The sequence below is a fragment of the Streptomyces sp. NPDC000410 genome (assembly GCF_040300305.1).
Lineage (GTDB): Bacteria > Actinomycetota > Actinomycetes > Streptomycetales > Streptomycetaceae > Streptomyces.
In genome coordinates this window covers 55,825-101,242 of the sequence record NZ_JBEPDM010000024.1, presented here as the reverse complement: position 1 = coordinate 101,242, position 45,418 = coordinate 55,825, and the positions used below count along the sequence as shown (strand labels likewise).

Genomic DNA, 45,418 nt, shown 5'->3' with positions numbered 1-45,418 from the left:
GCCCCGGCGTCGTCCTCGGCATCGGCCCCGGCGGCGACCCCGGCGTCGTCCTCGGCATCGGCCCCGGCGGCGACCCCGGCGTCGTCCTCGGCATCGGCCCCGGCGGCGACCCCGGCGTCGTCCTCGGCATCGTCCCCAGCGTCCGCCCCGGCGACAGGCCCGGCGACGATCTCGTCCTCGCCGATGCCCAGGACGAACGGCCCGTCGAGGCCTTCCACGGCGTCGCGCAGCGCGAGCCGGTCCACGATCACCCGGTGCGCGGGTGGGGCGAGAGCCGCGAGCATGTCGCGGTACGCGGGGAACTCGCCCTCCACGCACGGCAGTTCGCGGCTGCCGTCCTCCCCGTGCACCGTGTCCCCCTCGATGGTCACCTCGGCGGACCGCGCGGCCCACGCCCCGATCCCGGCCATCGCCCCCGCCTCCACCAGCAGCCGGCGCGCGGACCCCGACACCGCGAGCGGCCGCAGTACGCGCATCGCCAGCCGGTACCGGTCGGTGGCCACCAGCCGGAGCTCACCGTCCTCGATCTCCACGAGGACGCACCCCAGCACCGGGTGCTCCCCGCCCCGCCCGGCCGCGGGCACCACCTGCCGTACGGCACCGGCGAACTCGGCCCCGCCCACCCGTACCCGGTCCGCCTCTTCCAGCAGCCCGGCGATGGTCGCGTCCGCGGCCTTTGCCCGGGTCCGTACCGCCTCCCGGTACCGCTCCAGCACGGCCCGCGCCTCGTCCGGGCTCCCGTCCAGCACCACGCCCACCTCGCCGAGCCCGAGCCCGGCCTCCCGCAGTCCGCGCAACAGCCGGCCCCGTTCCTCCTGCTCCGGGCCGTAGTAGCGGTAGCCGGTCACCCCGTCCACGTACGCGGGCGGGAACACCTGGCAGTCGTCGTAGAAGCGCAGGGCGCTGGGCGAGAGCCCGACGCGCCGTGCGAAGGCGCTGATGCTCAGCAGCCGCTCGTCGTTCACGGGATCCATGGCGGCGATTGTGGGAGTTCAGGCCACTTGAAGGTCAACTGGTCAACTCTCCGGGAGGCACAGCACGGGAATCCGCTGGACGAGGTTGTTGCCGAACCCACCGCGGTTCCACGGCTGCTCCACAGGCTGTGTACGCCCCTCGGCGTCGGTGGCGCGGGCGACGAGGACATGGCTGCCCGGGGCGGCCGTCCACGCGGTGTGCCAGTGCTGCCAGGCCCAGGGCCGGTCCTCCGGCGCGTCCAGCGCGGCGTCGTGCCACTTCCGGCCGTCGTCCACGCTGACCTCCACCCGGACGACCGGGGCGTAACCGGACCACGCCCGGCCCTCCAGGCCCAGCCGGCCGGGGCGCACGACGCGGGCCCGGGACATGAAGTCGGGGAAGCCGGGCGGGATCATCAGCGCGCGCGGGGCGATCCGGGTCACCGGCTCGCCCGGTCCTTCGGCGGTCAGGCGGTAGCGGTACGCCACCGACTGCTGGAACCCGGTGAACGGGGTGTCCGTCAGCGTGATGTCCCGCAGCCACTTCACGTGCGCCATCCCGTACCAGCCGGGTACGACCAGCCGCACCGGATACCCGTGCTGCGGCGGCAGCGGCGCGCCGTTCATCTCGTACGCGACCAGCACGTCCGGATCGTCCCCGGTGGCCACCGACAGCGGCAGGCTGCGCCGGTAGTCCTGCTCCACACCGCGCTCGACGCCGTGATCGGCCCCGGTGAACACCGCCTCCACGGCGTCCGGCCCGACCCCGGCCTCGGCGAGCAGCACCCGCAGCGGCACCCCGGTCCACTCCGCCGTGCCGACCGCCTCGACCAGCCAGGGCTGGCTGACCGGGCGGGGGCTGAGCAGGGCGCGGCCGTTGCCCGCGCACTCCATCGTGACGCGGAGCGTGACGGCCTCGTAGGACCGCAGCGAGTCGAGATCGAGCGCGAGGGGCCTGCGCACCAGGCCGCCGACGGTGAGCCGCCGGCCGCCCGCGTCGGCCACGTACGGGATGTCGTAGTGGACGAGGACGTAATGCAGACCGGGCGGGGTGAGGTCGTACCGCAGCGCCTCCAGCGGCATGCCGTGGTTACGGGCCGCGAGCGCCAGCTCCTGCGGGCTGATGCCCTCGCCGGTCCCGGCCAGCCGCGCGGGCGCGCTGATGTCCCCGATATCCCCGATGTCGCGGTCCATGCCTCCATGGTGCGCGCGCGACGTCCGGGAGCGCCTGCGTACGCCCTGGTTCGGTACGGCCGAGGCCGCGGGGGCGGTGGGCCTGCCGACGGAGCTGCCGGTCGACGGGGCCCCGGTGCTCGGGTTCACCGGCTGAGCGGGCGGACCGCCGCGATGCGGGTGAGGGCCTCGGTGAGGGTCTGCGGCGAGCAGCCGAAGTTCAGCCTCGCGAACCCGGCGCCGGCGGAGCCGTACCGGTGTCCGGCGTTCAGCGCGACCCTGGCGGTGGCCAGGATGTGCGCCGCGGGGTCGTCGCCCCACCCCAGGGCGCGGAAGTCGATCCAGGCGAGGAAGCCCGCCTGCGGTGGTGCGCAGTGGACGCCGGGGAGCAGCCGCGTCAGCGACTCGTCCAGCAGTGTCCGGTTGCGGTCGAGGACGTCGACGACATCGGCCAGCCACTGGTCGCCCTCGTTGAACGCGGCCACCGTGGCGATCACCCCGAGGTGCCCCGTGCGGAAGAGCGAGTGCGGTGACAGGCGGTCGACGTACCGCTTCGGTGCCGGGTCGGCGGTGATCACGGTGGCCGCCTTCAGCCCGGCCAGGTTCCAGCCCTTGCTGGCGGACAGGAAGGAGAATCCCCAGCGTCTCGCCTCGTCCGACACCGAAAGGAACGGCATGAACGCGGACCCCGGCAGCACGAGCGGGGCGTGGATCTCGTCGGAGAGGATGTGGACGCCGTACGTGTCGGCCAGCTCGGCGAGCGCGACGAGGTCCTCGCGCGGGTGCACGAGGCCGACGGGATTGTGCGGGTTGCACAGGACGTACGCCGTGGCGTGGTGGTCGGCGAAGGCGCGTTCCAGGGCGTCCAGGTCGAGCCGCCACCTGAGCGGCCCTCCGGCGAGCGGTGCCTCGACGACCTGGGCCCCGACCTCGCGTATCCACCAGGCGAACGGTTCGTACACCGGCGGGCTGATCACCACGCGGTCGCCGGGGGCGACGACGCGGCGCAGGACCTCGACGATGCCGATACCGACGTCGGCCACGGTACGCACGTCGTCGGCGTCGACCGTCCAGTCCCAGGCGCGCCGGGCGTAGCCGCTGACCGCGTCCGCGAGGTCACGGGTCGGTGCCGCGTAGCCGGTGTCCGACCGGTCGACGGCCTCGTGAAGGGCCTTGGCGACCGGGGCCGCCAGAGGGAAGTCCATCTCCGCGACCGGGAGCGGAAGGACGTCGTCCGGGAAGGTCCGCCATTTGGCGCTCCGACGCTTCCTCAGCTCTGCGAGAGGGGGGATCGAGTCTGCCGTCACCCCTCGATGATCGGCGCCGCAGGAGCTGTCCCGCTTCCGTTAAAGTGCCAACCGATGCCGGAAATCCGCCACGCTCCGCACGCTACGACAGGCCTTCGCCCCCTGCCCGCCGGTACCGGAATCGACGCCCACCGGCACGACGAGCACCAGATCGTCTACGCGGGCCGCGGCATGCTGTCGGTCACCACCGACGCGGGCAGCTGGATCGCGCCCGCCACCCGGGCGATCTGGATCCCGGCCGGAACGGTCCACGAGCATCGCGCCTACGGTGACACCGACCTCCACCTGGTGGGACTGCCGGTGCGGGACAACCCGCTGGGCCTGGACCGGCCCGCGGTCATCGGCGTCGGCCCGCTGCTGCGCGAGCTGATCATCGCCTACACGGAGCATCCCGCCGACCTCACCGCCGAACGCCGCCGCCTGCGGGCCGTCCTGCTCGACCAGCTGCGGCACTCGGCCGAGCAGCCCGTGCACGTACCCGCCGCCAAGGACCCGCGCCTGGTCGCCGTCTGCGCCGTCCTCCGCGAGAACCCGGCCGACAACCGGACGCTGGCGCAACTCGGCGCGGTGGCCGGCGTCAGCGACCGCACGCTGACCCGGCTGTGCAGAGCCGAACTCGGCATGACCTTCCCGCAATGGCGCACCCAGCTGCGCCTGCACCACGCCCTGCGCCTGCTGGCCGAGGACACCCCGGTCACGGTCGTCGCCCACCGGTGCGGCTGGGCGTCCAGCAGCGCCTTCATCGACGTCTTCCGCCGGTCCTTCGGGCGCACTCCTGGCGCGCACCACCGCGGAACTCCCGCCCCCGGCGGCCCCGCAGACCCCGCTTCCCGGACCAACAGGCGCTCTGTGAAAGGCGCTTGATGGCCCGTGGGAGGCCTCTTATCCTGCCGACACCGCGTATCGCGTATCGCGTATCGCGTACCGCGAACCGTCGACAGGGAGAACGCCTTGGCCGAGGCCGTGCCCGGGAGGCTCCCCGGCGACGACATACTCCAGGCAGTCGAACGCCATCTGTCCGGTCGTGGCACCCCGCTCGACCTCGGCGCCCCCGGCAGCGCGCGGATCACCTGGCACTCGATCCTCGACGGCGAGATCATCCGGTCTCTGGAGACGCGCAGCGAGGGGCACCGGGAGGAACCCGGCAGGGTCGACCTCTCCGGCCGCCCGGAGTACACCAGCCTGGCGGGGCACCGTGTCCCCCCGCCGTCCGACCCGGCCCGCGGGGAGAAGCTGGAGCTGGTACGCGCGGGCTCGGCGCGCGAGCAGACCTGCGAATGCGGCAACGGCAGATGGCGCTGCCAGCTGTGCCGGGGCAGCAAGCGGCGCCCGTGCGAACCCACCAGGCCGTGTGCGGCCTGCCGGGGCACCGACCCGTGCGTCCGGTGCCACGGCACCGGCCACCCGCGGGGCCACCCGTACGCGGGCCGCAGCGCGCCCGGCGCCGACGAGCGCGTCGACTGCGTGCGGTGCGGCAGGCCGCGGGCGGCGTGCCCCGGGTGCGCGGGGCGCGGGAGCACGGAGTGCGCCGACTGCCGGGGGAACGGGTTCGTCGACTGCGAGGACTGCGGAGGGAAGGGCACGGTCCGGCACGAGGTGTGCGCGGGCACCGGCCGTCTGACCAGCTGGACGGGCGCGGTCATCGAGCGCCGCGGCGACACGGACCGGGTGAGACTGCCCGAGGAGCGCCCGCCGTTCCTCGTACGGCAGTGGGCGGAGAGCTCCGGCCGGTGGCGCGAAGCCGTCCTGGACGACGGCGAGAAGCTGCCCGCCGATCTGGACCCGGCGCACGTCAAGGCCATCGTGGCCCGGCTCGGCAGGCGGGAGGGAGAGGTCGCGCGGCGGGTGGTCCTGCGGCATCTGCCGCTGGCCCGCGTCGAGGTGCCCGCCGATCCGGACCGGGTCTTCTACCTCGTTCCCGGGCGGTCCGGGAACGAGGTGTTCCCGTATCCCTCGCCGCAGCGGATCAGGCATTTCCTCAAGCTCGGCTCGGCCGTGGCCGCCGTGGCCCTGCTCGTCCTCGTCCTCGTCCTGGCACTCACCCGTTAGGGCCTGTCCTTCGGATCAGGCCCGAGCGGCGTGCCGCGCGCCGGGATGCTGCCCGATGGCGGGCACCGCACCCTGGAGGCATGACCAAGGTGTTCGCCAGTCTCGGGGTGTCCCTGGACGGCTTCGTCGCCGGGCCGAACGCCCGGCCCGGCAATCCGCTCGGCGACGGCGGCACGCGCATCCACCGGTGGATGTACGACGTGGGGGCCTGGCGCGAGCGGCTGGGCATGAGCGGCGGTACCACCAACGTCTCCGGCGAGGTCGTCGAGGCGAACTTCGCCCGCGCCGGGGCGTACGTCATGGGGCGCCGGATGTTCGACGAGGGCGAGGCCGGCTGGCCCGACCCGCCGCCCTTCCGCGCCCCCGTCTTCGTCGTCACCCACACGCCCCGCGAACCCTGGGCCCGGCAGGGCGGCACCACCTTCACCTTCGTCACCGAGGGCATCGAGCACGCCCTCGCCCTGGCCGGAGCCGCGGCCGGGGACAAGGACGTACAGATCGCGGGCGGCGCGGACACCGTCCGGCAGTTCCTGAACGCCGGGCTGGTCGACGACCTGGAGATCCACCTCGCGCCCCTCGTACTCGGCGGAGGCGTCCGGCTGTTCGACGGCGTCGACACGGACCTGGAGCTGGAGCCGGACCGGGTGGTCGACGCGCGGGAGGTCACCCACGTGCGGTACCGCGTCATCCGCTGACGCCGTACGGGTGCAGCGGCGGCCGGGCGGCGTACGTGGTGCAGCGGCGGCCGGGCGGCGTACGGGTTCGGCGGAGTAGGGGCGGCGTACGGGCTCGTCGGCGGCCGGGCGGTGGCCGTCCGCGTCGCGTGATCACTCGCTGATGCGCAGGACCGCGAGTGTGATGTTGTCCGGACCGCCCGCCTCGATCGCCGCCTTCCACAGCTCGAAGGCGGCCCGGCCGTCGTCGTGCACCCGCAGCAGCTCCTCCAGCGCCTCGTCCGGAACCGGGTCGGTCAGCCCGTCGGTGCACAGGAGGTAGCGGTCGCCCGGGGCGAGCGCGAAGGCCGTGATGTGGGGGGTGATGCCGGTGAAGGTGAGGCCGCCGCCGATCGTCTGCGTCACCGCCGACGTGGTGCGCCGCCCCGGCGCCGGCGGCGGGCTGTCGTCCACGCTCACCTGGCGCAGCCCGTCCTTCGTCGCGTCGTACACCTTGCTGTCGCCCACGTTGAACGCGAGCACCGCGTCCGGCAGGACGACGGCCCCGGCGACCGTGGTCCCCATGGTGGTCAGCTCCGGGTCGCCGTCGGCGGCCGCGTACACGGCGTGATTGCACAGGGTCAGCGCGTCGCGCACGGTCTCCTCCCCGTCCAGTGAGGGACCGAGCGTGGCGAGCTGCCGGACGACGAGGGAACTGGCGACCTCACCGGCGGGCTGCCCGCCGAGGCCGTCGGCGACCGCGACGACGAGTGGCGTGCCGAGGGGGAACAGCAGCGTCTGCGGGTTCTCGGTCACCGTGGCGCACAGCGTCCACGGCCCGACGACGAGGCTGTCCTCGTTGTGCTCGCGCACCAGCCCGACGTGGCTCAGAGCGGTGACAGCTATGTACGGCACCGGAATGTCCCGCCTCTCCGTGGCGGCAGGCGTGTCCTCCGCCTCCATTGTCCCGCGCCCCGCCGGGGTCAGGCCGTCGCGAAGTGGCGCAGCCAGATGTACGCGGCCGAGATCGTCACGGTGACGGCGGTGACGACGAGCCCGTACTTGGTGAACTGCCAGAAGGAGATCGGGGTGCGGTTGCGCTCGGCGATGCCGAGGACGACGACGTTGGCGCTGGCGCCGATCGCGGTGGCGTTGCCGCCGAGGTCCGCGCCGATGGCCAGGGCCCACCACAGGACGTGGTCCCCGGAGCCGTCCATCGTCGTGACGAGTTCGCTGGTGATGGGCGCCATGGTCGCGAGGTACGGGATGTTGTCGATGACGCCGGACAGCACGGCGGAGGTGCCGAGCATCAGCATGCTGCCCGCGAACTCGTTGTCGCCGATGGCGCCTGCGAGGGCCTGGGACACCTGGCCGATCACGCCGGTCTCGATCAGCCCGCCGATCATGATGAAGAGCCCGCCGAAGAAGGCCAGGGTGGGCCATTCGACCCCGCCGAGCACGTCCCCGGTCCGCGCGGTGGACAGGCCCACCAGCAGACCGGCGCCGAGGAGGGCGACGATGCTGGGCTCGTAGTGCAGCACCGGGTGCAGGACGAATCCGGCGATCACGAGGGTGAGGACGACCAGGCCCTGGGCCAGCAGCACGGGGTCGTGGATGGCCTCGCGCTCCTCCAGTTCCATCACGTCGGCCGCGCGGTCCTCGTCGTACCGGAGGGCCGTCCGGAACATCCGGTGGCACAGCGCGATCAGCACCAGCATCAGCAGGGCGGACAGCGGTGCGAGGTGGACGAGGAAGTCGTTGAAGGTGAGGCCCGCCCGGCTGGCGATGATGATGTTCGGCGGGTCGCCGACGAGGGCCGCCATGCCCGCCGATGTCGGACGCCAGCACCTCGGCGATCAGGAAGGGTGCCACCGGCAGCGCGAGCCGCTCGCAGACGAGCAGGGTCACCGGCGCGATCAGCAGCACGGTGGTGACGTTGTCGAGCAGGGCCGAGGCCAGGCCCGTGATGACGATCAGCATGGCCATGACCCGGGAGGGCCGCGCGCGGGCCCGTTTGACCGACCAGTCGGCCCCGACGGCGGCAGGCACCGGCCGGTCATGACGCACGGCACCCTGGGCGCCCCGTCCGGGCCGCGCGGCTCGTCCCCTACCAGGCGGGTGATCGGTGTCAGGGAAGCGGCGGACGACCGGGTCGCCGTACGGCTGCGGACGGGCGCCGCCTGGAGCCGTTGCCGGCCGGGGAGGTGCTGGAACGCATCGGCGTGCTGGTGCGCGCGCACAGCACCGAGCTGTGGGACGTCCCTAGGTGATCAGCGGCCGGCGGTCACGCCGCCAGCGCCAGCACGATGGCGGCCCCGACGCCCCCCGCGATCAGCGCGAAGCCCGCCGGGCCCCAGCCGCCGTCGCGCCAGGGGAAGGGCAGGTCCAGCGAGAGGCGGCCCGGACCCACGGCGGCGACGGTGAGCGCGCCGACGGCGAGGAGCATGGGGTAGGTGAAAGCGGCGCTCTCCTCGGACCACAGGCTGATGTCGGGGGCGATCGCCATGGCGTTGATCATGGTCCCGATCAGGGCCGCCGAGGCGAGCGGGGTGAGCAGGCCGATGGCCAGGCCCAGGCCGCCGAGGAATTCGGAGATGCCCGCCAGGGCGGCGAAGAAGGTGCCGGGTTCGTAGCCCAGTTGGGCGAACGCCTTCCCCGTCGCGTCCAGGCCCGGCCCGCCGAACCAGCCGAACAGCTTCTGGGCGCCGTGCCCGGCCAGGATCAGGCCCACGGCCAGTCGCAGCAGGAGCAGGCCCGCATCGGCCGCGCTCGTCGCGCCCGGGGCGGTGGTGCCCGCGCCGGAGTCGTCACGGCGGAGGGTGGGCAGCTTCATCGTGCGAATCACCTCCAGCGCCGGGACCGGCGCACACCGGCCGGCGCTCTCGCCTCACCCCCGATACTGCGCTCTCTCCCGGAGGGTCGCCATGCGGCGCGCTCCTTCCCTGGGGCGGGGGGCTGGTCATCGAGGAGCCATAGCCCCTAAGGTTAGGCATGCCTAACCTAACTGACGAGGAGCCTCGGATGGCTGTGGACGACGACCGCACGGCAGAGCCGACGAACGCGGAGCGGATCCGTACGGTACTGGCCGCGGCGGATTCGCTGACGGTGGTCACCGACACGCACACCAGCGACCTCGTCGGCGGCGGTCTGCATGCCGTCGACGCCGACGGCCGTCTCGTGCTGCGCGTGCCCGCCGACTGCCGACTGGCCGCCGAGGTGGCCCTGGCGCCGCGCGGCTCCCTGTCCTCGCTGCTGAAGTTCACCGACGTCGCGCCCGTCGCCGTACGGGACAGGGTGCGCGCCCGGGTGACCCTCGCCGGGTGGCTGACGCGGAGCGGCCGGGAGTCCGAGGGCATTGTGGATCCGGACACCGTCGAGCTGCGCCTGGACCCCGCGCACGCCGAACTCGAAACGGCGGCGGGCACGGTCACCGTCGGCCTCGACGAACTCGCCCTGGCCCGGCCCGACGTACTGGCGGGCTACGAAGCCGGCATGCTCACCCATCTCGTCGACGGCCACAGGGACGTCCTGGCACTCCTCGCCCGCCTGGTCGACCAGCGGCTGCTGTTCGGCGTGACCCGCGTGTGGCCCCTGGCCCTGGACCGCCACGGCCTGACCCTCCGGCTCGAACACGCCGTCAGCCACAGCGACGTGCGCCTCCCCTTCCCGGCCACCGTGGGCGACCCCGCCCAGGTGGGGGACCACGTCCAGGCGCTGCTGGCCGCCGCCCGGGGCTGCCGCCGACGCCGTCTGCCGAGCCGTCCGTGACGCGTGCGTGACGAGGTCCGCCGAGCCGTGCCTGAGGCTGCCAGGACGTCGTCCGCCGAGCCGTGCCTGACGCTGCCCGGACGTCGTCCGCCGAGCCGTCCGTGACGCCGTCCCTCTCCAGGTCGTTGAAGGCATGTCCGCGCGCCGCGCCCGTCAGCCGCTACGTCACCGCTGGAGATCCCGTTGCTGGGTCATGCCACGTCTGCCTCACCCAAGCCGGACATCAGGAGTTACGCCGCTCCTTCGCTCGGTTACGCGCTGTTCGCCACCCGCTGGCTCCAGGCGCCGCTGTACTTCGGCCTGGTGGCGGCGCAGGGCGTGTACGTCTACAAGTTCTTCAACGAGCTGTGGCACCTGGTGCTGCACGTCGTCAGCGGCCACGTGGACGAGACCCACGTCATGCTCGCGGTCCTCAAGCTCGTCGACGTCGTGATGATCGCCAATCTGCTGATCATGGTGATCGTCGGAGGTTACGAGACCTTCGTCTCGCGCATCGGCCTCCAGGGGCACCGCGACCAGCCCGAGTGGCTCTCGCACGTCAACTCCAACGTGCTGAAGGTGAAGCTGGCCACCGCCATCGTGGGCATCTCCTCGGTCCACCTGCTCCAGATGTTCGTCGACGTGGACCACACCTCCCAGCACTCCCTGCTGTGGGGGACCGTGATCCACATGGCGTTCATCGCCTCGGCGGGGATCCTCGCCTACATGTCGGGGCCCATGGACACCCACGGCCACCACAAGGCGCACGCTGCCGACGCTCCCGGCCCGCGCCGGGGGATTCAGGCCGGCTCGCCGGTCCCGGTGGAATGGGCCGCCCTTGTCCAGGACGCGACCGGCGACACCGTCGTGGCGCGCGAGATCTTCCCCGCACAGAGCACGGGCGAGCCCCGGACCACCCCGGCCCTGCGGGAGGCCGCCGACGTCTCCGGCGCCGAGGCCCGGGTCCGCGCCGCCGGTTTCCCCGCCCGCAAGCTGCTGGAGGAGTTCGACGACGACCACCAGCGGTCCGTCGACTGGGAGACCATCGCCCGCCTCGGGACGCTGGACTTCGTCGCCGCCAAGGGGAACGCGGTCTTCCTCGGCCCGCCCGGCACCGGGAAGACGCACCTCGCCATCGCCCTGGGGATGCGGGCCTGCCGCGCGGGGCACCGGGTGCAGTTCGCCACGGCCGCCGAGTGGGTGGCCCGGCTGGCCGAGGCCGACGCCGCGGGCCGGCTGAGCGACGAGCTGGCCGGGCTGGACGAGTACGCGCTGCTCGTCGTGGACGAGGTCGGGTACGTGCCGTTCGAGGCCGAGGCGGCCAATCTGTTCTTCCGGCTCGTCTCCCACCGCTACGAGCGCGCCTCGCTCGTCGTCACCAGCGACAAGCCCTTCGGCCGCTGGACGGACGTATTCGGCGACAGCCCGGTCACCTTCGCCATGATCGACCGCCTCGCCCACCACGCCGACATCATCACGCTCAGGGGCGACAGCTACCGGCTGCGCGGCCGCGACCTGGACCTCGACCGCGTGCTCGCGTCCGCCGCCGACAGCCACTGAAGTCACCAGTCATCGACCGTCAGTCGTCGTCCTCCAGTCGGCGCAGACGCTCCGCGTCGCAGGTCCTCGGGCAGGTCAGGCAGGCGCGGGCCGCGTCGAGGGTGTAGTACATGCAGCAGCCGAGACGGGTGCGGGTCGGGTGCGGTCGCCCGTCGCGGCCCGTCAGCCGCCGGAACCCGGCACCCCCGGGGAACGGCCCGCTGCCGCCCGGAAGCAGCTCGGTCGCGGCCCGTACGCCACGCTCCTCCTGGCCCAGCGCCCGCCCGAGGTACCAGATCCCGGAGACCAGGTCGTCGCTGACCATGCCCCACAGAGCCCTCGGCCCGCGCCGGACGCGCGGGCCGATCGCGGTCAGCAGGGGCTCCATGTGGTCGGCGACGGCGGCCCGCAACTCGGCGCGCAGGGCCTCCTCGTGGGCGAGGACGCGGACGCCGGGCGCGCCCGCGGCGGGGTCGCCGGGCAGGCAGGCGAAGCCGGAGCCCGGGTGGAGGCCGTAGCCGCCCGTCGCGAGGTCGACCCGTATCTGGCGGGGGCGGATGCGCGGCACGCGTCGCTCCAGGTACCAGGGGCCGCTCATCAGCAGGCTGACGGACCAGAGGTAGTCGTGCAGCGCGCGGGACGCGGCGACGTCCGGGCGGGGCGGGTGTCCGTGAGCTTCCCGGATACGGGCGGCCTCGGCGTCGACGAAGGCGTCCAGGGCCTCTTGGCTCGTCGTCAGTTCCTCGCCGTCGAACGGGGTTTCGGGCAGGCTTGCGAGGTGGCCTTCGGGGCGCCGTTCGTGATGGCCTTCGCGACGGCCTTCCGGGCCGGCCTCGGGACGGACCTCGGGGTGGCCTTCGGGCCGGGCCGGGGCGATGTGTACGTTCAGCACATCGCACGTGGCGGTCAGACGCCGATAGGTGCGGGCGAGGAGAGAGGCCGCGCTCACGGGCGTCGGGGCCGGGGGTGTGGCCGGAGCCGTGATCATCGGCACTCCTTCGGGCGTGGCGGTGCGATATAGGTAAGCCTTACCTTAGCTATCATGCTCCTTGGTTGGGACGGCAGTTGAACGCCGAGGTTGCCCGACCCTGGCTGATGAGTGGTTGCACGACGTATCGGAAGGGGCCGCGGTCCATGCGGTTGTACTTGCTCGCCCGCAACCCCACCGACTCGGTCACCGAAGGCTTCCTCCCCGCCGCGGCCCGGCTCGGCCTCGACGTCACCGTGCTCACCGACCAGCCCGACGCCCACCGCCGCGCCTGCCCGGACCGGGACGTCGAGGTCCTTCCGTGCGACGTACGCGACTTCCGCGCCGTCATCACCCGGATGGCGGCCCACCACGCGCCCGACGCGGTCTTCACCAACAGCGACCACCTGCAGACCCAGGCCGCCCTGGCCGCCGACTACTTCGGTCTCCCCGCCAAGAGCTGGCAGGCCGCCCTGCGCACCAAGGACAAGGCGCACATGCGCCGCCATCTCGCCGCGACCGGCGCCGACACCGTGTGGTCGCGGGAGCTGCCCGCCGGGCGGGACCCGGCCGCGGCGCTGACCGGCCCCGACGTTCCGTACCCCTGTGTCGTCAAGCCCCGTGAGGGCGTGGCCAGCGAGGACGTGGTGCTGGCCGGTGACGCCGGGGAGCTCGTACGGCGCTGCCGGGAGATCCAGGCGCGACGACCGGGGGAGGCGCTGGTCGTCGAGGAGTACCTGGACGGGGAGCTGTTCACGCTGGAGACGCTCGGCGACGGCCGCGTCCGCCACGTCCTGGGCGGCTTCCGCACCGAGCTGTCCGCGCCGCCGTACTTCATCGAGCAGCGGATGACCTTCGTCCCGGCCCACCCCGAGCCGGTCACCGCGCAGGTCCTCGCGCAGCTCGACGCCCTCGGCGTCGGCTTCGGCGCCTGCCACACCGAGTTCGTGGTGCACGAGGGGCGCGCCCGCGTCATAGAGGTCAACTACCGCGCCATCGGCGACCAGTGCGATCTGCTGCTGGCCGAGCTGCTGGACATCCCGCTCTTCGAGCACATCCTGCGCACGCATCTGGGCGAGCCGCTGCCCGGGGACCTCGGCGCCCGCACCGACGGAGCCGCCCGGATCGAGTACCCGTGCGCCGGGCGGGCGGGAACGCTGACGGCCGCACCGGCGGCCGCCGAGCTGACCGTGGGCGGCGTGAAGCTGACGTACCGCCCCCTGAGGGATACCGGCGAGCGCCACGCGCTGCACCACACCAACCGCGACTACCTCGGCGTGCTGCGTGCCACCGGCACCGACCAGGGGGCGGTCGACCGGGTCGCGGCAGGTTTCCTCGCCGCCCGGAGCTGGGAGATCGTCCCGTGAAGGCGTCGGCCGACGAGGCGCAGCTGCTGCTGCGCGTACTCAGCACCCTGCTCCGCGAGGACGTCCTCGGCCTGCGCACCCGCAGCACGCCCCTGGACCTGCCGGACGGCCGCTGGCTGCGCCTGCCCCTCCCCGCGACCGCCCGGCGCGCCGACGGCTTCCCGCGCCCGCGGGACGCGGCCGATCCCGGGTCCCGCCACGACGCCGAAGCGTCGGCGGGTCGCCCGGGGCGGGACGGCTTCCCGGGCGCGGCCGGCGGCGGACCTCGCCACGGCGGTGAGGTTGCGGCGGGCCGCACGCGGCGGGAAGGCTTTTCGGGCGCGGCCGGCGGCGGCCCTCGCCACGGCGGTGAGGTTGCGGCGGGCCGCTCGCGGCGGGACGGCTTCCCGGGCGCGGCCGGCGGCGGCCCTCGCCACGGCGGTGAGGTTGCGGCGGGCCGCTCGCGGCGGGAAGGCACCCCGCGCCTGCCCGGCGGGGGCGACGGCGGTTTTTCCGTTGGCGATGCGCGCCCGCCCGGCGTCGCCGACGCCGGGCCTCCCCATGGCGGCGACGCCCTCCTTCTCCCCGTCACCGACGACGGCTTCCAGAGCGCGTACGCGGCCCGGCTGCCGCTGGTCGTACGGGAGTCGGACGGGCGGGAGCTCGGTTCGTACGGCGAGGTCCTCGGCGCCCTGAGCGCGCTCGCCGCGCCAGTGGACCGCAACGGGTTCGTGGCCTTCGCCGAGGAGTGCCGCCAGACGCTCCTGGCCATGAGGCTGCACACCCGCACCCGGGAGGCGGTCACCGCCCGTCTCACCGCCCGCCACGGCGACGACCCCGCCGACTGGACCGGGCTCGTCGGCGGGCTCGCGCACGACGCCCTCGCCGCCCGGCTCGACCACCCCGTGTACCCCACCGCGCGGGGGCGCACCGGTTTCCGCGAGGAGCAGCTGCGGGCGTACGCCCCCGAGTTCCATCCGCGCTTCGCGCTGCGCTGGATCGCCGTGCCGAGGGAGGCGCTCACCGTGCCGGGAGGCACCGGCCGGCTCCCGGGCCGCTGGCCCACGCCCGCGATCCTCGGGCTGCCGGAGCTGTTCCACAGCCACCTCGCCCTGCCCGTCCACCCGCTCACGGCCGGCGCGCCGCTGAGGGAGGCGCTGCGGGCCACGGGCCTCGAGGACCGGGTCGTCGTCGCCGAGCACCCGTACCTCGAAGCCGTACCGACGCTGTCGATGCGCACGGTCGCACTCGCCGCCGACCCCGCCCTGCACCTCAAGCTGCCACTCGCGACGGCCACCCTGGGCCTGCGCAACCGGCGGACGATCAAGCCCGGCACCCTCGTCGACGGCGCGGCCTGCCAGCGCCTGCTGGAGACCGTGATCGCCCGGGAGCCGCGCTTCCGCGACACCGTGCTCCTCGCGGACGAGACGGTCCACGCCCACGCCGGCCACGAGCTCCTCGCCGTGCTGTGCCGCCGCTACCCGGCCGGTCTGGACGACGCCGTCGTCGTGCCCCTGGCCGGGCTGCTCGCCGAAGGCCCCGGTGGCGGGCGGCTGCTGATCGACCACCTCGCCGACCGCTTCTACGGCGGTGACCCGGTCGCGCTCCTCGACGCCTGTCTCACGCTGCTCTTCGACTGGCAGACCACGCTCTTCGGCTACGGCATCGCGCTGGAGTCGCACCAGCAGAACATCTCCCTCGTCCTGGACGGGGACGGCCTGCGGCTGCTGCTCAAGGACAACGACGGCCCTCGCGTCAACCTCGCGCGCATGCGCCGGGCCCTGGGGGCCGACGCCCCCGACCCGTCCGACTTCGACGACGCCCGGATCTTCGCCGAGGACGACGGCCCGATCACCGACCTGTTCGCCACGATCACGGTCCATCTGTGCGCGGGCGCCCCCGCCTTCGGGCTCGCCCGGCACGGCCGCGCGCCGCTGGCGGCGCTGCTGGGGCTCGTACGCGACCGGCTGGCCGAGGCCGTCGCCCGCCTCGGCACGGGGCCGGGGGAGCCCGGCGCGGTCCTGCGCGACCGGGTCCTGGACGCGGCGGAGCTGCCGGTGAAGGCGATGGTCACCGCCGGGACGCTGCTCAGCAAGGAGCGTTCGGGCGCGGCCGACATCAACAAGCACTACACGACCGGCCCCAACTACCTGCGTCGTACGGACGGGCCCGCGGACGGGCCCGTCGACCGGCGTACCGACTGGTCCACGGACCTGCCCGTCGACCGGGGTACGAGCGGGCGTGCCGACTGGTCCGCGGACCGGCCCGTCGACCGGGGTACGAGCGGGCCCGCGGACCGGCCCACGGCCGGGCGTGCCGACCGGTCCACGGACCGGCGTACGGACAGTCCTGCGGACCGGCCCGGCGACCGGCCCGCCGACCGGCGTGCCGACCTGTCCACCGACCGCCCCACGGACGGTCCGCGATGATGCCCACCGCCGGCGAGGCCGTGGCCCACACCCTCCTCAACTGCCTGCTGCGCGAAGTGTCCGGCCCCGAGCGCCGGACGGCCGTCGCCGACGGCCACCTGCTGGTGACCCTTCCGCGCCGCGGCGTGACGCTGCGCGTCGCCCTGCGCCGTACGTCCCTGATCGGCGCGCACCGGTTCACCGGACCGGTGTGGGCGCGGAGCGGAGGCGGCGGCTGGGCGCGGACCGGGTGGCGGCGGCTCGCCGAGCACGTCCAGGACGAGCTGTCGCTCCGTACGGGCGTACGCAACGAGGAGTTCCTGGCCCAGATCGACTCCAGCCACCAGGCCGTGTCCGCCGCGCTCGCCGCACGAGCCGCAAGAGCCACTCGCGCCGCACGGTCCGTCCCGGACGGCGGCCGCTACCTCGCATCCGAGCAGTCCCTCCTCTTCGGCCACCGCTTCCACCCCACCCCCAAGGCCCGCACCGGCGACACCGCCTCCTGGCTGTCGTACGCGCCCGAGACCGGAGCCGCCTTCCCCCTGCGGCACCTCGCCGTCCGCGAGCACCTGGTCACGCAGGAGACGGCCGTGGACGGCGCCGCCGACGTGCTCGACCGGCTGCGGCCCGACGTGCCGGACGGCTACCGGCTGCTGCCCGCGCACCCGTGGCAGTACGCGATGCTCGCCGAACACCCGGCGCTGCGCGCGGCGTCGGCGCGGGGGGACATCCTCGACCTGGGGCCCGGCGGCAGGCCCTTCGCCGCCACCGCGTCCGTGCGCACCCTGTACGACGGCGAGACGTTCCTCAAGTTCAGCCTGAACGTCCGCATCACCAACTGCCTGCGCAAGAACGCCAGTTACGAACTGTCCGGCGCCGTCGCGCTCACCCGGCTGCTGGAGCCCGTCCTGACCGGCCTGGCCCGCCGCTTCCCCGGCAGCGTCGTCCTGCGCGAGCCCGCCTACCGCAGCCTCGCCCTGCCCGGCCCCGGCGACCGCCCCGACCGCGCCCTGCTCGAAGGCTTCGGCGTGATCGTGCGGGAGGGCCTGTCCGCCCGCCTCATGCCCGGCACCACCCCGCTGCTCGCCGCGGCGGTCGCCGACGAGTACCCGACCGGCCCCGCCCACATCTCCCGGCTCGTCGCCGGGGCCGGTCCGTCCGCCGCCCTCGACTGGTGGGAGGCGTACCTCAAGCTGCTCCTGCCGCCTGTCCTGGCGGCCTACTTCGACCACGGCCTCGTCCTGGAGCCGCATCTGCAGAACGTGCTCGTGTGCGTCGACGAGGACGGCATGCCCGCCCAGGTCGTCTTCCGGGACATGGAGGGCACCAAACTCCTTCCCGGGCACCACGCGGAGGCCCTCGCCGCGCTGCCCCCCGAGGTCGCCGGGGCCATGACGTACGACGCGCGGCGCGGCTGGGACCGGGTCGTCTACTGCCTGCTGGTCAACCACGTCGCCGAACTGCTCGCCGCCCTCGCCGACCTCCACCCGGAGACCGAGGCGGCCCTGTGGGACCGGGTCCGCGCCACCCTCCAGGAGTACGCCGACCGCCACGGCCGCCCGCCGCGGCTGGCCGCCCTGCTCGCCGGAGCACCCCTGCCGGCCAAGGCGAACCTGCTCACCCGCTGGGAGCGCAAGGCCGACCGCGAGGCCGGTTACGTCCCTCTGCCCTCACCGCTGGCCCCGGCCGCCGTACCGACCACCAGGAGCGCCCCATGACGACCGCCGCCGTACGGGACCGCGTCCTCGCCCTGGCCCGCGCCGAACTGCCCGCGTACATCTACGACCTGGCCGCGCTGCGCGACCACGCCGCCGCCGTACGGGCCGCCCTGCCCGGCCGCGTCGAGATGTACTACGCCGCCAAGGCCAACCCCGAGCCGGAGATCCTGGCCGCCCTCGGGCCGTACGTCGACGGCTACGAGGTCTCGTCGGGCGGCGAGCTCGCCCACGTCGCCAAGGCGGTGCCGGGCCGCCCGCTCGCCTTCGGCGGTCCGGGCAAGACCCCGGCGGAGATCACGGCCGCGCTGGAGCTCGGCGTCGCCCGCTTCCACGTCGAGAGCGTGTACGAGCTCCACATGCTGGCGGACCTCGCCGCGCGCAGCGCGCCGGACGGGGCGCGGACAGGGGTCCTGCTCCGCTTCAACCTCCCCCTGTCCGCCGCCTCGCTGGCGGGCAGCTCCCTGACGATGGGCGGCCGCCCGACCCCGTTCGGCATCGACCCGTCCGAGGCGGACACGGCCGTCCGCCTGCTCACCGACGGCACCTACCCGCACCTGGAACTGCTCGGAGTCCACGCCCACCTGGCGAGCGGGCTGCCCGCCCCCGAACAGCTCGCGGTCGCCGAGTCCGTCGTGACCTGGGCCGTCGGCCTGGCCGCCCGCCACCGCGTCCGCCTCGCCGAGGTGAACGTCGGCGGGGGAATGACCGTCGACTACGCCGACCCGCGGCGGCGCTTCGACTGGAGCGCGTACGGCGAGGGCCTCGCCCGGCTCGCCGGCGCCCACCCGGACCTCACCCTGCGCATCGAGCCGGGCCGGGCGCTGAGCGCGTACTGCGGCTGGTACGCCACCGAGGTGTTGGACGTGAAGCACAGCCACGGCGAGGAGTTCGCGGTCGTCCGGGGCGGCACGCACCACCTGCGCACCCCCGCGACCAAGGGCCATGACCAGCCCTGCTCGGTCCTGCGGGTCGAGGACTGGCCGCATCCGTGGCCGCGCCCGGCCGCCCGGCGGGACCGGGTCACCCTGACCGGCCAGCTGTGCACGCCGAAGGACGTGCTCGCCCGGCGCGTCCCGGCGCCGGGGCTGCGGGCGGGCGACCGCGTGGCGTTCGCCCTCGCGGGCGCGTACGCGTGGAACATCTCGCACCACGAGTTCCTCATGCACCCGCGGCCCGGCTTCCACTTCCTCGGCTGACGGCTGACGGCTGACGGCCGGTCGGTCGGGCGCCGGTCCGTCGGTCGCCGGTCCGTCGGTCGCCGGTCCGTGGGATCGCCGTCCGTCCGGCGTGCCGTCTCCTCGCACGTCCGGCAGGGTGGAGAGGGGAGGAGTCCGCAGGGAAGGAGCCCGCCGTGAACGAGCGGGAAGTCTCACTCCCCCGTTCCCTCCTGAGGTCCATACTCGCCGACCCCAGGCACCTGCCCGAGCTGCTGGCCCGGTTCGCCGTCCGGCACATGGGCCCGCCCGCGGGCCGGAGCGTGGCGCGGCTGCGCGAGGACCGTCCGGACGCCGATCCGGGCGTCCTGCGCGCGCGGGTGGTCTCCCGGGGCATGCACGCCACCGTCACGGAGGGAGCGTTCGTCGGAGGGCCTTTCCTCGTCTTCATCCCTGTCGCGTTCTGCGCGGCGGCACTGCGCCAGGCCCGGACGATCCTGGAACTCGCCGCACTGGACGGGCGCGACGCGACGGACCTGGAGCGGGCAGCCGAGCTGCTCGTCGTCCAGGGTGTGTACGGGGACACGGACCAGGCCCGGGAGGCATTGACCCGCACCCCCGCGAAGCCGGCGCGGGCGGCGAAGAAGGGCGGTACCCGGCTGACGGCGCTGTGGGACGTCACGACGCGCATGGCACGGCTGCTGGGGCTGGTCACCCCGGAGCGGCCGGAGGGCCCGCCGAGCCTGTGGAGCCGGATCGGCGCGTGGACGCTGCTCGTCGCGGTCCTGCTGGTGGGCATGGTCGCGCCCCTGGTCTGGCTCCCCTACATGGCGGTCTCGTACCAGCGGGCCACCGCCCAGCTCCTGGCCCGCGCCACGGTCTTCTACTTCGGCGGCACGGCGGTCACGCCGCGCCGCCGGTCCCGGCTGAACCCCGCCCAGCTGGGCGGGGCCCTGCGAGCCGTGGCCACTCTCCTGGTGCCCCTGGGCCTGATCCTGCTGACCGTGGTCATGGACATCCGCCTGGCCGGGAGCACCTGGCCCGTCCTCGGCATCGCCCTGATCTCGGCGTCCGTCGCCGTGGGCGCGCTCTGGTACGTGCACCGGTGGCGCTCCCGGCGGGGGCGGGACCAGGACCGGGATCAGGTGCCGGGCTTGCGCCCGTAGACGAACACCTCGTCGCCGTTGCGGAGCAGGCTCCAGTACTTGGCGGCGTCGGTCCTGGTCATGTTCACGCAGCCGTGCGAGCCGGGCGGCGCCCAGACGCTGATGCCGACCGAGTGGAGGGCCTGACCGCCGTCGAAGAACTGGCTGTACGGCATCGGCACGTCGTACAGGCTGGACACGTGGTCGATGTTGCGCCAGTAGACCTTCTTCAGACCGGTGCGGGTCTCGTACCCGTCACGGCCGGTGCGCACCGGGACCGGCCCGTACACGAGCTTCTTGCCGTCCTGGATCCAGCTGAGCTGGAGCGTCAGGTCGACACAGGCGATGCGGCCCTTGTTCACCGGGCACTTTCCGGCCTTGTCCGGGGTCTTCCCGACGGCCTTCTGCTTGTTCATGAGATCCATGACGCCCCAGGTCACGGGGCCCGCCAGCCCGGCGTTCGGGCTGATGGAGTGCTTCGTCTGGAAGGCCTGGATCGCCTTGCAGTCGGCGGCCGACTGCTTCCCGTCCACCGGGCGGCCGAGGAACTTCTCGACCTGCTTCTGATACGCCCCCGTCTGCGTGGTGCACGAAGCCGCCTGGGCGGTCGTGGTCCCCATGGTCAGGGTGAGCGGAACCACCAGCGCGGTGATCCCGAGTGCGACGACTCCTCGTCGGCGTGTGTCCCCCACTGCTGTCGGCTCCTATCCGCGCATGGTGTGAATTCCGTCTGATAGACGGCGGCGGGGGTGCGGTCGTTGTATCCGGAATGAAGACAATTCGGTAACAGCCGCCCCAGGGCACTCCTGACAGCAAGGAAGCCCCGGGCCGTCGGCCTGGGGCTCTCTGCGGGGCTCTGCGGAGTGGGGGACGTACGCGCCCCGCGCTGTCGGTGTACGTATCAGCCGGAGTGTCAGCCGAAGTACGCGCCGGCCGCCGGAGTCGACAGCAGGATGATGACGAGGACCGAGCCCAGCGTCGCCAGCGGGAAGCGGACCAGGACCACGGGGCGCAGCCAGGACGGGAGGGCGGAGTTCGCGGCGGCGATCACGGCGCGGGCGTCGATGTTCCGGACGGCGTCGTCGTCGGACCTCTTGAAGGCGGCGGCGGTGTACTGGGTGGCGAACACCTGGCCGGCGGTGATGAAGCCGACGACGACCAGGACGAGCGGCTCGATGATCCACGACAGGAGGCGGCCGGTGCCGCTCGCCGCGAGGTTGAGCGAACCGAGGGCTGTCAGGATCGCGCAGATGGACAGGGCGAGCGCGAGCTCCCAGGGCTTCTCCCTGAACCGGATCCCGTGCCGCTCCAGGACCGCGGCCGGGTGCCCCTGCCGGTGCATCTCCCGCTCGGCGGCGAGCTGGGCGGCGCCTCCGTGGATCCAGGCGGCGATCGGGATGATGAGGAAGGTCACGGCGAGCAGGACCTGCAGGGCGATGGCGATGGCGACGGACAGAGGCATGATCGGGTCTCCTCGGCAGGTGTGAGCGGCGGGGCGTGGGTGGGGGAGCGGGGTTTTCCGGCCGGATCAGGCGACGATCGTGGCCACCAGGGCGAGGGCCGAACCGGCGAACACGACGGTGTGGCGGACGTTCTGCAGGATCCAGGTCCAGGAGGGGAAGGCGTTCTCGGCCGCCTTGAGGAAGGCCGCGACGTTGATGCGCAGCAGCATCGGGTCGCCCTTGCGCTTGAAGGCGGCCTCCACGCCCTTCACGGCGGTGAGGTTGCTGTAGAGGATGGCGACGTTCCCGAGGAACACGATCGACGAGAAGATCCAGGTCAGCAGGTGACCCCAGTCGTTGCCGGCGAGGTTGAGCCCGGCCACGGCCACCATGACCGCGGAGACCGAGACGGGGACCACGGTCTCGTGGCCGCCGGCGTCGAACCGCAGGTTGTTCTCCGCGAGGACGGTGACGGGCACGCCCTGGCGCGTCAGTTCCGCCTCCGCGGCCGCCTTGGCCTTCGCCCCGTAGCGGGCACGCACCACCGGGATGCTCAGGAAGGCGGCGGCGACGAGCAGCTGGAGGATGGCGGCGAAGGTGTTCATCGGGGTCTCCTGATCGGTCCGGCGAGCGACTTGCACTGTGTTCAAGTAAGACGTTAGACCATCACTTGAACGATGTGCAAGTGATGGTTTGAACTTTGTGCAAGTCGCTCTGGTGTGGCCTATGGTGAGGGGCATGCCCCGCGACACACTCACCCGGGAACAGATCGTCCGCACCGCCGTCGAGCTGCTCGATGCCGACGGCCTCGAAGGCCTCAACATGCGCCGCCTCGGCCAGCTGCTGAACTCGGCTGCCACGGCCGTCTATTGGCACGTCAAGAACAAGGACAACCTCGTCACCCTCGCCGGCGACCGGATCTGGGACGAGATCAAACTGCCCGATCTCGACACGGTCGACTGGCGCACGGCGGCCACCTCCATGGCCACCGACCTGCACGCCATGTTCACCAGGCACCCCTGGTTCGTGCAGGCGTTCGCCTCGCACCTCTTCTACGGCGTCGGCAAGGCGCGCCACGACGACCACAACCTCGCCGTGTACGAGGCGGCCGGATTCGTCGGCGCGGAAGCGGACCAGGCAGCGGCCACCGTCTTCACGTTCGTCCTCGGCAACGCGACCGGCGACGCCGCGACGGCCTCACTGACCAGGCGGCTGAGCCGTGACGGCGGCAACGCGGAGGACGCGCTCCGGGACGCCATGGGCCAGGCCACCGAAGTCGCGATGCAGTTCCCGCGGCTGCGCAGCAGGCTCGAAGGGGCCGCCGCCGCCGAGTACGCCGCCGCGCCCGAGGACACCTTCGAGTTCGGCCTCCAGGCCCTCTTCGACGGCCTCGAGAACCGCCTGGCCGCGCGCCGCCCCTCGTAGGGCGGCCCCGGCGCGCGCCGGGGCCGCCCGTCGTCGCACCGGCGTGCCTGGCCGTCGAGTTGAGGCTTCCCCCCATCGGCGTAGCCTGGAATGTGGGCCTGTCCAAGTGGCGAGCCCGGCCCGTCCAAGCGACAAGCGATGTCGCACGAGGAGCGATGGCCATGGGCAATCCCTCGATGGAAAAGCTGCGGGAACGCGTGCGCGGGGACGTCATCACCCCCGACAGCGATGCCTACGACGAGGCACGCACGGTTCACAACGCCATGATCGACCGGCGTCCGGCCGCCGTCGTACGGTGCGCCAACGCCGGAGACGTCATGGCCGCGGTCGACTTCGCGCGCGAGGGCGGACTTGACCTGGCCGTGCGCGGCGGCGCGCACAGCGTGCCCGGCTTCGGCACCTGCGACGACGGCGTCGTCGCCGATCTGTCCGGCATGCGAGGGGTGCGCGTCGACCCCGGACGGCGGACGGCGCGCGCGGAAGGCGGAGCGACCTGGGGCGACTTCAACGCGGCGACGCATGCCTTCGGGCTCGCCACCACCGGCGGGATCATCTCCACGACCGGCGTCGGGGGCCTCACCCTCGGCGGCGGCATCGGATACCTGGCCCGCGGGCTGGGGCTGAGCTGCGACAACCTGATCTCGGCCGATGTCGTGACCGCGGACGGGCAGTTCCGCGTCGCGAGCGAGGAGGAACACGACGACCTGTTCTGGGCGCTGCGCGGCGGCAGTGGCAACTTCGGCGCGGTGACCTCCTTCGAGTTCCGGCTCAGCCCGGTCGAGCACATCTACGGCGGACCGATCCTGTTCGAGCTGGAGCACGCCGGCGACGTACTGCGCGGGTTCCGCGAGATCATCGCCGACGCCCCGGAGCAACTGGGCGGGTTCCCAGCCTTCCAGATCGCCCCGCCCCTGCCGTTCATCCCGGAGGACCGGCACGGCCAGCCCTTCTCCCTGATCGTGGCGTGCTGGGCCGGCCCCCTCGACGAGGGCGAGCGTGCCGTCCAGGTGTTCCGCGACCTGGCCCCGGTGGTCGCCGAGCACGTCGGGCCCATGCCGTATCCGGCGCTCAACAGCGCCTTCGACGTGCTGGTGCCGCCCGGTCTGCAGCACTACTGGAAGGCCAACTTCGTGACCGAGCTCAGCGACGCGGCGATCGCGGCGCACCTGGAGCACGGTCCGCATGTACCCGTCGTCAACTCGACCGTCCACATCTATCCCATCAACGGCGCCTGCCACCGGGTGGCGCCGGACGCGACGGCCTTCGCGTACCGGGACGCCGCGTTCGCCACGGTCATCGCGGGCATGTGGCCCGATCCCGCGGACAACGAGGCCAACATCGCCTGGGTGCGCGGCTACTACGAGGCGACCGCACCGCACTCGGAGGAGGGCGGCTACATCAACTTCATGGCCGAGGACGACCAGGACCGCATCCGGGCCAACTACAGGACCAACTACGACCGCCTCGTCGAGGTCAAGAGGGCCTACGACCCGGGCAACCTCTTCCACGTCAACCAGAACATCAAGCCCTAGGGGGACGCCCCCTAGTGCTTGACCAGGACCTTCGCGGCGACGAGGACCAGCCCCAGAACGAGGTTGACGGCAGCGGTGACGGCGATCAGACGGCGGGTGGCACTGGCCTTCACCACCGTCACGGTGCCCCAGATCACCTGCTCGGCGAGGGCGACGCCGAGGGCCAGCCACACGGTGTCGCTGTCACCGAGCCCCAGGAGGGGGCTCACCGCCACGGCGGCGGCCGGTGGGACCGCCGCCTGGACGAGCGGCCATTCCTTGCGTGCCTCGTGGCGGACGATCTCCCACGACAACGCCTGATGGGCCAGCCGGTCGCCCACGAGGCGGACGTAGACGTGCGTGATCCAGAAGACCAGGCCGGTGGTGAGCAGCATGACCACGAGCTGGACCCGGGGGAAGGAGCCCGTCGTTCCCGCTGTGGCGATGACCGAGGCGGCGAGGAGCGAGCCGTAGATCGCGCCGGCGTAGTCCCGCGCGGTTGCCTCTGCCGGTTCGGTACGGCGACGTGTCATCCCCTCAGCATGCCGGGAGGCACCAGCCCGACGACGTCACCGCGCCCGGCCCGGTCGCGACCCCCGCGGTACCGGCCGCCGATGGCCGAGCGCGCGGGCCGGTCCACCGCTTCCGGCCGTGGGCGTTCGGCCGTCGGAGTGCTCCATGGGCGCGGGCCGTGCCGAAGCGGCCGCGCCGGCCGCCCGGCCCGCACGATGGACGGCGTCGCACCGCCGTGAACGGCACGGCGGCAGGATCCAGGAGCGCTCGTGACCGTCCACCCGCCCGCCCGTTACGACGACCTGCGTGCGATGTTCGTCAACTGCACGCTCAAGCGCTCTCCCGACGTCAGCAACACCCAGGGCCTGATCGACAGGAGCCGTGAGGTGATGGAGTCGAACGGCGTCACGACCGAGCTCGTACGGGCCGTCGACCACGACATCGCGACCGGCGTCTGGCCGGACATGACCGAGCACGGCTGGGACCGCGACGAGTGGCCCGCGCTGTACGAGCGTGTGATGGCGGCCGACATCCTCGTGCTGGCCGGGCCGATCTGGCTGGGGGACAACAGCTCCGTCATGAAGCAGGTCATCGAGCGGCTCTACGCCTGCTCGTCGCTGCTCAACGACCGGGGCCAGTACGCGTATTACGGGCGCGTCGGCGGCTGTCTGATCACGGGCAACGAGGACGGTGTGAAGCACTGCGCGATGAACGTCCTCTACAGCCTCCAGCATCTCGGCTACACCGTCCCGCCACAGGCGGACGCGGGCTGGATCGGTGAGGCCGGCCCCGGGCCCTCGTATCTCGACCCGGGGTCCGGCGGGCCGGAGAACGACTTCACCAACCGCAACACCACCTTCATGACCTGGAACCTGATGCACCTGGCCGCCCTGCTCAAGCAGGCGGGCGGCATCCCGGCCCACGGCAACCAGCGCTCCGAGTGGGACGCCGGCTGCCGCTTCGACTTCCCCAACCCCGAGCACCGTTAGGTCCGGTCCGGCAGATCCGGCCATCCGGCTCGTTCAGAGCCGGATCCGGCCGGCGACGGGCAGGTGGTCGCTCCCCGTCGCCGGAAGCGACCAGACGTGGGTGACGGTCGCGGCCCTGGTCATGATCTGGTCGATCCGGGCCACCGGGAACGCCGCCGGCCAACTGAACGCGAAGCCCGAGTCCGGCGCGGCCATCCGCGAGCCGACCGGGTCAAGCCCGCGGTCGTCCACCGTGCTGTTGAGGTCCCCGAGCAGAATCACCCGCTCCAGCGGCTCAGCGCCTATCGCCCGGCCGAGCAGAGCGGCACTCTCGTCCCGCCACGCCGAGGCGAACCCCGTGCGCGGGCCGAGGCGGACCGAGGGCAGATGTGCCACGTACACGGCGACATCGCCCCGTGGTGTTCCGGCGGTCGCCCTCAGCCCGCGGCTCCAGCCCTCCCTCGTGCGCTCCGGCATGCTCGGCGGACTGATGTCCACGGCCCGTACGCCGGTGAGGGGCAGCTTCGACCACAGTCCGACCGTGCCGACGACCGCGTGGTGGGGGTAGTCGGCCGCCAGCGCCGAGGCGAAGGCCCGCGCATGGGAGGGCGTCAGCTCCTGGAGGGCGATGAGGTCGGCGTCCGCCCTCAGCAGGGCACGTGCGGTGCCGGCCGGATCCGGGTTCTCGTCGCTGACGTTGTGCTGCAGTGCCGTGATGTCGTACGACGCGCCGGACGGCGGCAGCAGCAGGCCGCCGAACACACCGAGCCAGGCCGCCGCGGGCAGCAGCACGGCGGACAGCGCGGCGACCGAGCGGCGCAGCAACGCCACGCACGTCAGGAGCGGGACGGCCAGACCGAGCCAGGGCAGAAACGTCTCCAGAAGGCTGCCCGCGCGTCCGGCCGTATTGGGTACGGCGGCGTGGAACAGCAGCAGACACGCGACGAGTACGGCGAGCGCGACGAGCAGGCGCTCCGTACGTGCTGCCTGCCTCATCGTTCGCACACCGCCTCACCTGAACGCCGCACACCCAGAGCCGCTAGCAGCGGCCGAGTGTGCCGCTCCCCTTGTTGGTCTTGTCGGCGAACACCCAGCCCTCGGTCTCCGTGCCCTGGATACGGGCGTAGATCCACTTGTTGCCATGGGCATTGGTGACGTAGCAGTGGTAGTAGACCTTCACACCGGACTTGACCGCGGTCACATAGGAGCACTCCGCGTACGGCCCGGTGTAGAGGTGGGAGTTCTGGGACAGGTACGCGTAGCCGTCGCTGTTGTTCTGGCGGGCCCAGCCGGTGCAGCCCGTCGACACCGGAGTCGGCTCCTTCACCGTGGCGCTGGGCGTGGCCTTGGGGGGAGCGGTCGGATCCGTGGCCGGCTCGTCGGCGTCGTCGCCGGGCGCCGGCGTGGGACCCGGTTCCGGCTCCGTGTCCTTGTCCGTGTCCTTGTCCTCGCGTTCCTCCGTCTCCTGCGAGGCGGACGGCGACGAGGACGTGCCGGAAGGAGAGGCGGACGACGGGGTGTTGCTCCCGTGCGGCTGGTGGCTGCCCGCCGAGGGACTGGAGCCGGGGGACGTCTCCCCCGAGGCGTTCGGGGTCGTACCGCCCTGCTGGGAGGTCAGGGCGTAGGTGATGCCGCCGGCGGCGAGGACCACGGCGGCGGCCGACGACGCGATGAGGGTGCGGCTCCGGGTCCGGCGCTGTGCGCGACGGAGTGCGGTGCGGGTCGTTTCGGGGGCGGGGACTCCAGCGGGGACTCCGGCGGGGCCCGCGACCGGCGCGCCGTGCTGCGGAACGGTGTGCGGCTGGCCCTGCTGCGGGTAGCCGGCGTACGGCTGGCCCTGCGGCGGGTAGCCGGTGTACGGGGGCTGCGCGGACGGCTCCTGGAACGGCGTCGCGGGACCGAACCCGGGCGGCGGCGTCGGGATGGTGGCCTGCGTGGGCACATGTGCGTGGCCCGGCGGCGTGAGTGTCACCGTGCCGCCCGTGGCCACCCGCTCCAGCATCTCGCGCGCCTGGTCGGCGGTCGGCCGGCTCTCCGGCTCCTTCGCCATCAGCGCCTGCAGCACCGGCGCGAGCGGCCCCGCCCGGCGGGCTTCCGGCAGGGGCTCGGTGACGATCGCCGACAACGTGGACCACGCGGACGTACGGCGGAACGGCGACGTGCCCTCCACCGCCGCGTACAGCGTCATGCCGAGCGACCAGATGTCCGACGCGGGGCCGGGCTCCCTGCCCTGCGCGCGCTCCGGCGGCAGATAGTCGAGGGAGCCGACGAGCTGGCCGCTCTGCGTCAGCTTGGCCATCGCGTCGTCGCCGGAGTCCATGGTGGCGATGCCGAAGTCGGTGAGCACGACCCTCCCCCAGCCTCCGGCCGGGGGGACCCCCATCTCGCTTCGCTCGCCGTGCTCCAGAAGCACGTTTCCCGGCTTGACGTCCCGGTGCAGCACACCGACCCGGTGCGCGGCGTCGAGCGCGTCCATCAGCTTGGCGCCGATGGCGGCGGCTTCGTGCGGCTCGATCGCGCCGCGCTCCGTCAGTACGTCGTCGAGCGAGGGCCCCTCGACGAGTTCCATGACGATGACCGGCAGGCCCTCCTCCTCGGTCACGTCGTGCACGGTGACCACACCGCTGTGCCGGATCCGGGCGGCGGCCTGCGCCTCGCGCTGCATCCGGGTGCGCAGGTCGGCGAGGTCGGACGCGGAGGCGTCGGTGTACGCCCGCAGGACCTTGACGGCGACCTCTCGGTTGAGCAGTTCGTCCACCGCCCGGCCGACCACTCCCATGCCGCCGCGCCCGAGCATGGCGGTCACCCGGTAACGCCCTCCGAGCACCTTCCCTATCAGCTCGCCGCCGCTTGTTTCCCCCGTCGCCACCGCATGCTCCGATCCGTAACGCTTCGTCAATTCATGACCTGGCCCGGTCAAGCGTAGGGGTAGGGCGACGGGGGAGGAGCGGCGGCCGGGGCCGGGCGCCGCGGTCGCGCGGGAGGGCGCGACCCACCGGCCTTCTGGACACCGTCCGGTCCCCTGCCCGGTCTCCGGGGTGAACTGAGGCGTCCATCTGGCGCACTCGTTCGAGTCGATCATCTCGAACGAGTTAATGGCCGCCAACGCTGCTGTGCGTGATCAAGAACCTCATGCGCGCTGCCACGGCGGCCGCGCTGGCGGTCCTGCCGCTCGCGTCGCCCGCCCCCGCCCATGCCCACGCCCCCGCCCCCGCCGTCGAGACGCTCCTCCTGCCCGCCGCGGTCGAGGCGCTCCCGGTCGCCGTCGAGGTACGGGAGGGCTACCAGCGCACCAGCTTCAAGCACTGGAACGCCGGCAAGAACCCGTCCGACGGGTGCAACACCAGAATGGAAGTCCTGCTCCACGAAGCGGCCGAGAGTCCGGAGGTCCTCCCCGGCTGCAAGCTCTCCGGCGGACTCTGGTGGTCGTACTACGACAACAAGTGGCTGACCTCCGCCTCCGCCCTGGACGTCGACCACCTGGTGCCGCTCGCCGAGGCCTGGGACTCCGGAGCGTCCCAGTGGACCGCGGGGCGCCGCGAGGCATACGCCAACGACCTCGACGAAGACCGCTCCCTCGTCGCCGTGTCCGCCGCCTCGAACCGCAGCAAGGCCGACAAGGACCCGGCCGAGTGGCTGCCGCCGTCCCTCGACGTGAGGTGTCGCTACGCCTCGGAGTGGATCGCCACCAAGCTCCGCTGGGGACTCACCGCCGACACCACCGAACGCGAAGCCCTCCGCCAGCTCGCACCCGGCTGCCCCGGCTACAGCGTCAGCTACGCCCCCGCGCCGTAACCAGGACGTGGCCCGCCCTCGCCGAGGGCGGGCCGCCCCCCCGGCCCGGCATGCGCAGCAGTTGGCCGCGACACGTCCGGGCGGGTCTCGACATGCGGACGCCTCTCCCGCAAGGCTGGGGCCGATTCCCTTACCTTCACGAGGAGTTGGGCATGAGTACGAGTTCAGCGGGCACGGCGGCGGGCGGCGCCGGGAGTGACTCCCCGTACGTGATCGTCGGCGCGTCTCTCGCCGGAGCCAAGGCGGCGGAGGAACTGCGTGCGGCGGGGCACGCGGGCAGGATCGTCCTGATCGGCGACGAGAGCGAGCTCCCGTACGAGCGGCCGCCGCTGTCCAAGGGGTACCTGCTCGGCAAGGACCCCCGGGACAAGGCCTACGTCCAGGAGAAGCCGTCGTGGTACGACGAGCACGGGATCGAGCTGCGCCTCGGGCACACCGTCACCTCGATCGACCCCGCCGCGCACACCGTCACCCTCGACGGCCGCGAGACGCTCGGCTACGCCAAGCTGCTGCTGACCACCGGCTCGACGCCGCGCCGTCTGCCGGTGCCGGGCGCCGATCTCGACGGGGTGCGCTATCTGCGCCGGCTGGAGGACAGCGACCGGCTGCTCGCCGACTTCCGCGCCGGGTCCCGCGTCGTGGTGATCGGGGCCGGGTGGATCGGGCTGGAGACGGCCGCCGCCGCCCGGGAGCACGGCTGTGCGGTGAGCGTGGTCGAGATGGACTCGCTGCCGCTGCGCGCCGTCCTCGGCGACGACGTGGCCGCCCTCTTCCGCGACCTGCACATCAGGCACGGCGTCACCTTCCACCTGGGCACCGAGGTCGCGGAGATCACCGGCGAGGGCGGCAAGGTCACCGGAGTCCGGCTCACGGGCGGCGACGTCCTGGACGCCGACGTGGTCGTCGTCGGCATCGGCATCACCCCGAACTCCGCGATCGCCGAGGCCGCCGGGCTCGAGGTGGACAACGGCATCCGCACCGACGACACGCTGCGCACCTCCGACCCGGACATCTACGCGGCCGGTGACGTCGCCAACGCCTCCCACCCCGTCCTCGGCCGCAGCATCCGGGTCGAGCACTGGGCCAACGCCCTCAACCAGCCCAGGACCGCCGCCCGCGCGATGCTCGGCGAGGACGTGTCCTACGACCGGATGCCGTACTTCTTCACCGACCAGTACGAGCTCGGCATGGAGTACACCGGCTATGCCGCGCCCGGCGCCTACGACCGCGTGCTGTTCCGGGGCGACCCGTCCGGCGGGGAGTACATCGCCTTCTGGATCGGCGAGGGCCGCGTGCTGGCCGGGATGAACGTCAACGTCTGGGACGTCACCGACGCCATCAAGGAACTCGTGCGCTCCGGCCGGACGGTGGACCCGGAGCGGCTGGCCGATCCGTCGGTCCCGCTCGACAGCCTGTAGGGGCTCCGCCGTCGGCGCGTTGCGACGGTCGCCCGCCGCTCCCTCAATCGCGTGCCGACTACGGCGTGCGGGTGAAGGAGCGGCGGTAGGAGCGGGGCGGTACGCCCCGGCGCCGTACGAACTGCGCGCGCAGGACGGCCGCGCTCCCGAAGCCGACCAGGCGGGCGATCTCCTCGACGGGCAGGTCCGTGGTCTCCAGGAGTTCCTCGGCGCGGCTGAGCCGCAGGCCGAGCAGCCAGGCGTGCGGGGTGGTGCCGGTCGCGGCGGCGAAGCGGCGGGCGAAGGAGCGCCTGCTCATCAGGGCCCGGCGGGCCAGCTCCGCGACGGGAAGCGACTCGTGGAGGTGCTCACGGGCCCAGGCGAGCACATCGGCGAGCCGGTCGTCGTCGCAGTCCTCGGGGGCCGGGGTGGCCAGGTACTGGGCCTGTCCGCCGTCGCGGTGGGACGGCAGGACCAGGTCCCGGGCGATGGCGTTGGCCGTGGCGGCGCCGTACTCCCGCCGCAGGAGGTGCAGGCACAGGTCGAAGCCGGCGGCGGCCCCCGCGCCCGTGGCGATCCGGCCTTCGTCGATGTACAGGGCGTCGGGTTCGACGGTGACGTCCGGGTGGCGTTCGGCCAGCAGGCCCGCGAACCGCCAGTGCGTGGTGGCGCGCCGCCCGTCGAGCAGTCCGGCCGCGGCGAGCGCGAAGGCGCCGACACAGTGTCCCGCGACCAGCGCGCCGCGCTCGTGCGCGGTGGTCAGCGCATCGAGCACGGCGGGTCCCGGCGGGGTGCGGAAGTCCGCCCAGGGCAGGGCGATCACCAGGTCGGCCGAGGCCAGCCGGTCCAGTCCGTGCTCGACCACGAGCGGCAGCCCGACATCACTGCGGATCCGTCCGGGCCGTTCGGTGCACAGGGCGAAGTCGAAGCGGGGCAGGTCCTGGCCGCGCGCGTCGAAGACCTCGGCGACGATGCCCGCTCCGAGCATCCCGACACCGGGAGAGGCGTAGGCGGCGACGGTCACGAAGGGGGGCATGCGGGCAGTGTGGCACGCGGCTCGATTTCCGCGAGGCACGATTCCTGCGATCGGTGGCAGCACGGCCACTCGTGAAGGAGGGCCCTGCGCAGAAGACTTGGGGCCATGACAGACGCACCGTTCGGCCGCAGCGCCACGTACACGATCCTGACCACGGGCTACACCCTCTCCACCGGCCCGGGGGTGGCCGCCACCGTCTCCTACGTCGGCGACGGGGATCGCCACGTGATCGTCGACCCGGGCATGGTGGCCGGCCGCGAGCGGATCCTCGGGCCGCTCGCGGAGCTGGGGCTCGGCCCCGACGACATCACCGATGTGGTGCTCAGCCACCACCATCCGGACAACACCATGAACGTCGGCCTCTTCGGCGTGGCTCGCGTCCACGACCACAAGGCGATCTACCGGAACGACCAGTGGACCGACCGCGACGCCGAGGGCTACGAACTGACCCCGTCGCTCAGGCTGATCCGCACCCCGGGACACAGCCGCGAGGACATCACCCTGCTGGCGGGCACGGACTCGGGTGTCGTGGCCTTCGTGGGTGACCTGTGGTGGCGCCCCAACGGCCCGGTCGAGGACCCGGTCGCCCCGGACCACGAGACGCACCTGGCCTCCCGGCTCCGGGTACTCGCCGCCGCGGACCTGATCGTGCCCGGCCACGGCGCCGCGTTCCCGGCGGACGACACCGCGCCCCGCTAGCGGTGCTGGGCACGGCCGGGGGAGTGGTCCTGGCGCCACTGCTCGGCGGCTTGCAGCATGGCGCGCCCGACGTGCTCGAAGAAGTCGCCGATGTCCCGCAGCCGGGCGCCGGCGGGGCTGGTGACGCCGAGGGTCTCGGCGCCCGTACGGGCGAAGTCGGCGAGTGCGGTGTTCTGGCGGGCACTCGCCGTCCAACTGCGGAACCAGGCGTCCGCGTCGATGACGTAGCGGTCGCGCCGTCGGCGCGGGTCACGCTCACGGCGGATCAGCTCCTGCTGTTCGAGTTCGCCGATGGCCTTGGAGACGGAGGCCGGGCTGACCCGCAGCCGTTGGACCAGGTCGGCGGCGGACAGGCTGCCACTGTCGGTGAGGTAGAGGCAGGCCAGCACGCGGGCGGTCATACGGGGGAGCCCCGTGCCGATCACGATCGCGGTGAACTGCTCTTCGAGCGCACGGACTTCACGGTCCGGGTCGCCGCCGGGCGGCTGCTCCGATGCCGGGCCACCGGCAGGGGCGGGGGCCGGGACCGGAGTTGGTCTACGCCGGCGAGCACGTTCCTGGGTGGCGCGTTGCGCCTGGTCGGCCTGATAGCCGTCGGGGCCGCCGTTGCGCGTCACCTCCCGGGTGATGGTGGACAGCGGTCGCTCCAGCCGGCCCGCGATCTCGGTGGGGGTGAGCCCCGCGGCCAGTCCCTCGGCGATTCGCCGGCGGTCCTGGTGGGTCAGCCTGCCTCCGGGCATGGGTGTGGCCTCCTGTCGTCGCGGGTGAACAGTCTTACGTTCACCCTCATCTCATTGCAAGTCGCGAGTGAACGTATTGCATTCGTCGCCATTGTCATTGCAAGTATCCTTGCAAATCTCCTTGTGTGCTGGGGATTTCGATGGGCGATGTGCGTTGACGAATATATAAACGCAAGCTAGCTTTCACTCAGAAGTAAACGCTGATCGCCACAGGGGGACCCACGATGACGCTGCCCGATCCCACACGCTCCACCTGGCGCACCGCTTGGCGCGACTGGCACCGCCCGCTGATGCTCTGCGCCGCCCTGATGACGGCCCTCATGGTCCTCTGCGGTGTCGGAACGGCCGTGGACGGCCGGACCCTGCTGGGCGAGTCGGTATGGGTCAAGCCGCTGAAGTTCTCCTTCGCCTTCGCCCTCTACGCCGCCACGCTGGCCTGGCTGCTGAGCAGGCTGGACCGAGGAAGACGCCTGGCCCGGTGGGGCGGTACCGTCCTCGCGCTCGCCGTGGCCGCCGAGGTCGGCGCCATCACTCTGCAGGCCGCGCGCGGCACGTTCAGCCACTTCAACGCCGACCAGGGCGACCCGATCACCCTGGCCCTGGTACCGGTCCTCAGCCTCGGTGTCATGGTCATCGTCATCGCGCAGCTGGTCGTCGCCGTCGTCGTGCTGATCCAGCGCACCGGCGGCAAGGACCTGAACCGGGCGATCAGCGCCGGACTCGGACTCGCGATCGCCGGCATGCTCATCCCGGTCTACTGGATGGTCGGCGGGATCCACCCCCGTACCGTCACCGACGCCAACGGCACCGCCATCCCGATGTACCAGGGCCACGGCATCGGTGACCCCGACGGCCACGGCATGCCCCTCACCAACTGGAGCGTCACCGGCGGCGACTTCCGGGTCCCGCACTTCTTCGCCCTGCACGGCATCCAGGTCCTGCTCCTGCTCACCTTCGTGCTGGCAGCGCTCTCGGCCCGGCACATCTGGCTGCGGGACGAGCGGGTCCGTGCCCGGCTGGTGGGCAGCGCCGCGCTCGGCTACTCCGTCCTGGTCGCGATCGTGACCTGGCAGGCCGCCCGCGGCCAGTCGCTGATCCACCCGGACACCGCGACCCTCGCGGCACTCGCCGCGACGCTCCTGCTCACCGCCGCCGCGACGGTCGCCGTCGTCGTCGCGGCCCGAAGGACCGCCGCCTCCGCCGCCGTCTCTGCCGCGACTCCACCTGCCGCGCAGCGTCAGGTGACGACGCGCTGATCCGCTCGGGGCGGCGACGCCGGGCCTACTCCGGTCCCACCACGCCGTGTTCCCAGGCCCACGCCGCGATCCCCACACGGTTCCGTGCCCCGAGTTTGGCCTGCACGTTCGCGATATGGGTCTTCGCCGTCCCCGCGCTGATGAACAGCTCCGCACCGATCTCGGCGTTCGTGTGCCCCCGCGCCACCAGCCGTACGATCTCGAGCTCCCGCCCCGTCAGGACCTGCGCGGCCGTCGTGGACGCCTTCACCTCGGGACCCGACAGCCGGCTCAGCAGCCGCACAGTGATCTGCGGGCTGATCAGCGTGTCCCCGGCCATCGCCGCCCGGACCCCCTCGATCAGCAGCGCCGGCCCGGACCGTTTCAGCAGGAAGCCGCAGGCACCGGCCCGCAGCGCGGTGTGTACGTACTCGTCCAGGTCGAAGGTGGTCACCACCACGACCCGGCTCTGCGGGGACAGCAGCCGGGTCACCTCCAGCCCGTCCAGGCGGGGCATGCGGATGTCGGTCAGCACGACGTCCGGGCGCAGTTCCCGGGCCAGCGCCACCGCGCTCTCCCCGTCCGCGGCCTCCCCCACCACCGTCATGTCCGGCTGCGAGTCGAGGATCAGCCGGAATCCGCTGCGGATGTCCTCTTGGTCGTCGGCTATCAGGATGCTCGTGGTCACGGCATCATGATCACCCTTGGGTGGTCCCGTCCGCAGGGAAGACCGCCGAAACCCGCCAGCCGCCCCCGTCGGCGGGGCCCGCGCCGAGCGTGCCTCCCGCGGCCTCCACCCGCTCCCGCAGCCCCGTGAGCCCCGTGCCGCCCGTGTGCCGGCGCCGGGCGAGACGGTTCCGCGGGCCGCGCGGGGGCGCGGTGTTGGCCACGGCCAGCTCGATCCCGGCCGGGCTCCGGCGCAAAGCGACCCGCACGGTGTGCGCACCGGGTGCGTGCCGTCGTACGTTCGTCAGTGCCTCCACCGCCACCCGGTACGCGGCGGTGTCCGCCTCCCGGGACAGGGCGCCGAGCGCCTCCTCCTCGGCCTCCAGGACCCCGCCCTCGAACCGGCCCACGAGCTCCGCCAGTGCGCCGAGCCCGGGGGCGGGAGCCGCAAGGCCGCCGCCCGCTTCCCGCAGGGCGTGCACCGTCCGGTCCATCGAGTCGAGCGCGCTCAGCCCCGCCGCCTCGATGCGCTCCAGGGCGCGTACGGCCTGACGCGGATCCGTACCGGCGACGAACCGGGCCGCCTGCGCCTGCACCACGATGGCGCTCACGTCGTGCGCGACGAAGTCGTGGAGATCCCGCGCCAGTTCCAGCTGCTGGTCGCGCCGGGCGTCCCGGACGGCCCGCCGGGTCCGGGCCGCCTGCCGGCGCAGGTGGCCTCCGACGGCGACCGCCCCCAGGGCGGGCAGCGCCCAGAACGCCGCCGCCCCGCAGGCCTCCAGCCACGACCCTCCCTGGTCCCGCATCAGCGGGGCCGGCCACAGCGCCACCGCCACGATCCCCAGGACTCCCGCGGAGCTCCCGGACCGGGCCGGCGACCAGCGCGCCACCAGCGCCAGCAGCGGCAGCAGCAATGCCAGCCCCGCCAGGGACCACTCGGCGGGTACACGGGCGAGCGAACCGGCGATGGACAGCGCGGCGGCGCCCGCCAGCACCGGGGCGTAGAGGTATCGCGGAAGCACGGTCATGGGCGCGACCCTACGAGCGCCCCGGCCGCCGCGGCATCCCCCGTTCGGCAGAGTCCGGCCGCCGCCCCGGCCCCACGGTCCGCCGTTCGGCCAATGGTCCCCGAAGGGTGCGCGGAAGGAGCCTTGGAACACCACCAACCGCCTCCCGGACAGGACTTGGACGATGGCTACGACCACACCCGTAACGGCCGCCACCCCGCTCCCCGCGCTCGCCACCGTGCCCGGTGTCTCGCGCACCGCCCGCTGGGCCGCCAGGGGCGCCGCCCTCACGCTCGTGCCGACCGGGCTGTGGCGCACCGCCATCGCCTTCGGAGTGCCCTCGGGGTTCAAGGAAGGCGATCTGCTGCACGTCAGCAACTACCCGGGCCCGTACTCCTTCTACATGATCGGGCTCAGCGTCTTCGCCGAGCTGGTCGGCCTGCTCGCCCTCGGCCTCGTCCAGCGCTGGGGAGAGGTCCTGCCCCACTGGGTGCCGTGGCTCGGCGGCCGCCGCATCCCGCCCCTGGCCGCCGTCATCCCCGCCGCCACGGGCGCCGTGCTGGTCACGCTGATATCGGTCTCGGGGGCATTCCACTGGAACGCCCCCGACAACATGGGCGGCGAACTCACCCCGACAGGCCTCGCCCGGTGGGTCATGACCGCCAGCTACGCGCCCCTGCTGCTGTGGGGTCCGCTGCTGGCCGTGGCCACGGTGGCGTACTGGCGGCGCCGTCGGATCCACGGCTGACCGGCGTCGCCTTCACGGCTGACCGGCGTCGCCTTCACGGCTGACCGGGTCGGCTCCACGGCCGACCGGCGGAACGTGCGAGCTCACCCGGCGGGGAAGGTGAGCCGCAGAACGATCTCGCCGTCGTCGATCTCCCCGGTGGGCTCGAACCCGAACTTCCGGTAGAAGGGCCACGGTTCGCCGTCACCGGGCTCGTAGCTGGTCAGCAGCTCGGTGGCGCCGTCCGCGCGCACCAGGGCGGCGATCTGCGTGAGCGCCTCTCGGCCGATGCCTCGCCTCTGGTACCGCTTGTCGACGAGGAGGCGCCAGATGAAGTGCCTCCCCTTGAAAGGCCCGGCCGACGGTTTCCACGCCAGCATCACGAAGCCGACCGGCTCGTCGCCACGGTATACGGCGCGGTACCAGGGATTGGCCTCCGGCGTCTTGGCCGCCTGCTTGAGCGACTTGGACACCGACGCGACGAACTGCTTCTGGTCACGTCGGACGCGGAGGGCACGGACGGCCTCCCGGTTGTCGTCGGTGATCTCCCGTAGGTGCACGTCCGGGGACTTCATGCCACACCCCTTCCCGCATCCGGCAGCTGTGCCGTCCGGACCGGCGCGGAGGGCTCGTACACGTGGTCAAGGACGCCGGACCGGACGTCTTCGCAGCGTATTCGACAGAGGCGAGCCGCGGCGGGACTGGCACGCCGGGCTGTGGTCCCTCCCCACTCGCCGCCATCCGGGCGGGACCCCCGGCCCGTACGGCATGGCACCCAGGGCCGCGGTGCTCCGCGGGGGGATGCTGATGACTCCCCCCGCAGGAGGGTCCGTGAGTGATCCCAGCCCCCGAGTGACCCCGAGACCGGCACCCGCCGTAGCAGGCGAGGGCGATGCCCTGCCCGCTCCCGGGGTCATCGGCATCGGACTCGCCGCGGTGCTGACGTTCGCGCTCGCCCAGGGCTCGTGGCAGTGGTTCGCCACGTTCATCGGGGTGACACTCCTCGCGGTGATGCTCGCCTTCCAGCGACGGGCGGTGTGGTCGCCGGACATCCGCTCGCCGTACATGCGCGGCCTGGTCGCGTACGCCCTGGTCGTCGGCCTGTGCGTGGCCGTCGCGCTCGCCCCCCTGCTGCAGCGCCAGGCCTGGCTGTTCCCGATGCCGGGCACGCGCGGCGACTGCGAGCTGCTGGGCAGGTACGAGGCCCTCCATACGGAGGCCGAGCTGGGGAACCTGGCCGGCGGTGACGGCGCGGCCCTGGCGTTCGCCCAGGAGGCGCAGTCCCGTCAGGCCGTCGCCGAGTGCCTGGCGGCCACGACGACCCTGTGGCTGCCCCTGTACGGGGTGGGCGTGGCGGTGCTGGTGGGAACGACCGCCTGGTTCCGCGACCGGGCCCGGGCCCGGGGCCGTACGGGCTCCGTCGGTTAGGGAAGCGTGGTGATGCGGCCCGGGAGGGCGGCCGAACTCCTGGAGCACGCTCTACCGCCGCGTGAGGGCCACGTCGAAGGAGCGTCCCGCACCGTCAGTACCAGCGGACATGGCCGGCCGCGCCCTGCCCGGTGCGGGCGGCGTGGCGGAGCTTCATCATGTGGCTTCCGGGCCCGGTCCTGTTGCGGGACAGGGGGAAGTCAGCCGCCGCAGCCGGGGACGGGAACGCGCCCGCCGCAGTTGTTCGGGCGGTTGTCGCGCACCGTGGAGCCGGTCAGCGTCACCGTGCCGCCGTTGTTGAGGATGCCGCCGGCAGCGCCGTTGGCGATGGTCAGCTTGTCCAGCCGCACCCGGACGGCTCCGGTCACGGTCACGGTGGACCCGGCGTCGTTGCCGTCGAGGACAGCGGCTCCGAGCCCGATCAGGGACAGGTCCTTGCCGATGGTGAAGGGGCCGGTGCAGGTCCCGGTCACCAGGAGCGTCGCCCCCGGGGCGGCGCTGTCGACGGCAGGCTGCAGGGCTACGGGATTGCCGCGGCAGTCCACCACCACGGCGAGCCGCCCGCCCGCGGCGGCGGCCGGGACCACCCCGACCAGGCCGACCGCCCCCGTCGCCGCTGCCGCCACCGTCGCCGACAGCGCCGCACGAGCTGATCCCTTGAGCATCCGCTTCTCCTGTCTCCGCGCGGGGCACGCCCGAGATCCTGCACCGCTGTCGTCTTCCGGCATGGACGGCCTGCGCACCCACACCCGGGAACAACCGGTGCCCCGCCGGTGTGGGAGGCACGCCGAAGCGATGCCCCACGCCCCCCGAACGGCCCGGGACAATGACCCGGGTGGCCGATGGGCAGCCCCAGGGGCTCCGGAAAGACAGCGCGTGGATCAGGGTCGCGCATGCTCCCCGGGGCTCAGTGGCGCGGGTAGTCGGTGTAGCCCTTGGCTCCGCCGCCGTAGAAGGTGGCCGGGTCGGGGGTGGCCAGCGGGAGGCCGTCGCGCAGGCGCTCCGGGAGGTCGGGGTTGGCGATGAAGGGCCGGCCGAAGACTGCGATGTCGATGAGGTCAGCGGTCAGGAGGTACTCCGCCCGCGTCCGGTCCAGGCCGCCGGCGAGGAGGATGGTGCCGTCGTACGCGTACCGGAAGGTCTTGAGGAAGTCCTCCGCGATGTCCGGGCCGCCGCTGAGGCGGAGGTCGCTGAGGTGGACATAGGCGAGCCCGCGCCGGGCGAGTTCCGGGGCGAGGTACGCGTACATCTCCTCGGCCTCATCGTCCGCCGGGAGGTCGTTGGCGAGGGTGAACGGCGAGAGGCGGACGCCCACGCGGTGGGCGCCGACGCGGTCGGCGAGGGCGTCGAGGGTCTCCAGCAGGAGCCGGGCGCGGTTCTCGACGGAGCCGCCGTACTGGTCGGTGCGGTCGTTGACGCGGGGGTTGAGGAACTGCTCGATGAGGAAACCGTGGGCGCCGTGGAGCTCGACACCGTCGAAGCCCGCCCGCGCGGCGCGGTCGGCCGCGTCGGTGAAGTCGGCGATCAGGCGCGGGATCTCGTCCGTGCGCAGGGCTCGGGGCGTGTCGGTGTCGGCGAACCCGTCGTCGCCGATCCAGACCTGAGCCTGGGCGCGCCGGGTGCTGGGCCCGACAGGCGCGGCTCCACCCGGCTGGAGGGAGCGGTGGGAGACGCGGCCGACGTGCCAGAGCTGGGCGAAGACGCGACCGCCGGCGCCGTGGACCGCCTCGGTGACAGCAGCCCAGCCTGCCGCCTGCTCGTCCGTCCAGAGTCCGGGCACGTCCGCGTAACCCTGGGCCTCGGCAGAGACGAAAGTGCCCTCGGTGATGATCAGGCCGGCGCCGGCGCGCTGACGGTAGTACTCGGCGGTGTCGAGGTCGGGGATGTGGTCGGGGCGGCGGGAGCGGGTCATGGGGGCCATGGCGATGCGGTTGTTCAGGGTGAGGGAGCCGAGGGTGTGGGCGGCGAAGAGGCTCTTCATGGTGTGGTTTCCCCGTTCGGGTCTGGTGCGTCGTCTCTTGACGCCTTTGACTCTAGGGAAGGTCTGAGGCCAATCCAATGACAGGAACTCTCGAAAAACTTGCGCAATCGTCTCATCGTCGAGACGCTTCAGCGAGGTAGGGTGCGTGCATGGACGTACTCGCGGACGTACTGGCCACCACCGGCTTCAAGGGCGTGCTGCTCGCCCAGCTCCGCTCCCGCGGATCCGGCTGGGGCTGCGGCCTCGATCAGAGTGGCACGGCAGGCTTCCACCTCATCGCCGAGGGCACCTGCTGGCTGCGCACCGCCGGCCAACCGCCGCTCCAACTGGTCCCCGGCGATGTCGTCCTGCTGCCGCGCGGCGAGCCGCACCAGCTGACGGGTGACCCCGACGCACCCGCCGTGCCGTACGCGGAACTGGAGGCCGCGCACCCGGCCGACCGGGACGGCATCGTCGACCTCGGGGGCGACGGGCCCACCGTCCGTATCGTCTGCGGCAAGTTCACGTACGACGGCGACGCCTCGCAGCACCCGGTCCTGTCCGCGCTGCCGCCGCTCATGCATGTGCCGGGCATGAGCGCCGACCCGGAACTGCAGGGAATCATCCGGCTGCTCGTCGCCGAGACGACGCGCGACAGGCCCGGAGCGCGGGCGGTGGCCGCCCGCCTGACCGACGTGCTGTTCGTACAGGTGATCCGCGCCTGGCTCGACCGCGTCGGCTCCGATCCGCAGATCGCGCCACGGTCCTGGCTGACGGCGTTGCGCGATCCGCGCATCGGCACCGCGCTGTCGTTGATCCACGAGGAGCCGGAGCAGCCATGGACGGTGGAAAGCCTTGCGCGCGCCGTATCGATGTCCCGCCCGGCCTTCGCCCGCCAGTTCAAGGCGCTGGTCAGGGACTCGCCGCTGGCGTACCTGTCCCGGGTACGCATCTCCCTGGCAGCGCGGCTGCTCCGCGAGACCGACGAGCGGGTCGCCGACATCGGCGAAGCCGTGGGCTACACCTCGGAGTTCACCTTCTCCCGCGCCTTCGCCCGCGAACGGGGGCTGCCGCCCGGCCGCTACCGACGGGCCGCACTCGCCCGGGCGGCGTAGCACGGCAGGCAACCCGAACAAAGCCCTGGGCCGCTGGCCTCGTCCTTTTCCTTATTCAATGCGGCTTGATGGCGATGAATTTGTCGGCGCGTTCCTGCTCATGTTGAGTGCCGCTCTGTTTATCCGGCGCTTCGCTATTGCGCGCAAGCGTCGACCCGATGGCCACTTCCCGAAAGCGACGCCAGTGGCACCATATGTGCTTGGCGGCATCGGCATTTGCTTGCTGGTTCCTGCTTCGGCAGCGCTCTTCATCGGGAAGGAGTTGGGCATTTTTTGAAACCTGGGCGATATAGGCCGAAACCGTTGTGCTCTGCGGGGACATCGTCGGACCTGTCGAGGCTGGTAGTGGCACGGAAGGGGCACGCGGCTAGCGCTTCTGTGCCCTGTACCGCTTGAGTAGCGCGGTGATCTTCTCGTAGTTACCTGCGCCGTTCAGCTCCGCCAGCAGATCATCTGGGCAGAGCTCGTAGTGGTCGCCCCACCAGCGTCGACCCTTGTTGTCCCAGATGCGATAGCCACCCGGGACGCCTCTGGCCACGTACCGCCTTCTGCTCACAATGCGCTCCCCCTGAGTCGATACGGCCTGTCGACGGTACCCGGAGGTCGGTGTAGCGGCTTGGGCGGGAGCCGCCATGGGGCGCCCCAGCCACATCGGGCCTGCTCCACCGTCAACCTTTCGCCGTTCGGCGTGCGGCCGTCGGGGCGGGCCGCGCGCGCCGCGCCGTGCGCGGCGTGTGCCTTGATGAAGTGGAGAACTCTTCCCGCGCTTGGATCTACTGCTTGCCGTCATGATTCCGGGCGTCCCTACGTTCCGTTGTCGGCTCGAAAGGTGGGTCTTCCCGACAGCTTCCGTTTCTACGATCTTCGTCACACCTGGCATACGGTCATGCCCCGTTCCGGGGCTACGCCGAGGGACACGATGGTGCGGGATGGCCAGTCGACCGAGCGGGCCGCACAGATCTAGCATCACTCAGATGTCGAGGGTGAGCGCGAGGCCGCTGCCGGTCTCGACAGGCTCGTCCGTGAGAAGTGTGACGCAGTGGATGATCAAGAATCTGGCAAGGATGTGGCACGGGACGCTTAGGCAGGTCCAGACGACAACAAAGGCCCGGGTCTATGACCTGGGCCTTCTGTCCGGAGCGGGTGACGGGAACCGAACCCGCGCTCTGAGCTTGGGAATCACCGTCGCCCAGCTCGATCATCTATGCCTGACCTGCGAAACGGCCTCTGATGCCGCGCTTCTCGTTGGCCCGGCGGTACCCGGGTTGACCGCTGTTCACCGCCCCGAAGGGCACGGCTGGGGCAGGATCGGCTCCCTCGGGGATGCGGTGCTTTCGCGCCGTGTTCGGTGCCTGGTGATCAGTCGTCGGACGGGCCTTCAGCTTCCTGGAGTCTCTCGGCGATGTCATCGGCCCACTCCTGAGCCCACTGACGCAGCTCGATGGTCTGATGGTCGTCGAGTCCGTACGCGGCGAATTCGGTGTCATCGATCCAGTCCGCCCCGGCGAGCCGGACCTGAAGGTCGGAGAGGTCGAAGCTGTCACGGGCGTGGCAGCGGCCGAGCTCTTCGAGCTCGATGCGACTCCAGCGATCGGTTGCCGCTCGGACGTCGATCAGGTCACGCGCAAGGCCACGGTCCGCCAGCGCGCGGACCTTTGTGCCGACCACGTCCTCCAGCGAGAGCACCAGGCCATGCTCGGTCTTCACCGGCGGACGCCAGAGTGCTTCCTTGAGGACGTCGACCTCGCACTCCTCGCCGGTGGCGGTGTCGGTGACGATCAGCCGCGCGGAAAGCGGGTCGGTTTCCAATCCCCGCACCTGCCAGCCGCGTTGTTCCAGCCCGGCGCGCACGGTGGCGGCGATCTTCTCCATCGGCTCCGGGTTCTCGGTGGCGACATCGAGGTCCTTGCTGAGCCGGTTGACCAGTCCGTGCGCCTGGACGGCGTAGCCACCCGTGAGCACGAGCGGGTAGACGTCGCCCACGGCGAGGACATCAGCAAGGAGCCGCCGGTGCAGTTCCGTGAGATTCATGCAGCAGCCTGGGCGTCGGGGCTCAGTTCGCTGAAGGCTTTCTCCCACACGTCACGGATGTCCCGGCTGATCAGCGTGCGCAAGACGGGCCACATGGCGGTGAGAAGCTCCTGGTTCAGGTAGTGGACCAGGTCGTCATGCTGTCCCTCGGCCAGGACGATCCGGTAGCAGCTCATCCGCAACCGGGGCTGGTCGAGATCGAACCGGGACAGGCCGGACCACGCGAGGTGCAGCGGAAGGTCGACGTGGCCGTGGGCGGGGCCGACGAGCTCCGAGAGCTCGACAGGAAGCCGCCGGGCGAATCTGGTGCGGCGGAGATCGGGGACGCTGGGCGTGGCTGCCATGTCTTGATTATTCCCCAGTAGTGCGAGTCGGCCCTGTGAATCCGGTACAGGGAACCCCTGGCTCAGAGCTTCCACCGGGCTGTAGTGGTGGTAATGACGGCGTAGGTACAGGTCAGAAACTTCATGCGGGACTGTCGGCGAGACAACGCAGGGTTTCGTCCCCTCCGCGTGCCCCCTCTTGCGGGACTGAAGGGAATGCGGGCAGCGACACTCGTCTGCCAACAAACAAGCCCCAGGTCGCTGACCTGGGGCTTTGCAGTGGAGCGGGTGACGGGAATCGAACCCGCGCTCTGAGCTTGGGAAGCTCATGTTCTACCATTAAACTACACCCGCGAAACGGTCCGACTGATCGCTACCGCATCGTCGCACACTGTACCCCATCGAGGCCCCCCGGTGTATCGCCCCGGAGGGCCTTCGTGCTGTCCGGGCCCGGTCGAGGACCGGCGGCCGATTCGGGGGCGGGGTAGGCGATGTGGCTGCGGCGTGGAGGGGTTGAGGCGTACCGTTGCGGGCGGAGTGCCGGGTGCGGTGGTGTCCTGTTCATCCCCTAATGTGGCTATCTCGTCCACGCTTGTTGGGGAAGGGACTTGATGGACTTGATGGACCCGATGGACTCCATGGACGCGACGGATCGCACCGTCGTCCGCTGTGCCGAGGGGCATGTCTTCGCTACCTCGACGTTCCCGATGCAGCAGCTCGGTACCGGCCGGATCGGGCCCGGGCGGCTTATTCGGTGTCCGCGGTGTGCGCGGTTGAGGCATGCCGTGCCTGTGGAGTTGCAGCAGCACTGAGGGCCTGCGGAGCGCGCGGGACCCCGTCCGATTGGGGCGGGCCCGCGCGCTCTGCGTATCCTCGGGGCGTGCTTCTCTCAGACAAGGACATCCGGGCCGAGATCGACGCGGGACGGGTGCGTATCGACCCGTACGACGATTCGATGGTGCAGCCCTCGAGCATCGACGTGCGGCTCGACCGCTATTTCCGGGTGTTCGAGAACCACCGCTATCCGCACATCGACCCCGCCGTCGAGCAGGCGGATCTGACGCGGCTGGTCGAGCCGGAGGGCGATGAGGCGTTCATCCTGCACCCCGGCGAGTTCGTGCTGGCGTCGACGTACGAAGTGATCAGCCTGCCGGACGACCTCGCGTCCCGGCTGGAGGGGAAGAGCTCCCTCGGGCGGCTCGGGCTGGTGACGCATTCGACGGCCGGGTTCATCGACCCCG

At 72.4% G+C, this 45,418-nt stretch carries 45 protein-coding genes, 1 tRNA gene and 3 pseudogenes (1 of these 49 cut by a window edge); 23 read left to right on the top strand and 26 right to left on the bottom strand.

Annotated features, from left to right (window positions below; translation table 11 throughout):
• Positions 1 to 974, bottom strand: a 974-nt coding sequence (locus ABT342_RS23365) for a DNA polymerase III subunit beta family protein (protein ID WP_351577071.1), incomplete at its 3' end; no start/stop codon positions are given.
• Positions 975 to 1,016: 42 nt separating this feature from the next.
• The gene (locus ABT342_RS23360; RefSeq protein WP_351577068.1) at positions 1,017 to 2,147 is read right to left on the bottom strand and encodes a sulfite oxidase; all 1,131 of its coding nucleotides are present in this window, start codon (positions 2,145 to 2,147) and stop codon (positions 1,017 to 1,019) included.
• Between ABT342_RS23360 and ABT342_RS23355 the strand changes: the two genes are divergently transcribed.
• Positions 2,146 to 2,283 (top strand): hypothetical protein, encoded by a 138-nt coding sequence (locus tag ABT342_RS23355; RefSeq protein WP_351577065.1) that lies wholly within the window; start codon positions 2,146 to 2,148, stop codon positions 2,281 to 2,283. The two genes, ABT342_RS23360 and ABT342_RS23355, sit on opposite strands and share 2 nt — an antisense overlap.
• Here ABT342_RS23355 and ABT342_RS23350 read toward each other — a convergent pair.
• Positions 2,273 to 3,433 carry a MalY/PatB family protein gene (locus tag ABT342_RS23350; protein WP_351577062.1) on the bottom strand — a complete coding sequence of 387 codons (1,161 nt, stop codon included), beginning with the start codon at positions 3,431 to 3,433 and terminating at the stop codon, positions 2,273 to 2,275. The genes ABT342_RS23355 and ABT342_RS23350 overlap by 11 nt on opposite strands.
• 54 nt (positions 3,434 to 3,487) lie before the next feature.
• Here ABT342_RS23350 and ABT342_RS23345 point away from each other — a divergent pair, with 54 nt between their 5' ends.
• The 3 genes from ABT342_RS23345 to ABT342_RS23335 all read left to right on the top strand — a co-directional run bounded on the left by ABT342_RS23345 (position 3,488) and on the right by ABT342_RS23335 (position 6,177).
• Positions 3,488 to 4,297, top strand: a complete 810-nt coding sequence (locus ABT342_RS23345; RefSeq protein WP_351577059.1) for an AraC family transcriptional regulator — start codon at positions 3,488 to 3,490, stop codon at positions 4,295 to 4,297.
• A gap of 87 nt (positions 4,298 to 4,384) precedes the next feature.
• Positions 4,385 to 5,482, top strand: a complete 1,098-nt coding sequence (locus ABT342_RS23340) for a hypothetical protein (RefSeq protein WP_351577056.1) — start codon at positions 4,385 to 4,387, stop codon at positions 5,480 to 5,482.
• A gap of 80 nt (positions 5,483 to 5,562) precedes the next feature.
• Positions 5,563 to 6,177 (top strand): dihydrofolate reductase family protein, encoded by a 615-nt coding sequence (locus ABT342_RS23335; RefSeq protein ID WP_351577053.1) that lies wholly within the window; start codon positions 5,563 to 5,565, stop codon positions 6,175 to 6,177.
• 132 nt (positions 6,178 to 6,309) lie between these two features.
• On the opposite strand, the gene ABT342_RS23330 is transcribed toward ABT342_RS23335, so the two are convergent.
• From ABT342_RS23330 to ABT342_RS23310, 4 genes and pseudogenes are all read right to left on the bottom strand, one after another.
• Positions 6,310 to 7,050 carry a PP2C family protein-serine/threonine phosphatase gene (locus ABT342_RS23330; RefSeq protein ID WP_351577100.1) on the bottom strand — a complete coding sequence of 247 codons (741 nt, stop codon included), beginning with the start codon at positions 7,048 to 7,050 and terminating at the stop codon, positions 6,310 to 6,312.
• A gap of 68 nt (positions 7,051 to 7,118) precedes the next feature.
• Positions 7,119 to 7,958 carry an SLC13 family permease gene (locus tag ABT342_RS23325; RefSeq protein ID WP_351577050.1) on the bottom strand — a complete coding sequence of 280 codons (840 nt, stop codon included), beginning with the start codon at positions 7,956 to 7,958 and terminating at the stop codon, positions 7,119 to 7,121.
• A 67-nt stretch (positions 7,959 to 8,025) separates the two neighbouring features.
• A pseudogene (locus tag ABT342_RS23320) lies at positions 8,026 to 8,115 on the bottom strand (hypothetical protein); the annotation flags it as partial.
• 304 nt (positions 8,116 to 8,419) lie between these two features.
• A complete protein-coding gene (locus ABT342_RS23310) occupies positions 8,420 to 8,968 on the bottom strand; it encodes a DoxX family protein (protein WP_351577047.1) in 549 nt (182 codons plus the stop codon).
• A 188-nt stretch (positions 8,969 to 9,156) separates the two neighbouring features.
• Between ABT342_RS23310 and ABT342_RS23305 the strand changes: the two genes are divergently transcribed.
• The gene (locus tag ABT342_RS23305) at positions 9,157 to 9,903 is read left to right on the top strand and encodes a DUF2470 domain-containing protein (protein WP_351577044.1); all 747 of its coding nucleotides are present in this window, start codon (positions 9,157 to 9,159) and stop codon (positions 9,901 to 9,903) included.
• A 186-nt stretch (positions 9,904 to 10,089) separates the two neighbouring features.
• A complete protein-coding gene (gene istB, locus ABT342_RS23300) occupies positions 10,090 to 11,442 on the top strand; it encodes an IS21-like element helper ATPase IstB (protein ID WP_502965594.1) in 1,353 nt (450 codons plus the stop codon).
• A 19-nt stretch (positions 11,443 to 11,461) separates the two neighbouring features.
• On the opposite strand, the gene ABT342_RS23295 is transcribed toward istB, so the two are convergent.
• The gene (locus tag ABT342_RS23295) at positions 11,462 to 12,409 is read right to left on the bottom strand and encodes a (2Fe-2S)-binding protein (RefSeq protein WP_351577038.1); all 948 of its coding nucleotides are present in this window, start codon (positions 12,407 to 12,409) and stop codon (positions 11,462 to 11,464) included.
• 146 nt (positions 12,410 to 12,555) lie between these two features.
• Between ABT342_RS23295 and ABT342_RS23290 the strand changes: the two genes are divergently transcribed.
• The 5 genes and pseudogenes from ABT342_RS23290 to ABT342_RS23270 all read left to right on the top strand — a co-directional run bounded on the left by ABT342_RS23290 (position 12,556) and on the right by ABT342_RS23270 (position 20,180).
• The gene (locus ABT342_RS23290; RefSeq protein WP_351577035.1) at positions 12,556 to 13,755 is read left to right on the top strand and encodes an ATP-grasp domain-containing protein; all 1,200 of its coding nucleotides are present in this window, start codon (positions 12,556 to 12,558) and stop codon (positions 13,753 to 13,755) included.
• A gap of 464 nt (positions 13,756 to 14,219) precedes the next feature.
• Positions 14,220 to 15,893 (top strand): annotated as a pseudogene (locus tag ABT342_RS23285) (IucA/IucC family protein); the annotation flags it as partial.
• Between the two features lie 266 nt (positions 15,894 to 16,159).
• Complete coding sequence (locus tag ABT342_RS23280; protein ID WP_351577029.1) at positions 16,160 to 17,860, top strand: IucA/IucC family protein; 1,701 nt, start codon at positions 16,160 to 16,162, stop codon at positions 17,858 to 17,860.
• Complete coding sequence (locus ABT342_RS23275) at positions 17,857 to 19,056, top strand: type III PLP-dependent enzyme (RefSeq protein WP_351577026.1); 1,200 nt, start codon at positions 17,857 to 17,859, stop codon at positions 19,054 to 19,056. The genes ABT342_RS23280 and ABT342_RS23275 overlap by 4 nt, the downstream gene beginning before the upstream one ends.
• Before the next feature lie 155 nt (positions 19,057 to 19,211).
• Positions 19,212 to 20,180, top strand: a complete 969-nt coding sequence (locus ABT342_RS23270; RefSeq protein WP_351577023.1) for a hypothetical protein — start codon at positions 19,212 to 19,214, stop codon at positions 20,178 to 20,180.
• Here ABT342_RS23270 and ABT342_RS23265 read toward each other — a convergent pair.
• From ABT342_RS23265 to ABT342_RS23255, 3 genes are all read right to left on the bottom strand, one after another.
• Positions 20,156 to 20,851, bottom strand: a complete 696-nt coding sequence (locus ABT342_RS23265) for a L,D-transpeptidase (RefSeq protein ID WP_351577020.1) — start codon at positions 20,849 to 20,851, stop codon at positions 20,156 to 20,158. The genes ABT342_RS23270 and ABT342_RS23265 overlap by 25 nt on opposite strands.
• 221 nt (positions 20,852 to 21,072) lie before the next feature.
• Positions 21,073 to 21,621, bottom strand: a complete 549-nt coding sequence (locus ABT342_RS23260) for a hypothetical protein (RefSeq protein WP_351577017.1) — start codon at positions 21,619 to 21,621, stop codon at positions 21,073 to 21,075.
• Positions 21,622 to 21,687: 66 nt separating this feature from the next.
• Positions 21,688 to 22,206, bottom strand: coding sequence for a hypothetical protein (locus ABT342_RS23255; RefSeq protein WP_351577014.1), 519 nt, complete (start codon positions 22,204 to 22,206; stop codon positions 21,688 to 21,690).
• 133 nt (positions 22,207 to 22,339) lie between these two features.
• Here ABT342_RS23255 and ABT342_RS23250 point away from each other — a divergent pair, with 133 nt between their 5' ends.
• Both ABT342_RS23250 and ABT342_RS23245 read left to right on the top strand, forming a co-directional pair.
• Positions 22,340 to 23,026, top strand: coding sequence for a TetR/AcrR family transcriptional regulator C-terminal domain-containing protein (locus tag ABT342_RS23250; RefSeq protein ID WP_351577011.1), 687 nt, complete (start codon positions 22,340 to 22,342; stop codon positions 23,024 to 23,026).
• 161 nt (positions 23,027 to 23,187) lie between these two features.
• Positions 23,188 to 24,558: an FAD-binding oxidoreductase gene (locus ABT342_RS23245; protein ID WP_351577009.1), complete on the top strand. Its 1,371-nt coding sequence runs from the start codon at positions 23,188 to 23,190 to the stop codon at positions 24,556 to 24,558.
• 11 nt (positions 24,559 to 24,569) lie between these two features.
• Here ABT342_RS23245 and ABT342_RS23240 read toward each other — a convergent pair whose 3' ends face one another.
• Complete coding sequence (locus tag ABT342_RS23240; RefSeq protein ID WP_351577007.1) at positions 24,570 to 25,070, bottom strand: hypothetical protein; 501 nt, start codon at positions 25,068 to 25,070, stop codon at positions 24,570 to 24,572.
• A gap of 291 nt (positions 25,071 to 25,361) precedes the next feature.
• Here ABT342_RS23240 and ABT342_RS23235 point away from each other — a divergent pair, with 291 nt between their 5' ends.
• Positions 25,362 to 26,039, top strand: a complete 678-nt coding sequence (locus ABT342_RS23235; RefSeq protein ID WP_351577096.1) for a flavodoxin family protein — start codon at positions 25,362 to 25,364, stop codon at positions 26,037 to 26,039.
• 33 nt (positions 26,040 to 26,072) lie between these two features.
• Here the strand turns inward: ABT342_RS23235 and ABT342_RS23230 are convergent, their stop codons facing one another.
• The gene (locus ABT342_RS23230; RefSeq protein ID WP_351577004.1) at positions 26,073 to 27,014 is read right to left on the bottom strand and encodes an endonuclease/exonuclease/phosphatase family protein; all 942 of its coding nucleotides are present in this window, start codon (positions 27,012 to 27,014) and stop codon (positions 26,073 to 26,075) included.
• 43 nt (positions 27,015 to 27,057) lie between these two features.
• Complete coding sequence (locus ABT342_RS23225; protein WP_351577000.1) at positions 27,058 to 28,887, bottom strand: serine/threonine-protein kinase; 1,830 nt, start codon at positions 28,885 to 28,887, stop codon at positions 27,058 to 27,060.
• 248 nt (positions 28,888 to 29,135) lie between these two features.
• Between ABT342_RS23225 and ABT342_RS23220 the strand changes: the two genes are divergently transcribed.
• Positions 29,136 to 29,813 carry an HNH endonuclease family protein gene (locus ABT342_RS23220; RefSeq protein ID WP_351576997.1) on the top strand — a complete coding sequence of 226 codons (678 nt, stop codon included), beginning with the start codon at positions 29,136 to 29,138 and terminating at the stop codon, positions 29,811 to 29,813.
• Between the two features lie 152 nt (positions 29,814 to 29,965).
• A complete protein-coding gene (locus ABT342_RS23215) occupies positions 29,966 to 31,231 on the top strand; it encodes an NAD(P)/FAD-dependent oxidoreductase (RefSeq protein ID WP_351576994.1) in 1,266 nt (421 codons plus the stop codon).
• Between the two features lie 58 nt (positions 31,232 to 31,289).
• Here the strand turns inward: ABT342_RS23215 and ABT342_RS23210 are convergent, their stop codons facing one another.
• Positions 31,290 to 32,246 carry a GlxA family transcriptional regulator gene (locus ABT342_RS23210; RefSeq protein ID WP_351576991.1) on the bottom strand — a complete coding sequence of 319 codons (957 nt, stop codon included), beginning with the start codon at positions 32,244 to 32,246 and terminating at the stop codon, positions 31,290 to 31,292.
• Between the two features lie 105 nt (positions 32,247 to 32,351).
• Here ABT342_RS23210 and ABT342_RS23205 point away from each other — a divergent pair, with 105 nt between their 5' ends.
• Positions 32,352 to 32,945, top strand: coding sequence for an MBL fold metallo-hydrolase (locus tag ABT342_RS23205; RefSeq protein ID WP_351576988.1), 594 nt, complete (start codon positions 32,352 to 32,354; stop codon positions 32,943 to 32,945).
• Here the strand turns inward: ABT342_RS23205 and ABT342_RS23200 are convergent.
• Positions 32,942 to 33,685 (bottom strand): GbsR/MarR family transcriptional regulator, encoded by a 744-nt coding sequence (locus ABT342_RS23200; RefSeq protein ID WP_351576985.1) that lies wholly within the window; start codon positions 33,683 to 33,685, stop codon positions 32,942 to 32,944. The two genes, ABT342_RS23205 and ABT342_RS23200, sit on opposite strands and share 4 nt — an antisense overlap.
• Positions 33,686 to 33,909: 224 nt before the next feature.
• On the opposite strand from ABT342_RS23200, the gene ABT342_RS23195 reads away from it, so the two are divergent.
• Complete coding sequence (locus ABT342_RS23195) at positions 33,910 to 34,941, top strand: hypothetical protein (protein ID WP_351576982.1); 1,032 nt, start codon at positions 33,910 to 33,912, stop codon at positions 34,939 to 34,941.
• A gap of 25 nt (positions 34,942 to 34,966) precedes the next feature.
• Here the strand turns inward: ABT342_RS23195 and ABT342_RS23190 are convergent, their stop codons facing one another.
• The gene (locus ABT342_RS23190) at positions 34,967 to 35,608 is read right to left on the bottom strand and encodes a response regulator (protein ID WP_351576979.1); all 642 of its coding nucleotides are present in this window, start codon (positions 35,606 to 35,608) and stop codon (positions 34,967 to 34,969) included.
• A 10-nt stretch (positions 35,609 to 35,618) separates the two neighbouring features.
• Positions 35,619 to 36,614, bottom strand: coding sequence for a sensor histidine kinase (locus ABT342_RS23185; RefSeq protein ID WP_351576976.1), 996 nt, complete (start codon positions 36,612 to 36,614; stop codon positions 35,619 to 35,621).
• A 163-nt stretch (positions 36,615 to 36,777) separates the two neighbouring features.
• On the opposite strand from ABT342_RS23185, the gene ABT342_RS23180 reads away from it, so the two are divergent.
• Positions 36,778 to 37,341 (top strand): hypothetical protein, encoded by a 564-nt coding sequence (locus tag ABT342_RS23180; protein ID WP_351576974.1) that lies wholly within the window; start codon positions 36,778 to 36,780, stop codon positions 37,339 to 37,341.
• A gap of 83 nt (positions 37,342 to 37,424) precedes the next feature.
• On the opposite strand, the gene ABT342_RS23175 is transcribed toward ABT342_RS23180, so the two are convergent.
• On the bottom strand, positions 37,425 to 37,895 hold the full coding sequence (locus ABT342_RS23175) for a GNAT family N-acetyltransferase (protein WP_351576971.1): 471 nt from the start codon (positions 37,893 to 37,895) through the stop codon (positions 37,425 to 37,427).
• Between the two features lie 256 nt (positions 37,896 to 38,151).
• Between ABT342_RS23175 and ABT342_RS23170 the strand changes: the two genes are divergently transcribed.
• Positions 38,152 to 38,748 carry a hypothetical protein gene (locus ABT342_RS23170; protein ID WP_351576968.1) on the top strand — a complete coding sequence of 199 codons (597 nt, stop codon included), beginning with the start codon at positions 38,152 to 38,154 and terminating at the stop codon, positions 38,746 to 38,748.
• Between the two features lie 200 nt (positions 38,749 to 38,948).
• On the opposite strand, the gene ABT342_RS23165 is transcribed toward ABT342_RS23170, so the two are convergent.
• Both ABT342_RS23165 and ABT342_RS23160 read right to left on the bottom strand, forming a co-directional pair.
• A complete protein-coding gene (locus ABT342_RS23165) occupies positions 38,949 to 39,413 on the bottom strand; it encodes a right-handed parallel beta-helix repeat-containing protein (RefSeq protein WP_351576965.1) in 465 nt (154 codons plus the stop codon).
• A gap of 242 nt (positions 39,414 to 39,655) precedes the next feature.
• The gene (locus ABT342_RS23160) at positions 39,656 to 40,729 is read right to left on the bottom strand and encodes an alkene reductase (RefSeq protein WP_351576962.1); all 1,074 of its coding nucleotides are present in this window, start codon (positions 40,727 to 40,729) and stop codon (positions 39,656 to 39,658) included.
• A gap of 149 nt (positions 40,730 to 40,878) precedes the next feature.
• Between ABT342_RS23160 and ABT342_RS23155 the strand changes: the two genes are divergently transcribed.
• The gene (locus tag ABT342_RS23155; RefSeq protein WP_351576959.1) at positions 40,879 to 41,823 is read left to right on the top strand and encodes an AraC family transcriptional regulator; all 945 of its coding nucleotides are present in this window, start codon (positions 40,879 to 40,881) and stop codon (positions 41,821 to 41,823) included.
• A 55-nt stretch (positions 41,824 to 41,878) separates the two neighbouring features.
• On the opposite strand, the gene ABT342_RS23150 is transcribed toward ABT342_RS23155, so the two are convergent.
• The gene (locus ABT342_RS23150; RefSeq protein WP_351576956.1) at positions 41,879 to 42,145 is read right to left on the bottom strand and encodes a hypothetical protein; all 267 of its coding nucleotides are present in this window, start codon (positions 42,143 to 42,145) and stop codon (positions 41,879 to 41,881) included.
• Positions 42,146 to 42,190: 45 nt separating this feature from the next.
• Positions 42,191 to 42,379: a hypothetical protein gene (locus tag ABT342_RS23145; RefSeq protein ID WP_351576953.1), complete on the bottom strand. Its 189-nt coding sequence runs from the start codon at positions 42,377 to 42,379 to the stop codon at positions 42,191 to 42,193.
• Between the two features lie 273 nt (positions 42,380 to 42,652).
• On the opposite strand from ABT342_RS23145, the pseudogene ABT342_RS23140 reads away from it, so the two are divergent.
• Positions 42,653 to 42,907: pseudogene (locus ABT342_RS23140) on the top strand (tyrosine-type recombinase/integrase); the annotation flags it as partial.
• A 275-nt stretch (positions 42,908 to 43,182) separates the two neighbouring features.
• Here ABT342_RS23140 and ABT342_RS23135 read toward each other — a convergent pair.
• From ABT342_RS23135 to ABT342_RS23125, 3 genes are all read right to left on the bottom strand, one after another.
• On the bottom strand, positions 43,183 to 43,854 hold the full coding sequence (locus ABT342_RS23135) for a nucleotidyl transferase AbiEii/AbiGii toxin family protein (protein WP_351576950.1): 672 nt from the start codon (positions 43,852 to 43,854) through the stop codon (positions 43,183 to 43,185).
• Positions 43,851 to 44,198, bottom strand: coding sequence for a transcriptional regulator (locus ABT342_RS23130; RefSeq protein ID WP_351576947.1), 348 nt, complete (start codon positions 44,196 to 44,198; stop codon positions 43,851 to 43,853). The genes ABT342_RS23135 and ABT342_RS23130 overlap by 4 nt, the downstream gene beginning before the upstream one ends.
• 259 nt (positions 44,199 to 44,457) lie before the next feature.
• A tRNA-Gly gene (locus ABT342_RS23125) sits at positions 44,458 to 44,531 on the bottom strand.
• Between the two features lie 526 nt (positions 44,532 to 45,057).
• On the opposite strand from ABT342_RS23125, the gene dcd reads away from it, so the two are divergent.
• Positions 45,058 to 45,418: the 5' portion of a dCTP deaminase gene (dcd, locus tag ABT342_RS23120; RefSeq protein WP_351576944.1), read on the top strand. Its footprint extends 215 nt past the window's final position; only the first 361 of its 576 coding nucleotides appear in the window; the start codon lies at positions 45,058 to 45,060; its stop codon lies beyond the right edge, outside the window.

Coding starts and splice junctions, on each gene's coding strand:
- ABT342_RS23355 (WP_351577065.1), top strand. CDS start 2,146: ATGCCTCCATGGTGCGCGCGCGACGTCCGGGAGCGCCTGCGTACGCCC.
- ABT342_RS23360 (WP_351577068.1), bottom strand. CDS start 2,147: ATGGACCGCGACATCGGGGATATCGGGGACATCAGCGCGCCCGCGCGG.
- ABT342_RS23345 (WP_351577059.1), top strand. CDS start 3,488: ATGCCGGAAATCCGCCACGCTCCGCACGCTACGACAGGCCTTCGCCCC.
- ABT342_RS23335 (WP_351577053.1), top strand. CDS start 5,563: ATGACCAAGGTGTTCGCCAGTCTCGGGGTGTCCCTGGACGGCTTCGTC.
- ABT342_RS23325 (WP_351577050.1), bottom strand. CDS start 7,958: ATGGCGGCCCTCGTCGGCGACCCGCCGAACATCATCATCGCCAGCCGG.
- ABT342_RS23310 (WP_351577047.1), bottom strand. CDS start 8,968: ATGAAGCTGCCCACCCTCCGCCGTGACGACTCCGGCGCGGGCACCACC.
- ABT342_RS23305 (WP_351577044.1), top strand. CDS start 9,157: ATGGCTGTGGACGACGACCGCACGGCAGAGCCGACGAACGCGGAGCGG.
- ABT342_RS23295 (WP_351577038.1), bottom strand. CDS start 12,409: ATGATCACGGCTCCGGCCACACCCCCGGCCCCGACGCCCGTGAGCGCG.
- ABT342_RS23290 (WP_351577035.1), top strand. CDS start 12,556: ATGCGGTTGTACTTGCTCGCCCGCAACCCCACCGACTCGGTCACCGAA.
- ABT342_RS23280 (WP_351577029.1), top strand. CDS start 16,160: ATGATGCCCACCGCCGGCGAGGCCGTGGCCCACACCCTCCTCAACTGC.
- ABT342_RS23275 (WP_351577026.1), top strand. CDS start 17,857: ATGACGACCGCCGCCGTACGGGACCGCGTCCTCGCCCTGGCCCGCGCC.
- ABT342_RS23260 (WP_351577017.1), bottom strand. CDS start 21,621: ATGCCTCTGTCCGTCGCCATCGCCATCGCCCTGCAGGTCCTGCTCGCC.
- ABT342_RS23255 (WP_351577014.1), bottom strand. CDS start 22,206: ATGAACACCTTCGCCGCCATCCTCCAGCTGCTCGTCGCCGCCGCCTTC.
- ABT342_RS23250 (WP_351577011.1), top strand. CDS start 22,340: ATGCCCCGCGACACACTCACCCGGGAACAGATCGTCCGCACCGCCGTC.
- ABT342_RS23245 (WP_351577009.1), top strand. CDS start 23,188: ATGGGCAATCCCTCGATGGAAAAGCTGCGGGAACGCGTGCGCGGGGAC.
- ABT342_RS23240 (WP_351577007.1), bottom strand. CDS start 25,070: ATGACACGTCGCCGTACCGAACCGGCAGAGGCAACCGCGCGGGACTAC.
- ABT342_RS23235 (WP_351577096.1), top strand. CDS start 25,362: ATGTTCGTCAACTGCACGCTCAAGCGCTCTCCCGACGTCAGCAACACC.
- ABT342_RS23230 (WP_351577004.1), bottom strand. CDS start 27,014: ATGAGGCAGGCAGCACGTACGGAGCGCCTGCTCGTCGCGCTCGCCGTA.
- ABT342_RS23215 (WP_351576994.1), top strand. CDS start 29,966: ATGAGTACGAGTTCAGCGGGCACGGCGGCGGGCGGCGCCGGGAGTGAC.
- ABT342_RS23210 (WP_351576991.1), bottom strand. CDS start 32,246: ATGCCCCCCTTCGTGACCGTCGCCGCCTACGCCTCTCCCGGTGTCGGG.
- ABT342_RS23205 (WP_351576988.1), top strand. CDS start 32,352: ATGACAGACGCACCGTTCGGCCGCAGCGCCACGTACACGATCCTGACC.
- ABT342_RS23200 (WP_351576985.1), bottom strand. CDS start 33,685: ATGCCCGGAGGCAGGCTGACCCACCAGGACCGCCGGCGAATCGCCGAG.
- ABT342_RS23195 (WP_351576982.1), top strand. CDS start 33,910: ATGACGCTGCCCGATCCCACACGCTCCACCTGGCGCACCGCTTGGCGC.
- ABT342_RS23185 (WP_351576976.1), bottom strand. CDS start 36,614: ATGACCGTGCTTCCGCGATACCTCTACGCCCCGGTGCTGGCGGGCGCC.
- ABT342_RS23180 (WP_351576974.1), top strand. CDS start 36,778: ATGGCTACGACCACACCCGTAACGGCCGCCACCCCGCTCCCCGCGCTC.
- ABT342_RS23175 (WP_351576971.1), bottom strand. CDS start 37,895: ATGAAGTCCCCGGACGTGCACCTACGGGAGATCACCGACGACAACCGG.
- ABT342_RS23165 (WP_351576965.1), bottom strand. CDS start 39,413: ATGCTCAAGGGATCAGCTCGTGCGGCGCTGTCGGCGACGGTGGCGGCA.
- ABT342_RS23160 (WP_351576962.1), bottom strand. CDS start 40,729: ATGAAGAGCCTCTTCGCCGCCCACACCCTCGGCTCCCTCACCCTGAAC.
- ABT342_RS23155 (WP_351576959.1), top strand. CDS start 40,879: ATGGACGTACTCGCGGACGTACTGGCCACCACCGGCTTCAAGGGCGTG.
- ABT342_RS23150 (WP_351576956.1), bottom strand. CDS start 42,145: ATGTCCCCGCAGAGCACAACGGTTTCGGCCTATATCGCCCAGGTTTCA.
- ABT342_RS23135 (WP_351576950.1), bottom strand. CDS start 43,854: ATGAATCTCACGGAACTGCACCGGCGGCTCCTTGCTGATGTCCTCGCC.
- ABT342_RS23130 (WP_351576947.1), bottom strand. CDS start 44,198: ATGGCAGCCACGCCCAGCGTCCCCGATCTCCGCCGCACCAGATTCGCC.